This window comes from Teichococcus oryzae (genome assembly GCF_008386565.1).
In the GTDB taxonomy this organism is placed as follows: Bacteria; Pseudomonadota; Alphaproteobacteria; order Acetobacterales; family Acetobacteraceae; genus Pseudoroseomonas; species Pseudoroseomonas oryzae.
This window is the reverse complement of record NZ_VUKA01000008.1, coordinates 56,375-112,053: the sequence shown is the minus strand read 5'-3', so window position 1 is coordinate 112,053 and position 55,679 is coordinate 56,375. Positions and strand designations below refer to the sequence as shown.

Genomic DNA, 55,679 nt, shown 5'->3' with positions numbered 1-55,679 from the left:
GCGGCACACCTAAAACAGGAGTGACGCCATGCCTGATGTTCAGCAGGCCAGGATCCTGATCGTCGCCACCGATGGCTTCGAGGAAAAGGAATTGACGGTTCCGCTGCGGAAGCTGCGCGAGCAGGGCGCCACCGTCCATGTCGCGGCGCCGGAGAAAACCCGCGAGCCCGGCGTCATCAGGGGGTGGGATGGCCAGAAGCAGCCCGAGGACTGGGGCCAGACGGTTCCGGTGGACCGTTCCCTCAAGGACGCCCGCGCGGACGAATACGATGCCGTCATCCTGCCGGGCGGGGTGCTGAACCCGGACCATCTCCGCACAAACAACGCCGTCCTGTCGCTGGTCGGGGATTTCGCCGCCCAGGGCAAGGTGGTGGCCGCCATCTGCCACGGCCCCTGGATCCTGGTGGAGGCGGGGCTGGCCAAGGGCCGGCGCATGACCTCCTTCCAGTCGATCCGGACCGATGTGGTGAATGCCGGAGCCGACTGGCTCGATCAGGAGGTGGTCGCCGACAAGGGCATCGTCACCAGCCGCTCCCCGGCCGATCTGGATGCCTTTGTGGCCAAGATTGTCGAGGAAGTGCGCGAAGGCAACCATGGCGACCGCCGCGCCGCCTGATTCCCGCTAAAGCATTTTCCGTTCGCACTGGCTCACTTCAAATACTCTGGCTCTTTGCTCTGTTGAGCATCTTCACCCGATCATGCCATCCCGCCCGATCGGGATCTGCTCGAGCCCCGATGGGCGGGCACCGGCCCGCCCTGGCCGCTCAGGTCTTCAGCGTCCGGCCGCGGAATTCGCGGCTGTTGATCATGATGTCGCGCAGGCGCCGCACAGGCGCCTTGCCGACATATTGCTCGTAGATGTGCTCGCCTTCCGGCAGGCGGTCGAGCAGCAGCGCGTAAAGACTGTCCAGCTCCTCGCGCGTCGCCGGACGGTCGGCATCCCAGTTGCGGGCGCTGTAGCGCCGCAGGAAGCCATCGAACTCGCGCTCGCGGAAATTGCGGAAATGCGCCTGCTGGCCGGCCAGGATCGCGCGGATGCTGTCGGCCGTCGGCGGCTCGACGGGCAGATCGCCGCGCTCCACCGGCACCATGCGGTCATAGCCCATCTCGCGGAAGCGCCGCTCGTTGAAGGAGGCGCCCTTCTCGCCGATGTAGCGGGCAAAGGTCATGTCGGTCATCACGCGGGCGATGCCGAGATCGGCGCAGGCCAGCGCCTTCATCGCATCCTGCGAGGATTTGTCGATCGCCATCGCCCGCCCTTCCAGCCAGCGATAAACGCCGATGTGGTTGCGGCTCTGGTAGTCGGTCTTCTCCATGATGGAGAAGTAAGGCGCCAGCCATTCCTGCAGCCGCTTCCACGGGCCGCGCCGCAGCGCGAAGCCCCAGTGATGGTCGAGCGGCACGATGCGGACGCGATCGGGATCGGGCCTGGCGCGATGATCGCCATAGGCGGCGAAATAGCCGACCTCCGGAAACGGCGCCAGCAAGGCGCGCAGCCGCTCCATCATCAGCAGGTAGGACGGGCCAAGCTCAAGGTCGTCCTCGAAGAAATAGGCTGTCTCGGCGCCCAGCGTTTCGAAGGCCAGCGTTTCGCCGCGGCGGATGTTGAAGGCGATGCCCAGATTCTCCGCCGACGCCAGGACCTGGCCTTCCGGGAACACGGCGCGGAAGGCGGCGACGCTGTCCGCCATTGCCGCGTCCTCGGCGTAGCGCACGCCCGAACGCCGGGAAATCGGGCCATCCTGCAGCAGGAAGATGCGGCGCTCGTCGAGGCTGACACCTTGCTGGGCCTTCAGCGATTCGCAGAAGCGCTGCAGATAGGCAGCCCGGTCGAAGGAAAAGATGATGATCGGCACTTCGATCGGTTGCAGAGCTTCGGCCATGGGACCTCTTTTTCGGCCATCCCCGCGGCATTGTGGCCAGGGGTCCAGATCAATCTGCTACCGGGGGTTGGTGGCGCAGGCAAGCCTGCCTCACGTAATCGCGCGCAGTTCAAGGGCGCGGGCATAAACCTGCTTGCGCGGCAGGCCGGTCGCGGCGGCCACGAGTGCCGCGGCATCGCGCAAGCTTTCCCCCGACGCCAGGGCGGCGCGCAGGCGATCATCCAGCCCGGCCTCCGCTTCCGGCGCTTCGTCGCCAGGGGGGGCCACCACGAGAGCGATCTCGCCACGTGGCGCGTGGTTCGCGTAATGCGCCGCCAGCTCGGCCAGGGTGCCGCGCCGCACCTCCTCGAAGCGCTTGGTCAGCTCGCGCGTCACCGCCGCTGGGCGCGGGCCCAGCGCGTCCGCCAGCGCCGCCAGCGTTTCGGCCAGGCGATGCGGCGCCTCGTAGAAGATCAGGGTCGCGGCCAGCCCCGCCCGCTCGGCGGCGCGCAACTTGGCCAGCTCGGCGGCGCGGGCGGCGGCGCGCGGGGGCAGGAAGCCGTGGAACAGGAAGGGGTGCGGCGGCAGCCCCGACAGGGTCAGCGCCATCACCGCGGCATTCGGGCCGGGCACGGCCGAGACGGTGATGCCTTCGGCGATGGCGGCGCGCACCAGGCGGTAGCCGGGATCGCTCATCAGCGGCGTGCCAGCGTCGGAAACCAGCGCGAGCTTGTCTCCGGCCTGCATCCGTGCAACCAGCCGGGGGGCCGCGGTGTCCTCATTGTGCTCGTGCAGTGGCACGAGCCGTGCGGATATGCCGTGTCGCAACAGCATCGGAGCGGTTACCCTGGTGTCCTCGCACAACACCGCATCCGCCGCGCGCAGCACGGCCACGGCGCGGGGGGCAAGATCGCCGAGGTTGCCGATCGGCGTCGCCACCAGCGTCAGCCCCGGTTCCCTGCCGTTGTCGGGCTGCCCGGTGTCGGGTTGCCCCGCGTCCGGTCCGTTTTCCTGTTCTGGACCATTGTCCGGGCCATTGTCCCTGGGGGAGGTTTGTTTTGGTGTTTCCCGCTCGTCGCTCTGCATGGGCCGAACCCCCTTCCCCTTCTTCACCGGCGATGCCACGCCGGGGGCTGGCGGCGCTGGCGTTCAGTGCCGTTGTGGCGCTGTCGGCCTGTGCGCCGCAAGTCTCCGGCCCGTCCTATCCGCCCGCCGCCGGCTATGGCGGCCTGCCGGCCCAGCCGCCGCAGCCGCCGCGCGAGAAAGTGGCGCTGCTGCTGCCACTGTCCGGCCCCCAGGCCGCGCTTGGCCCTGAATTGCTGAATGCCGCCCAGCTCGCCCTGTTCGAGCAGGGCGGCCCCGGCTTCGAATTCGTGCCGCGCGACACCGGCGGCAGCGCGGCCGGCGCCGCGGATGCCGCCCGCCGCGCCATCGCCGAAGGAGCACGGGTGATCGTGGGCCCGCTGACCGGCTCCGAAACCGCGGCCGTCGCCGGGCCTGCCCGTGCCGCCGGCATCCCGGTGCTGCCCTTCACCAATGACGCCAGCCAGGCCGCCACCAATGTCTGGCCTCTGGGCCTGACGCTGGAACAGCAGGTGCGCCGCGTCGCCGGCGCCGCTCATGAGGCCGGTGTCCGCCGCTTCGGCCTGGCGGCGCCGGACAATGCGCTGGGCCGGCAGATGGCCGCCGCGCTGCGCGGCGCGGCCCGCGACCTCGGCCTCGCGGCCCCGGCGGTGGAGCTGTATCCGGCCGCCGCCCAGCCCAGCCTGATGGCGCGTGAGGTGGCGCAGCGGATCGGCGCCGTTCCGGATGCCGGCCCGGAGGAAAGCCGGGTCGAGATGCTGATCCTGGGCGAAAGCGGCGCGCGGGCGCGGGATTTCGCCGCCGGGCTGGTTGCCGCCGGGGCGGCGGTGCCGCCGCTGCGCCTCGCCGGCCATGCGCTGTGGGGCAGCGATGAGAGCCTGACGCAGCAGCCCGCCCTGGCCGGCGCCTGGTTCCCCGGGCCGGACCCGGCGGCGCGCATGCAGTTCGACAGCCGCTACGAGGCCGCCTTCGGCACCCGTCCGGCCCGCGTGGTGGGCGTCGCCTATGACGCCGCGGCGCTGGCCGCCCGCGCCATGCGCAGCGCGTCTCCCGGCGCGCCTCCGGCCATGCCGGTGGGCGAAACGGTGCTCGGCGCCGATGGCGCGCTGCGGCTGGCGCCGGGCGGGCAGGTGCAGCGCGCGCTCGCGGTCTACGCCCTGTCGCCGGGCGCCGTTCCGGCAACCGTCGCCCCCGCCGACCTGCCGGGCGGCGTCGGCTTCTGAAGCGGTGGGCGGATGCTGTCATCCGCCCGCAACAGCATTGTCATCCCCGATGGTCGACAGACCCGCCCCGTCCCACGAGGATGAGGCGGGGAGCAGCCATGGTGGAACACGCAAATGCTACAGGATGAGTTGGCGCCGCGCCGCTGGCTGAGCTCGGCGGCGCTGATCGGCGGGGTGCCCCTCGGGCTGCTCGCCCTGCTGACGGTCAGCGGGCATGCCACTCCCGGTCCGGCGCTGCTCTGCATGGCGCTGGTTGCCTTCTTCGCCCTCGCACTGTCCCGCTTCTGGCTGCGCGACGTGGCGCGGCTGGTGGCTGTGCTCCGGCGGTCGGCGGGCGGGGACAAGCACGAGGTGCCCTCCCCCTTCCTGCCGACCCTGGCGGAGGTGGCCGATGGCGTCGCCCGCCTGTCACGCTCCCTGGCCGAGCGCTCGGACCAGATCAACCGCATGCGCCGGGTCGATGGCGCCATCCTGGAAAGCCTGCCGGACCCGCTGCTGGTGCTGGGCGCGGACCGCGCGCCGCTGCGCGCCAACGCCGCCGCCCGCGCCCTGTTCGGCGCTCGCGCCACGGAGGTGGAGCCGCTGGCCGGCGACACCGCCGCGCTGCTGCGCCATCCGGCCCTGGCCGGCGCCGTGGACCGGGCCCTGGCCGAGGGCGCCAGCCAGGCGGCCGACCTGATCCTGCCGGTGCCGGTGCCGCGCGAGCTGGTGGCGCAGGTGATCCCCCTCGACCCGCCGCTGGCCGATGGCGGGCGGCTGATCGTCCTGCTGTCCGACCGGACGCGGGAACGCGCGGTGGAGCGCATGCGCGCCGATTTCGTCGCCAATGCCAGCCATGAGCTGCGCACCCCGTTGGCCAGCCTGATGGGCTTCATCGAAACCCTGCGCGGCCCGGCGGAAAACGATCCGGAAGCCCGCGCCCGGTTCCTGTCCATCATGGCCGAGCAGTCCGAGCGGATGCGCCGGCTGATCGAGGACCTGCTCGGCCTGTCGCGGATCGAGCTGGCCGAGCACCAGGCCCCCACCGGCCGGGTACCCCTGGCCGAACTGGCCCGCACCGAGGCGGAGGCCATGGCCCCCATCCTGGCGCAACGCGACGTCACGCTGGAGCTTGATCTGGCGGAAAACGCCATCGCCCATCCCGCCGATGCCGGGCAACTGGCCCAGGTGCTGCGGAACCTGCTGGAGAACGCGGTGCGGCACGGCCATGCCGGGGGCACGGTGCGGCTGGCGGTGGCAAAGGTCGACGGCGCCCGCCCGGGGGTGATGTTCGCCGTCACGGATGACGGGCCGGGCATCGCGCGGGAACACATCCCGCGCCTGACCGAGCGCTTCTACCGCATCGACAAGGCCCGCGCGCGCAGCGCGGGGGGCACGGGACTGGGGCTTGCCATCGTCAAGCACATCATCAACCGCCATCGCGGCCAGCTGCATATCGAGAGCCAGGAAGGCGAAGGCACCACCTTCAAGGTGTGGCTGCCATCGGAATGACGCGTCTCACGCGGCCGGATCGCGGCCTGCCTTCTGCCGGCGCGCCGGCGCCCTGGGCTCCTGCCCCAGCATCGCCCGCATCCGCGCTTCGGCGCCCTGCATCAGGGCCGGGATGATCCGGGCTTCCGGCAGGTTCTTCCAGTACTTCTTCGGCATCTCGGCGCGCATGGCATCCGGCTTCAGGCGCGCCGGATTGAAGATCGAGGCGAAATAGGTGCGCCAAAGATCCTCCGCCGCGTCGGCAGCCGGCGCATCGGCGCGGCGGGCGCTGGCGGTGAAGGTGACGGCCTCCCCATCCCAGTGCGCGCAGCGGCGCGGCGTCAGGATCGACCAGCGCAGCGCGGCGAAGCGGCGCTGGAAGAAGCCGGCCTCGGCTTCCACGATGTGGTGCTCCGGCTCGAACCAGGCGACGGAGCGCTCCCCGTCCGGCGTGTCGATCTCGCGGAAGCGGACAAAGGCATGCATCTTGTGCGCGTCGCGCCGCACCGCGCGGGCCATGGCGTGCAGCCGCACCATGCGTGCTTCGGCCGGGTTGCGGAGCAGGCCGGGATCGCGGCGTCCATCCCACAACAGCGAATACAGCAGCGCGAAGCGTTCCGCGTCGCTGTGACGGATGGCGAGCTCCGCCAGTTCCAGGAAGTCGCGCGGCACAACCAGGGCAGTGGGCTCGCCGGCGGGCTCCGCGGCAGGCGGGGCATCGCCAGCGAACAGGTCCGGCGCCTCGCCGGGCATGCGCCAGGATACCTCCTCCGGCCGGACTCCCGCCCCGAGCAGGTTGCGCGCCGCGTGCCGCCAGCCGGGATAATCGGCCGGCCCGTCCAGGATGACGCTACAGCGCAAGGGAAAGCTGCGCCGGCTGCGCCGCCGCGAAGGCGGAAGGGTTCAGCAGCTTCTGCCGCAGCCCGGTGGCGTCGATCTGCCCTGGCGGCGGCCGGTGGTCCGGCGCCACGAGGAAGGGTGCCACCTTGCGCAGCGGCACGCGCAGCCGCGCCAGGTCGGCCAGCTTCACCCGCGAATGGCGCCGCGCCTCCAGGATGCGGTTCACATTGCGGGCGCCGAGGCCGGGAACGCGCAGCAAGGCCTCGCGCGGGGCCTTGTTGAGGTCGAGCGGGAAATCGTCCCGGTGCTTCAGCGCCCAGGCCAGCTTGGGATCAGCCTCCAGGTCGAGCATGCCGTCCTCGCCGCCCGAAAGGATCTCCTCGGTGGTGAAGTCGTAGAAGCGCAGCAGCCAGTCCGCCTGGTACAGCCGGTGCTCGCGCAGCAGCGGCGGTGGCTGCGGCGGCAGGGCGGCGGAGGCCTCGGGGATCGGCGAATAGGCCGAGTAGTAGACGCGGCGCAGCTTGAACTGCTTGTACAGCCCGTCGCTGGTGCCGAGGATCTGGCCGTCCGTGCTGTTGTCCGCGCCGATGATCATCTGCGTCGATTGCCCGGCGGGGGCAAAGCGCGGCGGCGCGGCACGGCGGGCGGTCTGCCTTGCTTCCCTGGCTTCCGCGATGTGGGTGGACAGCTCGCCCATGGCGTCGTGGATGCCGGGCAGGTCCTTTTCCGGCGCCAGTTCCCTGAGGCTGGCCACCTGCGGCAATTCCACGTTGATCGACAGCCGGTCGGCCCAGCGCCCGGCCTCGGCCAGCAGCTCCGGCGCCGCGTCGGGGATGGTCTTGAGGTGGATGTAGCCGAGGAAGCCATGCTGTTCCCGCAGGGTGCGGGCGACGCGGATCAGCTGCTCCATGGTGTAGTCGGCCGAGCGGATGATGCCAGAGGACAGGAACAGCCCCTCGATATAGTTGCGCCGGTAGAAGGCGAGCGTCAGCCGCACGACCTCATCCACCGTGAAGCGGGCACGACGGATGTTGGAGGTGGCGCGGTTGATGCAATAGGCGCAGTCGAAGATGCAGGCATTGGTCAGCAACAGCTTCAGCAGCGAGATGCAGCGGCCATCCGGCGCATAGGCGTGGCAGATGCCCATGCCTTCCGTGCTGCCCAGACCGCCCTGGGTGGAGTCGCGCTTTTCCGAGCCGGAGGACGCGCAGGACGCGTCGTATTTGGCCGCGTCGGCGAGCAGGGCGAGCTTGGCGCGCAATTCCATCCGGGATGATCCGCTCTTCAGAAGTTCCTTATATGTTCCTGGTTAGCGGTTTACAAAGCCCTTCCATCGAAGGCGGGCCATTCCTGCCTCACATCGGCCCTCCCGGCACGGCCGTGGCGGTCAGGGGCGGGTAATCCCGGGCTTCCGGCAATTCATAATGCCACCATTCCAGGCTGTAGGGCGCCCATCCCGCCGCCACCATGATGCCCAGCAACAGGGCGCGCTGGCGCTGGTCCGGCACCGGAACACCCGGATGGCCATGGGCGGATTCCGCCGTCACGGCATCGAAGCCGGTTCCCATGGGAAGCTCGGCGCCCGTCACGGCATCGCACAAGGTCAGGTCCACCGCCGCGCCGCGCGGGTGCACGCCGCCGGCGCGCGGGTCGGACACGAATCGCTTGTCCTCCACCGCGTGCCACAGCGCCCACTGGGCCTCGATCGGCCGGAAGGCATCGAAGACCTTCAGCCGCAGCCCGAAGGCGGCGGCTTGGTCCCTGGCCCGCAACAGGCGCCGGCGCGCCAGCGGCAGCAGCATGGCCACCGGGCGGCGATAGATCGGCCGCCCCGTCAGGTTGTCCGGCGTGGCGTAGCGGAGATCGAGCAGCAGCCCGTCATCCTCGGTGATCGGCGTGAGCATGGCGGTATCCTGCCACAGCGGCGGGGCGCCGGCGATTTCCCCGGCAATTTCCCTGGCGCCGGATCTGCCCTATGCAGCGCGCATGCGGATCCTGGCAGTGGATGGCGCCCTGGCGCGTGCCTCGGCGGCGGTGTGGGCGGATGGCGCGGTGCTGGCGCAGGCGGCGCGGGATGGCGCGCGTGGCCAGGCCACCGCGCTGCCGCCCATGGTGGCCCAGGTGCTGGCCGAGGCCGGGCTGGCCGCGACGGAGCTGGATGCGGTGGCGGCGGTGGTCGGCCCCGGCGGCTTCACCGGCCTGCGGGCTGCCCTGGCCCTGGCGCAGGGTCTCGCCCTGGCGATCGACCGCCCCGCCATCGGCGTCACCACCGGGGAAGCCCTGGCGGCCAGCCTGCCGGACCGGCTGCGGGCGGACCATGCCGTGTGGTCGGTGACGGACACCAAGCGCGGCCGCGTGCTGCTGGAACGCTTCGCCCCCGGCGCCGCCACCGCCGCGGGGCCACCGGAGCCCTTCATGCTGGAAGACCTCCCGCCCCAGGACCGGCCGGTGGTGCTGGTGGGCGATGCGGCCGAGGCGGCGGCGCGGGTGCTGGCGGAGCGCGGCACGCCGCCGCATGGCATCGGCGCGGCCCTGCCGGAAGCGGGCGCCGCCGCCGCCGTGGCGGCGCTGCGGCTGGCCGGGCACCTTCCCCCCCTGCCGGCACTGCCCCTGTATGTGGAGCCGCCTGCCGTCCGCCCTCCCGCCGGTGCATGAGCTGCGTGCCGCCCTGCCGGCCGATGCGGAGGCGCTGGCGATCCTGCACGCCGCCAGCTTTCCGGCGGCCGAACGCTGGGGCGCCGACGCGATCCGGCTGATGCTGGAGATGCCAGGCGCCTTCGGCCTGCTGTCGGCGAGGCTGGGCTTCATCCTGTGCCGCGTGGTGGTGGACGAGGCGGAGGTGCTGACCCTGGCGGTGCGGCCGGAAGCGCGGCGCATGGGCCTCGGCGCCGCCTTGCTGGGCGGGGCGCTGGGGCTGGCCGCGGCGCGGGGCGGCGCCCGCATGTTCCTGGAAGTCTCGGCCAAGAATGCGGCGGCACAGGCGCTTTACGCGGCTGCCGGCTTTTCGGTGGTGGGCCGCCGGCGGCGTTACTATGCCGATGGCAGTGATGCGCTGGTTCTGAGCCGCGACTGCAAAGCATAGCCATCGAAATCGCCGGGCGTCGCGGCGTCGATTTAACGGGCGTTCCTGCTTCGTCATGCCATTATGCCGACTCGGCAAGTCGCCGGCTGAAGGACAGCTTGCGGCATTCACGCGACGCTGATGCGTGCAGCGAAAGCAAAGATGGCAAGTGCCGGTTGTGGCCGGCATCATTGTTCCTGTTGCGATTTCTTACATGCCAGTATTTCAACGGGAAACGATTTTCTCATTTCCGAAGAAAATCGCGCATTGCGGTTCTAACTTATTGGGCGATATATTGACGCAAAGCATGGCCGGTCATGAACCCCAAGGACTGCGCCACAAAGCTCCAGTGAGGTTTTGGTGATGTCCGAAGAACAAGGCCCGCGCGAACTTCTTGGCCTGACAGCCCAGATTGTCGCGGCCCATGTATCGAATAATTCCGTCTCGCTGGCCGATGTTCCCGCGCTGATCGAGCAGGTGCACCGCACCCTTTCCGGCCTCGGCACCACGCCCGTCGTTGTGGCGCCGCCGCCCGAGCGGCCGCAGCCCGCCGTGCCGGTCAAGAAATCGGTTACCGATGACTACTTGGTGTGCCTGGAAGACGGCAAAAAGCTGAAGATGCTGAAGCGGCATCTCAAGACGGCCTATGACATGACGCCGGAACAGTACCGGGAGCGCTGGGGCCTTTCCCCGGACTATCCGATGGTGGCGCCGAACTATGCGCGGCACCGTTCCTCGCTGGCCAAGAAGATCGGCCTGGGCACCAAGCCGCGCCCCGCGCGCCCGCGCCGCGGCACGGTCAACGCCTGACGCAGGGCGGCGCAAGCGCCGCCGGCTTGCCTTCGGGCCGCGATAATGGCAAGGCAGCGGCACCCGGATGTTGCACGGGATCCGGCCTGCCGGATGCCCGGTTCGCCGGCCGCAGGCGGCATGATTTCTGACATGCTGCGCTGTCGTGTCATAATGCGCGCGGGCGCGGCGGCCCTTCGCCCCGCCCGGCACCGGAGAGTACCTGACCGCCCCCATGGACACGCGCACAGACACGCCCCGCGACGCCGAGACCAGCCCCGACCCCTTGCGGATCGAGCGGCTGTGCGTCGAGCGCGGCCTGAAGATGACCGGCCAGCGCCGGCTGATCGCGCGCGTGCTGTCGGAAGCCGTGGATCATCCGGATGTGGAGGAACTGTACCGCCGGGCCTTGGCGCTCGATTCCCGGGTTTCCATCGCCACCGTGTACCGCACGGTGCGGCTGCTGGAAGAAAAGGGCATCCTGGAGCGGCATGATTTCGGCGGCGGCCGTGCCCGCTATGAGGCCACCGACCATGGCCATCATTACCACCTGATCGACATCGACACCGGCAAGGTGATCGAGTTCTCCGATGCGCAGCATGAGGCCCTGGCCAAGACGATCGCCGAGCGCCTTGGCTTTGTCCTGGTCGGGCACCGGCTGGAACTGTTCGGCCGCCGCCCGAGCGGAGCCGAGGAAACGCCACGCCGCGGCGCGCGCCGCCGTGGCGGAGAAACGGCATGAGCCTGGATGCGGGCGCCGGCTTCGGTGAATTGCGCACGGGCAATCTGGGCGTCCGCATCGCCATCGACCCGGCCGAGGTCGATGCCGCCCAGGCGCTGCGCTACCGCATCTTCTATGGCGAGATGGGCGCGCATCCGGATGCCGAGACGGCCCGCCTGCAGCGCGACCGCGATGATTTCGACGCGGTGGCCGACCATCTCCTGGTGCTGGACCATGATCTGGGAGAAGGCGTGGCGGCCGTGGTCGGCACCTACCGGCTGATCCGGCGCGGCGCGGCGGCGCGGGTCGGCGGCTTTTATTCGGCCTCGGAATACGACATCGGGCCGCTCCTGCGGCAGCCGGGCGAGATCCTGGAACTCGGCCGCTCCTGCGTCGATGAGCGCTACCGCAACCGCCAGGCCATGCAGTTGCTGTGGTCGGGCATCGCCGCCTATGTGTCGAAGCACCAGATCGGCCTGATGTTCGGCTGCGCCAGCCTGCCGGGCACGGATCTGGATGCGCTGGCCCTGCCGCTGACCTATCTGCACAGCCAGCACCTCGCCCCGTCCGCGCTGCGCCCCCGGGCCTTGCCCGAACGCTTCGTGGCGATGGACCGGATGGACCCCGCCGGGATCGATCCACGCGCGGCCCTGGCGGAGCTGCCGCCGCTGGTGAAGGGCTATCTGCGCCTCGGCGGATTTGTTGGCGATGGCGCGGTGATCGACAGCCAGTTCAACACCACCGATGTTTGCGTCGTGGTGAAGACCGAATTGGTGACCGAGAAATATTCGCGCCATTACGAGCGCAAGATCGGCACCCGGGACTAGCCTGCGCAATGCCACGCTCCCTTGCCGGCGGCACGCGGCCCTGCCTTTTCCCGTTCCCGCCATGGGTTCCGGGCTCCTGAGCCGGCACGCCCTGCCCGGCCCGCCCGTTCCGCTGGATGGCTCAGCCCCGGGCCAGCCGGAGCGGCTGCGCCCGCTCCTGCGCGCCACCACGCGGCTGATAGCCGTGATCGCCTGGACCCTGCTCTGCATCCCCGTGCAGTTCGTGCTTCTGCTGCTGCCGGGCAGGGGCAGGACGGTCCTTCCCCGCCTTTATCACCGCGTGCTGTGCCGGCTGATCGGGCTGCGGGTGCGGGTGGTGGGTGAGGCGAGCCACGCCAGGCCGGCCCTGTTCGTCAGCAATCATGCGTCGTGGCTCGACATCCTGGTGCTGGGCGGGGTGCTGGAAGCGGCCTTCGTTTCAAAGGCCGAGGTCGGGCAATGGCCGTTGATCCGCACGGTGGCACGGCTTGGCCAAACGGTGTTTGTCAGCCGCAGCCGCGGCCGCACCAGCCAGGAGGCACAGGCGATGCGGCAAAGGCTGGAGGAAGGCGGCAGCCTGATCCTGTTCCCGGAAGGGACCAGCAATGACGGCACCCGCGTCCTGCCCTTCCGTTCCGCCTTTCTGGGCCTCGCCGATGCGGCGGCGGCGGTGCAGCCGGTTTCGGTCGCTTATGATGGCCTGGGCGGCCTGCCGGCGCGGCGCTGCGACCGCCCGCTTTTTGCGTGGTATGGCGACATGGAGATCGGCAGCCATTTCTGGCAACTGGCGCGGCTGCCGGGCGGCAGTGTCACGGTGTTGCTGCACGAGCCGGTGGCGCCGGGCGCCTTCGCGAACCGCAAGGACCTGACCTCGGCGGTGGAGCGGACGGTGGTGCATGGCGCGGCCGCCTTGCGCCAGCACCGGCCGGCGACCCCGGCAAGCACGCAGCCCGGCCGTGGCGGCCTTGCATTCAGCTGAACGGGCCGCGAAAGGCCCGGCCGCTCAATCGGTCGGCGCGAGGCTCTTGATCAGGTCGAAGACGCGCTTGCGCACGGCCGGCTCCGTGATGCGGTAATAGGCGCGCACCAGTTCCAGCGTTTCGCGCTTGTGCAGCGTATCGTCCTCGAAGCCTTCCTGATTTTCGGCGAAGCCACCCATCCGGGCGCGCAGCGCCGAGGTGCCGCCGCCCATGGCATCGGGCATGTCGTCGAAGAAGAAACCGATCGGCACGTCCAGCACACGGGCCAGGTCGAACAACCGGCTGGCGCCGATCCGGTTCACGCCCCGCTCGTATTTCTGCACCTGCTGGAAGGTCAGGCCGAGCGCCTCGCCCAGCTTCTCCTGGCTCATGCCGAGCAAAGTGCGCCGCAAACGGACGCGGGAGCCGACATGCACGTCGATGGGGCTCGGTCGATGCTCGCGCTCAGTGCGCTCCGCCACTTGATCGCTTGGCATGGTCAATCTCCGCCACATCCCAGGCAAGCCGGTCGGCCGTCTTGCGGTTCCATGAGTTGAGTTAAGTTACACGCAGAACTTTGTCAACTCTTTCGAGAATTCTGTTTTATGAGACGGATCCACGCCGTTTCATCACCTTTCCGTGGATTTCCGGCGAACAGTCACAACTCCCAGCATCAGAAAGGCCAGCAGGACCGGCAGCCCGTTGCCGGTTTTTGCAAAAAAAGTGGCCGGAAGTGGTGAAGGCAAAGGTGCAGACACGCTACCACTCTCGCCAAGATCGAGAAGCGCCAATATACGGCCTCGCGCATCCATGAGGGCGGATACCCCGGTCTGCGCGGCCCGGGCGAGTGGCAGCCCCTCCTCCACAGCCCTCAGACGTGCCGCCGCCAGATGCTGGTAAGGCCCCGCAGAGAAGCCGAACCAGGCATCATTGGTGATGTTGACCAGCCAGGCGGGCCGGTTTCCAGGCGCCGCCACGGCGCCGGGAAAGATCACCTCGTAGCAAATCAGCGGGCTGAAGGCCGGCAATCCGGCCGGCGCCAGTGAAACAGGACCCGGGCCAGCGCTGAAATCCAGCCCGCCCTGCACCACCCGCACCGGCAGCAACCCGCCCAAGGGCATGTATTCGCCGAATGGCACCAGATGCGCCTTGTCATACACCGACAACAGTCCGCCATCCGCCCCAACCGCCGAAAGGCTGTTGAAGACGCGGCTCGCCCGCCCCTCCGCTCCCCATTCCGCCCGCACCGAGCCCGCCAGCAGCACGCCGCCCGGAGGCAGGGTCCGGGCGGCATAATCCCGCGCCGCCTCGTCCAGGGGGAGCAGGAAGGGGCTGGCCGTTTCTGGCCAGATCGCCACCAGCCGGCGGCCCGGCGCAGCGGCGGCGGCACGCGCCGCCCCTTCCCGCGTCAGGTCCAGGTAGCGGCGAAAGATCGGCCAGCGCTGTTCCTCGCGCCACTTGGCTTCCTGCTGGATGTTGCCCTGCACCAGCAGCACCTCCACCGGCTGGGGCGGCGGTTCCGGCGCCGCCAAGCGAGCCCAGCCGAAGCCGCCCAGCGCCAGCGCCGCCGCCGCCCCACCGGCGCAGGCCCGCCATCCCAGCGCCGGCAACCCCGCCAGCAGCATGGTCAGCAGCGACAGGCCGAACATCCCGACATAGGCCGCACCCTGGAGGGGGAGGGCATCAAAAGCCCAGACGGTGCCCAGTGCGTTCCAGGGAAAGCCGGTGAACATCCAGCCGCGCAGCCATTCGGCCAGGGTCCAGGCCGCCGCCAGGGCCAGCCAGCGCCGCCAGCCGGGCCGGGCCCGCCACGCCACCGCCGCCGCCAGCGCCACATAGGCAGCGAGTGGAAGGGCGAGGCCCGGCACCGCCACCGGCACCAGCCAGCCCCAGCGCCAGGGATCGGTCAGCAGCGCGTGGCTGATCCAGTAGAGCCCCGCCACATGATGCCCCCAGCCCCAGGCAAGGCCGATCAGGGCGGCGCGGCGGGCGCTGCCGGCCCCCTCCAGCAGGGCCAGCAGGCCGGGAATGGACAGCAGCAGCACCGGAACAACATAAAGCGGCGGCAACGCCAGGGCGGCCAGGACGCCCAGCCCGAAGGCGGCGAACAAGGCCCGACGGCCCTTCAGGGCTGTGAGGCGAGCAAGCAATGAAGCATCCCCAGTCAAGAAGAAGTCCGTGCAAAAAAAGTCCGGGGGAATGCACCTCCCCCGGACCCTCCCCGTTTTTCCGATCTGCGAAAGCAGCGGAAGCCTTATTCGGCGGCGGCGCGCGGCTGCTGGGCATGGATGCCGGGGCGGCGCAGCCGCAGCCGGCGGATGCGCCGCGGATCGGCATCCAGCACCCGGAACTCGACGCCGGAGGAATGCGACACCAGCTCGCCCTTGGCCGGCACCCGGCCGGCCAGGGTGAACACCAGGCCGCCCACCGTGTCGATGTCCTGCTCGCGCTCGTCCTCGGTCAGCAGCGGGCCCACCTTTTCCTCGAACACCTCGATCGGCGTCCGGGCATCGAGGTCGATCAGCCCGTCGGTGCGCTCGATGATCTGCGGCGCCACATCCTCGTCATGCTCGTCCGAGATGTCGCCGGTGATGGTTTCCACCAGATCCTCGATGGTGACGAGGCCGTCGATGCCGCCATATTCGTCCACCACCAGCGCCAGGTGCATGCGCGCCTGCCGCATCTGCAGCAGCAGGTCGAGCACCGGCACGGACGGCACCACGAAAAGCGGCTTGCGCAGCACCGCCGCCATGCTGAAGGGAGCCTCGCGGCCGACGCTGGCGAACACGTCCTTGATGTGCACCATGCCGACGATGTCATCGAGCTGCTCCCGGTAGACCGGGAAGCGGCTATGGCCTTCGCGCTGGATCAGGCGGATGGCCTGTTCCAGCGTCAGATCCTCGGGCATTGCGACGATGTCGGCGCGGGGCACCATCACGTCATTGGCCGTCTTGCCGCGCAGCTTCAGCACGTTGCGCAACAGGGCGCGCTCCTGCACGTCCAGGTCGGGGCGCGGCGGGCCCTCATGCTCGTGGTGCTCATGGTGTTCGCGGCCCTCGACCAGCGCTTCCATCTGGTCGCGCACGGTTTCGGCGTTCCGCTTCCGTAGCAGGCCCTGGAGGCGCCACAGGATGCCCTCGCGGGTTTCGCGCGTCTCGCTCATGTCACGCCCCGCCAGGGGTTGGGCAGGCCGAGGCGGCGCATGATGCGGGCCTCAGCGCGCTCCATGCGGCGGGCCTCGCCGGCGGCGATGTGGTCATGGCCGCCGAGATGCAGGGTGCCATGCGCCACCAGATGCGCCAGATGCACGGACACCTTCCGGCCAGCTTCCCGCGCCTCGCGCCGCACCACACCAAGGCCCAGTGCGATGTCGCCGAGATGGCCGAATCCCTCGCCGGGGAAGGACAGCACGTTGGTGGGCTTGTTCTTGCCGCGATGCTCGCCATTCAGGCGCTTCACCGAACGGTCATCGGTCAGCAGGACCGTCATGCTTCCGGCGGGCGCGCCGACCGGGGCGGCGGCGCCCTCCGGTCCGCTCAGGAAGCCATCGCCGGCCATCTCGGCCCAGGCGGCTTCGGCGGCACGGCGTGCCAAGGCGCCGGCGCGCGGCACCGCCGCACGCCATTCCGGGGTGTCGATCAGCACGACCACCTCCGGGTTTGACTGCCCGACCACGTCGCCGTGGCCGGGCCTAGAACTTCCCGGTTCCATCACTCTCCTTCCTGCCGGGGCGGCCCATTTCCATCCCGGCGCCGCCCCACCCCTCCCGCACGCGCGGAGGAGCCACCGGCCACCCCAGTGGCCGATTGATCGGCCCGGTTATACGCGGCCACGATCCGCGCTACCAGCGGATGTCGCACCACGTCCGATTCCGTGAAGCGCGACACGCCGATCTCCTCGACACCCTCCAGGATGGAAAGGGCTTCCGCCAGGCCGGAACGCTGGCCAGGCGGCAGGTCCACCTGGGTGGGATCGCCGGTGATGACCATCCTGGTGCCCTCCCCCATGCGGGTGAGGAACATCTTGATCTGGGCCGGCGTGGTGTTCTGCGCCTCGTCCAGGATGGCGTAGCAATGCGCCAGGGTGCGGCCGCGCATGAAGGCCAGCGGCGCGATCTCGATCTCGCCCGTGGCGATGCGGCGCTGCACCTGATCGGCCGGCATCATGTCGTTCAAGGCGTCGTAAAGCGGGCGGAGATAGGGATCGACCTTCTCCTTCATGTCGCCCGGCAGGAAGCCCAGCCGTTCCCCGGCCTCCACCGCCGGGCGGCTCAGCACGATGCGGTCCACCCGCCCGGCCAGCAGCAGCGCGACACCCTGGGCCACCGCGAGATAGGTCTTGCCGGTGCCCGCCGGGCCGATGCCGAACACCATGTCCGCCCGCGCCAGCTGATCCATGTAGGAGGCCTGGGCGATGGAGCGGGGCGCGATGGCGCCCTTCTTGGTGCGGATCGCCGGCAGGTCGGCCAGCGGAAGGCGCGGCTCGCTGTCCAGCCGCCGCTGTTGCGGCGCGGGTGCGCCTTCCGCCAAACGCAGCGCCGCCTCGACCTCGGCCATGCCCACAACCTCGCTCCGCTCCAATTGCCACCACAGGGAGCGGATGGCCGCTTCCGCCACCTCCGCCGCCTCGGCATTGCCGATGATCGACAGCCGGTTGCCCCGGCAGGCCAGCCGCACGCCAAGGCGCTGTTCGATGCGCGCCAGATGCCGGTCATGCTCGCCGAACAACAGCGGCAGCAGGGCGTTGTCGTCGAATTGCAGCGTCACGGTGCGGGCGGCTGAAACGGTGTCAGCCATGAGGGGCCGGTTCAGCGCGCGGGGGTCGGCCCGCAGCGCAATGGGGGCGGGGTTGCTCAAGCGGTCGCAAGCTCCTTCTCACTGAGCAAGGTTGCGGACAGGGAATTGGGGTGCGCGGCATCGATCCGGACCTTCCCCAGGCGTCCCGCCCAGTGCGCGGGCGCCATCACATGCACCGGCTGGAGCCAGGGGGTGCGGCCGGCCACCTGCCCGGGATGACGGCCCGGGCCGGTGAACAGGATCTCGCATTCCCGGCCGACGCAGGCGCGGTTGAAATCATCCTGCTGCTGGCGCAGCAGGGCCTGCAATTCCTGCAGCCGGGCATCCTTCACCGCCTCGGCCACCTGCAGGGGCTGCCCGGCGGCGGGCGTGCCGGGGCGGGACGAATACTTGAAGGAATAGGCCAGGGCGAAGCCCACCTTCTCCACCAGCGCCATGGTGGCGGCGTGGTCGGCATCGGTTTCGCCTGGATGGCCGACAATGAAGTCGGAGGACAAGGCCATGTCCGGCCGCGCTTCCCGCAGCTTGTCGGCGGTGCGGAAGAACAGCTCCGCCTTGTGCTGACGGTTCATCGCCGCCAGCATCTTGTCCGAGCCGCTCTGCACCGGCAGGTGCAGGAAGGGCATCAGGGCGGGGATGCGGCCATGCGCCCCGATCAGCGCGTCGTCCATGTCGCGCGGATGGCTGGTGGTGTAGCGCAGCCGCGCCAGCCCATCGATCTCGGCCAGCTCATAGAGGAGGCGGGACAAGGTCCAGCTGGAGCCGTCCGGCGCCTCGCCATGCCAGGCATTCACGTTCTGCCCGAGCAGCGCGATCTCCCGCGCGCCGCCGGCCACCAGCCGCTTCGCTTCCGCCAGGATGGCGGCCACGGGGCGCGAGAACTCGGCGCCGCGGGTATAGGGCACCACGCAGAAGGAGCAGAACTTGTCGCAGCCTTCCTGGATGGTGAGGAAGGCGATCGGCCCCTGATTGGCGGAAACCTCCGGCAGCAGGTCGAATTTCTGTTCCACCGGGAAATCGGTGTCGATCTGGGCGCCGGCGGCGCGGGAAGCGCGGGCCACCATCTCCGGCAGGCGGTGATAGGTCTGCGGGCCGAGCACGATGTCCACCCAGGGGGCGCGGGCGGTGATCTCGGCGCCTTCCGCCTGGGCGACGCAGCCGGCGACCGCCAGCACCATCTTCTGCCCGGCGGCTTCCTTCTCGTTCTTCAGCAGTCGCAGCCGGCCAAGGTCGGAGAACACTTTCTCCGACGCCTTTTCGCGGATGTGGCAGGTGTTGAGGATGACCATGTCGGCCTCCTCCGGCGTTTCGGCGGGGCCGTAGCCGAGCGGCGCCAGCACATCCGCCATGCGGGTGCTGTCATATACGTTCATCTGGCACCCCCAGGTGCGGATGAACAGCTTCTTGCGATTGGGAATGGCGGCCGTCGCTGTGGTGATCGGGGATGGTGAGGTCATGACGCGGGTGAGTCCGGAAGGGCGGGACCCGGCGGCACGCGCCAGCCGGGGCCACCCCAGGCCGGGGCGGCAGGCTGGGCGGATGTGCGGGGCGCGTGGCCGCGGGTCAAGCGTCCAGGCTCCCCGGGACCGCGGAATCGGTCGGCGATCGGGGCCGCATCATGCTTCAGGAGAGTTGCGGATGGCGCTCCGCCCGGTCAAGGCAAACCCGCCCCGCCATTGTGACGATTTCGCGCGGGGCCGGCCCGCGGCGGCGGCATGGGCCTCCCCCTGGAAACGGCTCCGGGCGATAACCATTGGCTTCGCCGCCGCCGCCATGCCTAGAACAGCGCCCGGATCATGAGCGCGATACCTGAATTTTCCCGCCCCGAGATCATCTACGAGGATGATGCGCTCCAGGCGGTGCATCAGCCCGGCACCGCCGGAACCAGCCTCGTCACCTTTGGCGGCCTGACCGACCGCCCGGCTTCCGGCCCGGATGGCCCCTGCTTCTGGGGCCAGAAGCCGGCGGCGCAGCTTGGCCTGAACACAGTGGGCGTGCTGGCCAAGGCGGAAAACTGGTATCCCGCCGAGGCCATGCGCCGCGCGGCGCCGGCGATCCGAGCGCGGCTCGGTCCCCACAGCCTGGGCTATGGCTTCAGCATGGGCGGCTATGCGGCGCTCAAGCATGGGCGGTTGCTCGGGCTGGACGCGGCGCTGGCGGTGTCGCCGCAAGCCTCGATCGACCCGGCCGACATCGCCGATGACCCGCGCCATCATGCCCGCTTCGACCCGCGGCGGCACGGCGCCATGCTGGTGGAGCCGGGCGACCCGCCGCCCTTCGCGGTGCAGATCGTCGATCCGCATGAGCCGCATGACCGCCTGCAGGCCGCGCTGATCGCCGCGCGCTGCGCCGTCGCCACCGTGCCGCTGCCCTTTCTCGGCCATGCCACCATCTGGCACCTCGCCGACACGGCGCTGCTCGGCCGCCTGCTGGAATGCCTGCGGAAGCGCGACGCGGAAAGGCTGCGCCAGGCGCTGCGCGACCATCGCGCCCATTCCCCCCATTGGGCCCGGCTGATGGGGCGCGCGGCCTTTCAGCGGGGCCGCCCGGCACAGGCGGAAAGGCTGTGGCGGCATGCGGTGGCGCGCGGCCTTCCCGCCGGCTGGCTGGCGCCAGAGCGGGCCGCCGCGCTGGAAGCCCGCGCGCTGCGCCTCGGCGAACAGGGCCGCGCCGCCGCCGCGCTGCCCTTCTGGCTGGAAGCGGCGCGGATCCTGGGCCACGACGCCGCCGCGCAATTGCGGATCGCCGCCGCCTTGCGGCGCCAGGGCCAGGAGGAGGCCGCCCTTCCATTGCTGCGCAACGCCATGGCGCTGGCGCCAGACGATCCGGCGACGCCCCTCGCCCTGGCGGATGCGCTGGACGCGCTGAACCGGCCGGATGAGGCGGTGGCGACGCTGCTCGGTGCCGCCGCCCTGATGCCGGATGCCGAGGCGCGGCTGGCGGCGCGGCTTTGGTGCCTGGCCGACCGGGACGAGCAGGAAGCAACGCTGCGCCGCGCGCTGGGCGACGCGGCCCATCCCGTTGCGCGTGGGCTGGCCGCCTTGCAGCTCGGCCGCCTGGCCCTGCGAAGGGGCGATGTGGCCGGGGCGGCGCGCCTGGCGGAACAGGCGGTGGCATGGCTTCCCCGCAGCGACCAGCCGCTGCTGCTGCAATGGCAGGCCCAGGAGGCCGGGCAGATCCCACAGGCTTCCGGCGAAGCAGCCCCGCCGCCGCCCGCCTCCGCTCCCCGGCCGGGCGGGACGGGCTGGCTGCGGCGCTGGCTCGGCGGGGGACCGTTGTCCGGCGGCTGAGCATCAAACGCGGCCCTCGACGCCGCCGGCCATGCCGCCCCATATGTGCTGCGATGTTTCCTGCCGCCGAACCTTTCGCGCTTTATGTCCATTGGCCGTTCTGCGCCTCGAAATGCCCGTATTGCGACTTCAACAGCCATGTGCGGGAGCGCGTGGACGCGGCGCGCTTCGGCGCCGCCCTGTTGCGCGAGCTGCGCTTCGAGGTGGAGCGCCTGGCCCGCGAGGCGCCGGGTGGCAATGCGGGGCGCCGCCGCCTCCGCTCCATCTTCTTCGGCGGCGGCACGCCAAGCCTGATGCCGCCCGAGCTGGTGTGGGACATCATTGCCGAGGCCACCCGGCTGTTCGAGCCGACGCCGGATATCGAGATCACGCTGGAAGCCAACCCCACCAGCGTCGAGATCGGCCGCCTGCGCGCCTTCCGTGCCGCCGGGGTGAACCGCGCCAGCCTGGGCGTGCAGTCGCTGGACGAGGCGGCGCTGCGCTTCCTGGGCCGCCGGCATGACGTGGCGCAGGCGGTGGCGGCGCTGGAAGCGGCGCGGGAGCTGTTTCCACGCCTGTCCTTCGACCTGATCTATGCCCGCCCCGGACAGGCGGAGGACGCCTGGCGCGCCGAGTTGCGCCAGGCCCTGTCGCTGGCCGCCGACCACCTGTCGCTCTACCAGCTGACCATCGAGCCCGGCACGCGCTTCGCCACCGAGCATGCGCGCGGCGCCTTCGCCCTGCCGGAGGATGACCATGCCGCTGCCCTTTACGCCGCCACCGCGGAGGAAGCGGAACGGTTCGGCCTGCTTCCCTATGAGGTGTCCAACTATGCCGTGCCGGGGGCGGAAAGCCGGCACAACCTCGCCTATTGGCGCTATGCCGATTATGTCGGCGTCGGCGCGGGGGCGCATCAGCGGCTGCTGCTGCGCCAGGGGCTGGTGGCCTTCCGCCGCCATCGCGGCCCGGAGGAATGGCTGGCCCGCGTCGAGGCGGAAGGCCATGCCGTCACCGCCACCGAGATCCTGTCCCCCGCGGACCGCGCGCGCGAGGCGCTGCTGATGGGCCTGCGGCTGGCCGAGGGCGTCGATCCCGCCCGCATCCGCCAGCGCACCGGCCTGGCGCTGGAGGACGCGCTGGAGCCGGACATGCTCGCCGCCTGCCTGGAGGAGGAGTACCTGCGCTGGACCCCGGAAGGCCGACTGGCCGCGACCGAGGAAGGCCGGCTGCGGCTGGACCTGATGCTGCCCCGCCTGCTGCGGTGATGCGCCGCGCCGGGAGGCGCAGGCCTCCCCGCCACGCTTTCGATGGCCGGCCCTGGCCGCGCGGGCGGTAAGGGCGGCGCCCCTTGCGCGGGATCGCCACGGCGGCGTCTTTCTTTCGCCACGGGGCGACGCCAGATAGGGCGCATGCTCCGACGCACCCTCCTGACCATCCTGCCGGTCCTGGCCCTGCCCCTGCTGCTTCCCGCCAGGGCGGGCGCGCAAAGCCCGCGCGGCGCCACCGCCTCCGGCCCCGTGCCGCCGCGCGAGCAGGGCCCGCTGCTGGCCCGCGCCGAGGCCTATCTGAACGGCATCACCACGCTGAAGGCGCGCTTCCTGCAACTGGCGCAGAATGGCGGGTCGGCCGAGGGCACCGCCTTTATCGCCCGGCCGGGACGGATGCGCTTCGAATACGACCCGCCCGAGCCCCTGCTGCTGGTCGCCTCCGACAACCAGTTCCTGTATTACGACCGGGAGCTGAAGCAGCCCTCCGTGGTGCCGGTCGGCTCGACGCCGCTGGGCCTGCTGCTGCGGCGGGAGATCCGCTTCGGCGGCGATGTCGAGGTGATGGAGGTGACGCGCAATGGCGGCTTCCTCGGCATCACCCTGCGCCGGCGTGACAACCCGGCCGAAGGCCAGCTGACCCTGGTGTTTTCCGAGCAGCCCATGGAGCTGCGGCAATGGCTCGTGGTGGATGGCCAGGGGCGGCAAACCCGCGTGACGCTGTCCACCATCGAGACGGGCATGCCGCTGGAACGCCGCCTGTTCACCTTCAACGACCCGCGCTTCTTCGAGGAAGAGCGCAACCGCTGAACCGTGTTCCGGCGGCATTGACCGCCGCTTTGCCGGGTGCTTCCTGTTCCGCAAAACAGGAGGAACCAAGATGCGGCGACGCATTCTCATGGGGGCGGCCCTGGCCGCGCCAGCCCTGGCGGCCTGCAGGGCGGCGCGCGCGGCGGCACCCTGGCCCAGCCCGGTCGCCCTTGTGGTGCCGTTCACGGCGGGCGGCTCCACGGACATCGCCGCGCGTGTCCTGGCGGAGCGCATGGGCCCCCGCCTCGGCCCGCAGGTGCGGATCGTGGTGGAGAACCGGGCCGGCGCCGGCGGCTCCGTCGGCAGCGACTACGTGCGCTATCGGCCAGCGGATGGCTCGACCCTGCTGATGGCCACCGCCTCCTCCCATGGCAGCAATCCCGCTGCCCTCCCCGACCGTACCCCTTATCACCCGGTGCGCGACTTCAGCCCGGTGGCGGTGGTGGGCGGCGGCCCGCTGGTGGTGGTGGTGCCGCAGGCTTCCCGCTTCCCCTCGGTGGCGGCGTTGTTCGCGGCGCTGCGGGAGAAGCCGGGCGATCTGCACTGGGCGACCTCCGGCGTCGGCGGCATCGGCCACCTGACCGGGGAAGCGATGCTGGTGCGCGCCGGCGGGCTGAAGGCCGAGCATGTTCCCTATCGCGGCGGCGCGCAGGTGATGGAGGCGCTGGCCAAGGGCGAGGTGGATTTCTCGCTGGAGGTCCTCGCTTCCGCCGCGCCGCATCTGCGCGACGGCGTATCGCGTGGCCTGGCGGTCACGGGCGCGGCGCGGCATCCGCTGCTGCCCGATGTGCCGAGCCTGGCAGAGGCCGGCCTCACGGGGTTCGACATCACCACCTGGAACGTCCTGCTCGGCCCGCCCGGCCTGTCGCAGGACGCGCTGACCGCGCTGAGCGCCGCCGCCAATGCCGCCCTGGCGGAGCCGGATGTGCGGCGCCGCCTGACCGCCGCGGGCGTGGACCCGGCGGGGCCAAGCACGCCCGCCTCCACCGGCGCCTTCCTGCAGGAGGAGCTGGCGAAGTTCCAGGAAGCCGTCCGCAGCGCGGGGCTGAAGCTCGATGGCTGAGGGGAAATGACCGCAACGGGTGCGCGGCGCCCGCCAAAGGAGCAGCCCCGGCGCCACCGCAACGCCGATGCCACGGATCTGCATGATTTCGCACTTGATCGCGCCATGCCGTGGCGCGACCTTTGAGCCATGCGCCCCCTGATCGGCATTCCCTGCTGCATGAAGGCCTTCGGTGCCTTCGCCATGCCCAACCACGCCGTGTCGGACCACTACATCAAGGTGGTCCTCGGCCCCATCGGGGGTATCCCGATCCTGGTGCCGGCGGCGGGCTCCGCCGTGGCTGCGGAGGTGCTGCCCCGGCTTGATGGGCTGATGCTGACCGGCAGCCGCTCCAACGTCGCGCCCGACCTGTATGCGGGCCCGCCCCATCTGGAAGGCACGCCGGAGGACCCCGCCCGCGACTCCACCACCATCCCCCTGATCCTCGGCGCGCTGGAGCGGGCCATTCCGGTGTTCGCGATCTGCCGGGGCTTCCAGGAGCTGAACGTCGCGCTGGGCGGCTCGCTGAACCAGCGCATCCAGGACCTGCCCGGCCGCATGGACCATTCCACTCCGACCGATCAGGCGCTGCCCAAGGTCCGGACCGGCAAGGCGCATGCGGTGCGGGTGGCGCCGGACGGCATGCTGGCGCGGCAATGGCAGGGGCTTGACTGGTCGCCGCAGGCGGTGCCGGTGAACTCCCTGCACAATCAGGGCGTGGCGCAGCTGGCGCCGCGGCTGGTGGCGGAAGCCTGGGCGCCGGATGGCACGATCGAGGCGGGACGGGTGGAGGGCGCCGCCGGCTTCGCGCTCGGCGTGCAATGGCACCCGGAATATGACTGGGCGGAGGATGCCCTGTCCCGCCGGCTGTTCGAGTCCTTCGGGGAAGCGGCACGCCGCCATGCGTCAAAAGGGGCCGATCTGGACCTGGCGGCCACGCTTGCGGCCGAATAGCCACAGTTTTCTTTCAACGGTCACGATCAAACGTTTTTGAGTTGCGCAAATAGCTCTTATCATAACGACCGCCGATGCCCATTCTCTGGCATGGGAAGCCGGTCCCCCAACTGGCCAACCCGACCATTCCCAACGGAATGCATCCCCCCGGCGCCCGGTCACCCCCCTGACCGGGCGCCATCTTTTTGCGCCCCTCCCCTGCACCGCGATCCCTGGTTACGCCCTCGCTTCCGGCCTATGGCTGGGCCATGTCGACCATCCGCATCGCCACCTGGAACATCAACTCCGTCCGCCTGCGCCTGCCCCTGTTGACAGGACTGGTCGAGGCGCTGCGCCCGGACGTGCTGTGCCTGCAGGAAACCAAGTGCCCGGACGAGTTGTTTCCGCACGAGGGCCTTTCCGCACTGGGCTTCGAGCACCGGGCCGCGCGTGGCATGAAGGGGTATAACGGCGTCGCCATCCTGTCCCGCATTCCGTTCCGCCTGCGCGGCGACGACCCCGACTGGTGTTCGCGCGGCGATTGCCGCCATATCGGCGTCGATCTCGACGTGCCTGGCGGGCTGGAGCTTCACGATTTCTACGTGCCGGCGGGCGGCGACATCCCCGACCGGAACATCAACCCGAAATTCGCCCACAAGCTCGACTTCGTCGCCGAGGCCACGGCCTGGAACGCGAGCCGCGGCCCGGCGCGCCGGGCGGTGATGGTGGGCGACCTCAACATCGCGCCGCTGGAATGCGACGTCTGGAGCCACAAGCAGTTGCTGGACGTGGTGTCCCACACCCCGGTCGAGGTGGCGGCGCTAAATGGCTGGCGGCAGGCCGGCCAATGGCATGACGCCATGCGCCACTTCGTCCCGCCGCCCGAGAAGCTCTACACCTGGTGGTCCTATCGCGCCCGGGACTGGGAAGCTTCCAACCGGGGGCGGCGGCTTGACCATATCTGGGTGAGCCAGGACCTGGCCGGCGGCCTGCGGGAGATGCAGGTGCACAAGCCCGCCCGCAGCTGGGCACAAACCAGCGACCACGTTCCTGTCATGATTGAGGTGTCACTGTAAGGCCATCTATTCCGGTGACATGCTGGTGACCGGATTGCCTTACGTGCTACAGAGCTGCGCATTTACGCTATAGTTGCAGCGCAATAATCCACTTCACGGCTTAAGGCCGTGTTCACTTGAAAGGAGCAGCAATGGCGCGCTTCCTGGTGACGGGCGGAGCCGGCTATGTCGGCAGCCACGTCGTGCTGGCCCTGCGTGAGCGGGGGGACGAGGTCGTTGTCCTGGACGACCTGCGACAGGGGCATCGCGCGGCTGTTCCTCATGACGTGGAGCTGGTGGTGGCCGACCTTGCCGACCGGCGGCGCCTGGACGAGGTGTTCGCCGGCTGGCGCTTTGACGGGGTGCTGCATTTCGCCGCCCTGTCCCTGGTCGGCGAAAGCATGCGCGATCCCCTGCGCTACCTGGCCGAGAACCTGGCCAACACGGCGGGGCTGGCGGATGCGGCGGTCAGGTCCGGCTGTCGCCGCTTCGTGCTGTCCTCCACCGCCGCGCTGTTCGGCAACCCCGAGCGCATGCCGATCGACGAGGAAGCGCGCATCTCCCCCGGCTCTGCCTATGGCGAAAGCAAGTTCATGGCCGAGACGGCGCTGGACTGGGCCGACCGGGTGCATGGACTTCGCTCCGCCGCGCTGCGCTACTTCAATGCCGCCGGCGCCGATCCGCAGGGCCGCCTGGGCGAGGACCACCAGCCCGAAACGCACCTGATCCCGCTCGCCATCGACGCCGCCCTCGGCCTGCGCGACCCGCTGACGGTGTTCGGCACCGACTACCCGACGCCGGACGGCACCTGCATCCGCGACTATGTCCATGTCACCGATCTGGCGGATGCGCATCTGCGGGTGATGGACGCGCTCGAAACCGGCCCGAGCGTCCGCTACAATGTGGGCAATGGCCGCGGCCATTCGGTGAAGCAGGTGATCGAGGCGGTGGAGCGCATCAGCGGCTGCCCGGTGCCGCATGATGTCGGCCCGCGACGCCCTGGCGACCCGGCGGTCCTGGTTGCCTCCAACGAGAAGCTGCGGCGCGAAACCGGCTGGACGCCGCGTTACGCGGAGCTGGATGACATCGTCCGCACCGCCTGGGCCTGGCGCTCGGCCCATCCACGCGGCTTCGATGACCGTTCGGCCATGCCGCTGGCCGGTGGGGCGGCCGGCGCTTCCACGGCCCGGGCGGCCTGAAAGGCAGCTTCCGCGCGACATTACCTCTTGGCAATCGCGGCATCGGCAGCACTTCCTTCCTCACGTGACAAGGAGATGCTGCCGGGCATGAATATCCCGCTGGGCCGTCCGGCCTTTGATGATGCGGCGGGCAAGCCGCATGCCGTTGTGATCGGCGCAGGGCCCGGGGGTCTGGCGTCGGCGATGCTGCTTGCCGCGCGGGGCCTGCGCGTGACCGTGCTGGAACGGGATGGCGTGATCGGCGGCCGCAGCCGCACCCTGACGGCGCCCGGCGGCTACCGCTTCGACCTGGGCCCGACCTTCTTTCTGTATCCCCGCATCCTGGAGGAAATCTTCGCCGCTTGCGGCGCGTCCCTGCGCGAGGAGGTGCCGATGACACGCCTCGATCCGCAATACCGGCTGGTGTTCGGCGGCGGAAGCGGGCCGGTGATCGACGCCACGCCGGACATCGCCCGGATGGAAGCGGAAATCGCCAAGCTCGACCCGCGCGACGCTGGCAACCTGCGCGCCTTCCTCGTTGACAACCGGCGCAAGCTGGAGGCCTTCCGCCCCGTGCTGGAGCGCGGCTTCGCTTCCGCCGCCGACCTGCTGGCGCCGGACATGCTGCGCGCCCTGCCGCATCTGCGCCCGCACCTGTCGGTCGATGCGGAGTTGAAGCGCTATTTCCGCGATCCGCGCACCCGGCTGCTGTTCTCCTTCCAAAGCAAGTATCTGGGCATGAGCCCGTTCCGCTGCCCCAGCCTGTTCACCATCCTGAGCTTCCTGGAATACGAGCATGGGGTGTTCCACCCTGCCGGCGGCTGCGGCGCCGTGGCCGGCGCCATGGCCAGGGTGGCGCAGCGTCTGGGCGCCGAGATCCGCCTGAACGCGCCCGTGGAGCGGGTCGTGTTCCAGGGCCGCCGCGCCACCGGGGTGGAGGTCGCGGGCGAGTTCGTGCCCGCCGACGCGGTGGTGATGAACGCCGATTTCGCCCATGCCGCCCCGAAGCTGATCCCCGACGTGCTGCGCCGCCGCCAATGGTCCGACAGCCACATCGCCAAGGCGCGCTATTCCTGCTCGACCTTCATGCTGTATCTTGGCGTCGAGGGGCGCTTTCCGCAGCTGGCGCACCACACCGTGCTGCTAGCCGGCAACTACCAGCGCAACCTGGCCGAGATCGAGGCGGGGCTGCTGCCAGCGGAGCCTTCCTTCTACCTGCACAACCCGGTGGCCACCGATCCCTCCATGGCGCCGGAAGGGCATAGCAGCCTGTACCTCCTGGTGCCGGTGGCCAATCTGCGCGGCAACATCGACTGGAAGCAGGCGGCCCCGGCCTTCCGGGCGGAGGCGCTGCGGCGGCTGGCGGCGCTTGGCATCCCCGACATCGAATCGCGCATCCGCTTCGAGCGCATGGTGACGCCGAATGACTGGCAGGACGAGTTCGCGGTCGGCTTCGGCGCCACCTTCAACCTGGCGCATGACCTCGGGCAGATGCTCAACTTCCGGCCCGGCAACCGCTTCCGGGGCACGGAAGGGCTGTATCTGGTGGGGGGCGGCACCCATCCCGGCTCCGGCCTGCCGGTGATCTATGAAGGCGCGCGGATCAGCACCGACCTGCTGTTGAAGGATCTTGGCCTGCCGCGCCATGGAACGCGGCTGCCGGACATCGCCGAAGGCGCGGGAACGGCAGGATCGGTGGCTGAGAAGGAGATCGTGGCATGACCTCGTCCCATGTGGTGGTGATCGGCGGCGGATTGGGCGGGCTGTCGGCCGCCGCCGTGGCCGCGGCGCGGGGCCACCGCGTCACGCTGCTCGACAAGAACGACTGGCTGGGCGGCAAGGCGGCGGTGCTCAACCTGCCCGCCGCCGCGGGCGCCAACAGCGGCTTCCGCTTCGACATGGGCCCCACCATCCTGACCATGCCGCGCGTGCTGCGCCGCATCTTCGCCGAGGCGGGACGCGACCAGCAGGCCGAGCTGCCACTGATCCGCCTCGACCCGCAATGGCGCTGCTTCTTCGAGGATGGCACCCGCATCGACCTGATGCAGGACGTGCCGGCCATGGCGGAGGCGATGAACCAATTCGCCCCCGGCAATGGCGATGGCTACCGCCGGTTCCAGGACGTGGCGCGCCACCTGCACGACGTGTCGGAAAAGTTCTTCTTCTGGAAGTCGGTGGAAGGCATCGGCGACACGCTGGACTTCAAGGCCAATTTCTCGCCCGACACCATGCGGGACGTGCTGGCGCTGCGCATGGGGCAGACCGTGGCCAAGGTCATCCGCGGCCATGTGCCGGATGCGCGGCTGGCGCAGATGCTGGACCATTACACGCAATATGTCGGCTCCTCGCCTTATCTGGCGCCGGCCGTGCTGTGCGGCATCGGCGACATGCAGGCGGCGGAGGGCATCTGGTACCCCAAGGGCGGCACCCGCGCCGTGGCCGAGGGACTGGCGAAGCTGGCGGCCGAGTTGGGCGCCGACCTGCGCACCGGCGTCGATGTTTCCGGCATCGAGGTGGAGAACGGCGCCGTCCGGGCCGTGCGCGCGGGCGGGGCCCACGGGACGGAACGCATCGCCTGCGACGCCGTGATCTCCAACATGGACGCCATCCGCACCTATGGCGAGCTGGTCGGCGGCGCGGCGGCGCGGAAATATCCCCGCAGGAAGCACGAGCCGGCCTGCTCAGGGGTGGTGCTTTATCTGGGCCTGAACCGCCGCTACGAGCATCTGGCGCATCATGACTTTATCTTCTCCCGCGATGCGGAGGAGGAGTTCGACGCCATCTACAAAAAGGGCATTCCGGCGCCCGACCCGACCGCCTATCTCGCCGCGCCGTCCGCCACCGATCCCTCGGTCGCGCCGGAAGGCGGGGAAGCGCTGTATGTGCTGGTCCACACCCCTTACCTCCGCCCCGGCCAGGACTGGACAAAGATGCTGCCCGGCTACCGGCAGGTCATCCTCGACAAGCTGAAGCGCACGGCGGGGATGGAGGATATCGAGGAGCGCATCGTGGTGGAGCGCAGCCTGACGCCGCAGGACATCCATGAGCGCTACCGCGTGCTGGACGGCGCCATCTATGGCCTGGCCAGCCATGGCCGGTGGACCGGCGCCTTCAAGCCGGGCAACCGCTCCCGCGCCGTGAAGGGGCTTTACCTGGCCGGCGGCGCCGCGCATCCGGGCCCCGGCATGCCGATGGTGATGATGTCGGGCTGGATCGCCGCCGACGCGCTGGACCAGGATCTGGGCGGTCGCGGCATGAGCGTGGCGGCACGGGCGGCAGGCGAGCGGGGGCTGCCCCTGGCTGCGGAATGACGATGGCGCGCGCAGCGGCGCGGGGCGGCACCCTTCCCCCGGACCATCCCCGGGGGCGGCGGGCGGCTGCGCCAGGGCCCGGGATATCCTGGCCCTCCGGGCAGGAGGCGGGGAAAGCGGAGCCCTCCTGATGGACCCCCTCGCCACCTATTCGCCCCGCGCGCTCGATTTCTACGACTTCATGTTCACCCGCTTCGCCCGCCGCCACATGCGGGCACTGCGGGTGCCGCATTGGGGCCTGCCGCCGGACACCGGCGACGCGCCGCTGGTGGTGTTCGCCAGCCACCCTTCCTGGTGGGACGGCGTTGCCTTCATGCTGCTGTCGCGCCGGCTGTTTCCCGGCCGCCGCATGTTCATCCCCATGGAGGAAGCGGCGCTGGCCCGCTACCGCTTCATGCGGCGGCTCGGCGTGTTCGGGGTGGAGCCCGCCACCGCGCGCGGTGCCGTGGCCTTTCTGCGCGTGGCCCGCCGGGTGCTGGACCCGGCGCGGAGCGACATGCTGTGGATGAACGCCCCCGGCCGCTTCGCCGATGTGCGGGAGCGCCCCGTGCCGATCGCGCCCGGCCTCGCCCGGCTGCCGGAGCTGGCGCCGGAAGCGGCCTTTGTTCCGCTGGCCCTGGAATACCCCTTCTGGTCGGAGCGCAAGGCGGAGATGCTGGCCGCCTTCGGCAACCCCTTGCCCGGCGCCGCTTTGCAAGCCATGCCGCGCGAGGCGCGGACCGAGGCGCTGTCCGCCGCCCTCGCCGGCACCATGGACCGGCTGGCACAGGAGGCGCTGAGCCGTGATCCGGCGCAGTTCCAGTTGGTGGAGCAAGGGGGGGAAGGCATGGGGGGCATCTATGACCTTTGGCGGCGCGGCCGCGCGGCGCTGGCCGGCCGGCGCTTCGATCCCCGGCATGAGTGGCGGCGATGAGCGGGCTGCAAGCCGCCCTCCAGGCTGCCCTTCCCTGGGCCTCCCTGGGGCTGGCCGCCTTCCCCTGGGTGCTGGTGGGCCGCAACATCCCGTGCCTGCCACGTTTGCGCGCCGCGCCATCCGGGCCGGCGCTGGTGTCCATCCTGATCCCGGCGCGGGATGAGGCGGCACAGATCGAGGGCTGCCTGCGCGCCGCCCTGGCCAGCCAGGATGCCGCCATCGAGGTGGTGGTGATGGATGACGGCTCCCGCGACGACACCGCCGCCATTGTGCGGCGCGTCGCCACACAGGACCCGCGGGTGCGGCTGCTGGCCGCGCCGCCCTTGCCGCAGGGCTGGACCGGCAAGGTGCATGCCTGCGCCCGGCTGGCCGAGGCCGCGCGCGGCACGCATCTGTTGTTCATCGACGCCGATGTCCGCCTGCGCTCGCATGCCGCCGCCGCCATGGTGTCCCACGCGGAGAAGCATGACCTGGCCCTGGTCAGCGGCGTGCCGCGCCAGCAGATGGGCACGCTGGGCGAGGCGCTGACCGTGCCGGTGATCAACCTGATGATGCTCGGCTACCTGCCCCAGGGCGGGCGGCGCGGCACCCGCGCCTCGCTGGCGGCGGCCTGCGGCCAGCTGGTGCTGGCGGAGGCAGCGGCCTATCGCGCCGCCGGGGGGCACGCGGCCGCCCCGGCCGTCCTGCATGACGCGCTGGCCCTGGCCCGCCGCATGCGCGCGCGCGGCTTCCGGACGGAGGTGGTGGATGGCAGCCGCCTCGCCACCTGCCGCATGTATCGCGGCTTCGCCGAAGCCTGGGGCGGGTTCAGCAAGAACGCGCGGGAAGGCATGGCGACCCCGCTGGGCCTGCCTGTCTGGACGCTGCTGCTGGGCGGCGGCCACATCCTGCCCTGGCTGCTGCTGCCGCACCCGGCGGCGTTTCTCGCGGTGCTGCTGTCCCTCGTGCTGCGCGGCCTGATCACCTGGCGCATGCGGGAGCCGTGGTGGAGCGTGCCGCTGCATCCTTTCGCCATGGCCGTGGCGCTGGCCATCCAGTGGTCGGCGCTGCTGGGCGGCGGGCTGGGGGTGAAGCCGGAATGGAAGGGCCGTTCCTATGGCGGCCCGCCCGCCAACCCGGCATGACGCCGGAAGAGGCGCTGGCCTCCCTGCGTGCCGCCGGGCCGGCACCCTCCATCCCGCAGCGCCGCGCCGCGCTGCAGGCCCTGGCCGGGGCGGTGATCCGCCGCGCCGATGACCTCGCCGCCGCTGCCGACGCCGATTATGGCGGGCGCTCCGCCGTGGAGACCTGGATCGCCGATGTGCTGCTGGTGGCGCAGGCGGCGCGGCGGGCGCGGCGCTGGCTGCGTTGGTGGGCGCGGCCGCGCTTCGTGCTGGCGCCGCTGGCCTTCCAGCCCTCGCTGGCCTGGGCGGAGCCGGTGCCGAAAGGGGTGGTGGGCGTCATGGCGCCCTGGAACTACCCGATCCAGCTGGCGCTCTGGCCCCTGGCCGAGGCGCTGGCCGCCGGCAACCGCGTGGCGCTGAAGCCCAGCGAGCATACGCCCCGCACCGCCGCCCTGCTGGCGGAGATCCTGGCGGATGCCCTGCCCGGCCTGACCTGCGTGGTGCAGGGCGACGCCGGCGTGGCCGCCCGTTTCGCCGCCCAGCCCTGGGACCATCTGGTGTTCACCGGCGGCACCGAAACCGGCCGCGCCGTGATGCGCGCCGCCGCCGAGAACCTGACGCCGCTGACCCTGGAACTGGGGGGCCGCTGCCCCGTGATCGTGCTGCCCGGCGCCGATCTGCGCCGCGCCGCCCGGGCCATCCTGGTGGGCAAGGCGATGAATGCCGGCCAAACCTGCGTCGCGCCGGACACGGTTCTTTTGCTGGGCCACCGGGAAGCGGATTTCGCCGCTGCCTGCCGGGCCGAGGCGGTGCCGGTGGACAGTGTCGTGCTGCCGCCGCAGCGGGCGCGGCAGGCGGCGCTGGCGGAAGGGGGCTGCGCCCTGCCGGGCGGCATCGCCCTGCTGCCGGACAAGGTTGGGGCGGAAATCTTCGGCCCCGCCCTGGCGGTGCGGGAGATGGACTCGCTGGAGGAAGCGCTGGATTGGCTGGGCCGCCAGCCTTCCCCCCTGGCGCTCTACCTGTTCGGCGCCACGCGGGCGGAAGCCGCCGCGATCGCCGCCAACAGCCGCTCGGGCGCCATCGTCGAGGAACGATGCGTGGAATACGCGGCCTTTCCCGCGCTGCCGTTCGGCGGCGTCGGCGCCTCAGGCTTCGGCCGCTATCATGGCCGCGCCGGATTCGAAAGCTTCAGTGACTGGCGGGCCAGAGTACGGCACGGGCCTTTCGCCCTGTCCCGCCTGCTCGACCCACCACGCGGCGAGCGCGCCCGCCAGCTGGCCCGCCGCCTGTTGCGCTGAGGCGGCAAGGCCGTCAACGGCGCGGCGGCATCAATCCTGGTACTTGAAGCCCGGCAGGTTGCGCAGCTGGTCGCGCGTCATGGCCACCGTGACGCGGTCGCGGTTGTTGGCGCTCGGCGTCACCTGCGCCACGGGCACCGCGACATACTTGTCGGTGAAGCCGAGGCGGGATTCGACCTCGATGATCACCAGCACCACCTGGTTCTGCGCGTTGAGGATCAGGTCCTCGACCTCGCCGATCTCGACGTCGTCGGAGCTGTAGGCATCGCGGTCGAGCAGCATCTTGGCGCGGCTCTGGCCGGCTTCGAGGCCGGTCTGCGGCGCCTGCGCCAGGGCCGGCAGCGAGGCCATCCCCAGAAACAGCGACAGGCTGGTGGCGGCCAGGAGGGAAGAAAGCTTCATCGGGATAATCCTGTTTGGCAAAGGTGTCAGAACGGGCCCGCCACGGGCGGCGGCATGGTGGGGCCGGGCGGCGAGATCGGCGGCACCTCGGCGGGCGGCGTCGGGCTGACCGGGTCCACCTCCGGCCCGCGGCCGGGCGCGGGCGTTTCCGGCGGCGGCGGCTCGGGCTGGGCGGGCACGGTGTCCGGCGGCGGATTGACCGGCGGAAGGCCAGGCAACTCCGGCGGCGGCTTGGTGTCGGGCTGCTCCGGCCCGTTGCGGGGGCTGACGGACATGCCGGCGCGCTCCTTGTTGTTGCTTCCAGCCGAGTCAACACATGCGGGCCCACGTTGTTGCAGGCCCGCCGCCGTTCCGCTCAAGGCAGGGGATTCGCGTCGAACACCTTGTCGATGGTGATGGGCAGGGACCGCACCCGCTTGCCGGTCGCATGGAAGATGGCGTTCGCCACCGCCGCCGCCGTGCCGACAATGCCGATCTCGCCCACCCCCTTGACGCCCAGCGGCGTCACTTCAGGGTCCGGCTCATCCACGAAGATCACCTGGATGTCGCCGATATCGGCGTTCACCGGCACATGATATTCGGCGTAATTGTGGTTCATGAACCGGCCGTAGCGGTGGTCGGCCATCGACTCCTCATGCATCGCCATGCCGATGCCCATCACCACGCCGCCCAGGATCTGGCTGCGCGCCGTCTTGGGGTTGATGATCCGCCCGGCGGCCACCGCATTGACGATGCGGGTGACGCGGATGACGCCCAGTTCCTCATCCACCCGCACCTCGGCGAAGATGGCGCTGTGCGTGTTCCGCGACTTGCGCATCTGGCTGATCATGCCGCTGATGCCGCCGCTGGCGGTTTCCTGCACCTCGATGGCATCCATGCCCGCCGCGCGCATGATCTCGGCGATGGCGACGCCACGCGCGGGATCGTCTCGCAGGGAGATGCGGCCGCCGGCGAAGCGCACCTCATCCAGCGACGCACTGCCGAGCGGACTGTTCTCCATCTTCTCCGCCGCCTTCAGCAGCTTCTCCGCCACCGAGCGGCAAGCGAGCTGCACCGCGGCGCCGACCGAGGCGGCCATCCAGGAACCGCCTTCCACCGGCGCGGTAGGCAGGGTGGAATCGCCGAGCCGCACGGTGATCTGCTCCACCGGCAGGCCCAGCGTGTCGGCGGCGGCCTGCGCCATCACCGTATAGGTCCCGGTGCCGATGTCGGAGGCGGCGCTGGCCACCTCCAGATGCCCGTTCGCCGTCAGCCGCGCGCTGGCCGAGGTTTTCGAGAACATCGCGTCCCACATGCCGGTGGCGACACCCCAGCCGACCAGTTCGCGCCCCTCCTTCATGGAGCGCGGCGCCTGGCTGCGGCGGCTCCAGCCAAAGGCGGCCGCGCCTTCCGCATAGGCTTCGCGCAGCGCCTTGCTGGTGAAGGGCGTGCCGTTCATCTGGTCGATCTCGGAATAGTTCCTGATCCGGAACTCCAGCGGATCGATGCCGGCGGCGTGGGCCATCTCGTCCACCGCCATCTCGAAGAAGGTCATGCCGGTGGCGGCGCCCGGCGCGCGCATGTCGGAGGAGGTGGCGGTGTCCACGGGCGCGATGGCGTATTCGCCCGCGGCATTCTCGCAAGCGTAGTTCATCATGCCCCAGTTCACCACATTCTCCATGTTGTTCTCGTAGCGGGAGGTGGAGGTGGTGGCGGAATTGCGGATGGCGGTGAGCCGTCCGTCGCGCTCCGCGCCGAGCTGGACGCTTTGCAGCGCCTCGGGGCGGTGGCCATGGGTGAACATCTGCTGCCGCGTCATCACCACGCGCACCGAGCGCCGCAGCATCCGCGCCGCCATGACGGCCAGGTACACCTGGTATTGCGGCCGGAGCCCGGAGCCGAAGGCGCCGCCGACATAAGGGTTCATGACGCGGATGTTCTTGGCGGACATGTTGAACACGCCGGCAAGGTAGTCGCGCACATTCTGCGGGCCCTGCGTCTTGTCGAACACCGTGATGCCGCCATCGCCTTCCCAGATCACCGTGGAGGCATGCATCTCCATCGGGTTGTGGTGCTCGGTGGCCAGGTGGAAATCGGCCGACACCTTCACCGGCGCGGCCTCATAGGCGGCCCCGGCATCGCCACGGTTCTTCGGTGGCTGGAAGCTGTCGCGCTTCTTCGAAGGCATGAAGCGCTCGGCCTGGGCCTTGTGGAAATCGGTGTTGTGCGGCTCGACCTCATAGGATGCGCGCACCAGGGAGGCAGCGTGGCGCGCCACCTCGAAGCTTTCCGCCAGCACCAGGGCGATGGGCTGGCCGCTGAAGTGGATCCTGTCGTCGTACAGTGCCTTGAAGGGCGATCCCGGCGGCGCGACCATGTCCTTGTGGCTGTGGTCGAACCAGGCGATGTGCGGCCGGTTCTTGTGCGTCAGGATCTCGATCACGCCCGGCACGGCACGCGCCTCGGCCTCGTCCAGCGCCAGGATGCGCCCCTTCGGCACGGCGCCCGAGACGATGACGCCGTAGACAAGGCCTGGAACCGGGTGTTCCGCAGCGTAGCGCGCCTGGCCGGTGACCTTCTGCAAGCCGTCCACCCGGTTGATGGCGCTGCCGATGCCGACATTCTGCATGACGTTCATGGTGGCGCTCCTTCAGGCGACGCGCTTGTCGGTCTGCGATTGCGGGGTGCCGGCGGCGGCCTGCCGCAGCGCCCGCCGGATGGCACGGTGCGCCAGCCCGATCTTGAAGTCGTTGTGCCCCTGCCCCTGCGCGCCGCGCAGCAGCAGGTCGGCAGCCCGGGCGAAGCTCTCCGCCGAGGCGGGCTGTCCGGCCAGCGCCTGCTCGGCGTCCGGCACGCGCCAGGGCTTGTGCGCCACGCCGCCCAGCGCGATGCGCGCCTCGGCGATGCGATCGCCCTCCATGCGCAGCGCCACCGCGACCGACACCAGCGCGAAGGCGTAGGACAAGCGGTCCCGCAGCTTCAGATAAGTGTGGTGGGCGGAGAAATCCTCGGCCGGCAGGTCGATGGCGGTGACCAGTTCGCCCGGGTGCAGCGTGTTGTCCCGCTGCGGCGTGTCGCCGGGCAGGCGGTGATACTCGCCAAAGGGGATCTCGCGTTCGCCCTGCGGCCCCGTCACCCGGATTGTGGCGTTCAGCACCGCCAGCGCCACGCACATGTCGGAGGGATGGGTGGCGATGCAGGAGGCGCTGGCGCCCAGGATGGCGTGGATGCGGTTCACCCCGCCAATGGCGCCACAGCCCGTGCCGGGGTTGCGTTTGTTGCAGGCGGTGGTGTTGTCATAGAAGTAGTAGCACCGCGTGCGCTGGTTGAGGTTGCCGCCATTCGTTGCGGCGTTGCGCAGCTGCGGGCTGGCGCCGGCCAGAATCGCCGAGGCCAGCAGCGGATAGCGCTTCGCCACCCGCGCATCCCGCGCCGTGTCGGCGTTGGTGGCCAGCGCGCCGAGCCGCAGCCCGCCGCCCGGCAGGTCCTCGATCGCATCGAGGCCGAGCCGGTTGATGTCCACCAGCGCCGAGGGGCGCTCCACATTCTCCTTCATCAGGTCGATGAGGTTGGTGCCGCCGGCCAGGAAGCGACCGCCGGGGCGCACCACGGCACGCAGCGCATCCGGCACGGTGGTGGGGCGGGTGAAGCTGAACGGGTTCATCGCGCGGCCTCCGCTGATGCCGCCCGGGCTTCGCCGCGGGCTTCGAGCACCTCCATGATGGCGTCCACGATGTTGGTGTAGGCGCCGCAGCGGCACAGATTGCCGCTCATCAGCTCCTGCACCTCCTGGCGCGTGGGCGCCTGGTTCTCGTTCAGCAACCCCTTGGCCGAGCAGATCTGCCCCGGCGTGCAATAGCCGCACTGGAAGGCGTCATGGTCCATGAAGGCCTGCTGCAGCGGATCGAGCCTGCTGCCATCCGCCAATCCTTCAATGGTGGTGATGCTGGCGCCGTCGAGGGACACGGCCAGCTTCAGGCAGCTGTTGATGCGCCGGCCATCCACCAGCACGGTGCAGGCGCCGCACTGCCCGTGATCGCAGCCCTTCTTGGTGCCGGTCAGGTCCTCCCGCTCCCGCAGCAGGTCGAGCAGCGTGACCCAGGGCTCCACCGAAAGGCGCCGCTCGCGGCCATTGATGGTGAGGGTGATCGGCATCGCGGCCAGAATGGCGGCGGGAGCCGGGGGCACGGCTTCGGGCATGGCGGCCTCCTGCGTCAGGGATTGCAGCTGCCCGGTAACGCGCTGAACCGTCAGGAGGTTTGCCGCAAGTTATTGATATTGATAGTCATTATCATTTCAGTTCGGAGCAGGCAGCCCGGAGCGCAACTTGGCGACGATAAGTCTTGTATAAGACATCAGCCATGCGTTGCATGCCCGGGCCTGCGCGAATTCAGCAACGCTAAGGTCGCGGATGGCTCCCTATATTCGTTTTGCAGCCGCAGCCTTGCGGCGGTTTTAAAGGAACAAGGGGTTTACCCATGTCCGCTTTTGTTTTCGTAACTGTTGTCGCCGCCCTGGTTGCGGGTGGACTGTTTGCCCGCTCCGTCGTGGAGCGTGATCTGCCGATGAGCCTCCGCACCCTGCACGCGGCGGACTGACCGGTTCTTTCCGGGTGGGACGCATCATGCGTCCCGTTCGCCCCTTTCCGGTTGGGGCGGCTTGCTTGGGGCTGGTGCGGGCGGCGGGAGTCGAACCCGCACGTCAAGCTAATGACCAGGGTTTTTAAGACCCATGCGTCTACCATTCCGCCACGCCCGCGGATCATGGCGCGCCTCCATCGGCCTGTGCCACGGAGGCTCCGCGCCCTTGCCGAACAGCCCGTTCGGGCATTCCCCGCAGTATCGCCTTGGCGTCGTTCTGCCAAGCCGCTCCGCCGCCGGGCCTGGCGGCCCGGCGATCGCATGTTTCAGCGTTGCGCCGTCTGCATCCCGCGCTGCTGCCAGCCGCCACCCAGCACCTTGTACAACGTCACCAGATTGGCCAGCCGCGCCTGCCGCAGCGTGATCAGGTTCTGCTGCGCGCCATACAGGTCCCGCTGCGACACCAGGGTGGTGAGGTAATTGTCCACCCCGCTGCGGAAGCGCAGCTCCGACAGGCGGTAGCTTTCGGCGAAGGAGGCGGTCAGCCCCCGCTGCGCCCGCAACTGGCTGTCATAAGTGCCGCGCGCGGCCAGGGCATCCGCGGCTTCGCGGAAGGCACCCTGGATGGCCTTCTCGTAATTCGCGATCTCCACCTGCTTCTGCAGCCTGGCGTAATCCAGCGTGGCTTCGTTGATGCCGCCGGTGAAGATCGGGATGCTGATCTGCGGCAGGAAGCTCCAGGCGCCCGATCCGGGCTGGAACAGCCGCGACAACGCGGCCCCGCTTGTGCCGAAATCGCCGGTCAGGGTGATGGAGGGGAAGAACGCCGCGCGGGCGGCGCCAATATTGGCGTTGGCGGCGCGCAGCCCACGTTCGGCCGCCAGCACGTCCGGCCGCCGCAGCAACACCTCGGAAGACAGGCCGGCCGGCACATCCGCCAGCATCAGCGGCGCGTCGAGCCCCTTCGCCACCGGCAGATCCGGCGGCAGGGGCTGGCCGATCAGCTCGGCCAGCGCGTTCTCGGCCTGCGCCAGTTGCCGGGTATAGAGGGCCAGGTTGGCGCGCGCGGTTTCCACGGCGCTTTGCGCCTGCTGCAGCGTCAGCGCCGTTTCGGTGCCGCCCGCCGCCGCCGCCCGGGTCAGCCGCAGCGAGGTTTCCTGGCTTTCCAGCGTCCGCCGCGTCAGCTCCAGCAATTCACGGTCCGCCAGCACCGTCAGGTAGCCCTGGGCCACCGCGGCGACCAAGCTGATCTGCGCCGCCCGCCGGGTTTCCTCCAGCCCCAGATAGCTTTCAAAGGCGCTCTGGCTGAGGGAGCGGAGGCGGCCAAACAGGTCCAGCTCATAGGCGGTCAGGCCCACGCCCGCGCTCCAGCGGCGGCTGGTGATGGGCTGGGTGCGGCCTGGGCCGGCATTGGTCAGGTCCGCCGGCACCTGCTGGTAGGAGGCCGCTCCGCTGGCCCCCACATCGGGGTAGAGGGTGCCGTGCTGGGCGCGGAACTGCGCCTCCGCCGCCGCGACGTTCAGCGTCGCGATGCGCAGGTCGCGGTTGTTCCGCAGCGCGATGTCGATCAGCTGCCGCAGGCCCGGATCGAGAAAGAATTCGTCCCAGGCCAGGGCATCCGCCGTGGCCTGACCCGGCGCGGCGGACACCGCGCGGTAGGCCTCGCCTTGCGGCCATGCGGCCGGGATGGGCGCGGCGGGCCGCTCGTAATCGGGGATCAGCGAGCAGCCGCCCAGCAGCGCGGCGGCGAGGGCCAGCGGCGGCGCATGGCGCGGAAGGAAGGCGGAAAGGGTCAGGGTCTTCATGGCCATCAATCTCCGGCGCCCGCATGGGCCGGCGCCTCCTGGCGTTCCTCCACCGCCTGCCGCTCCGAGCTGCGCCTGGTGCGGAACAGCTTCAGCACCAGCACGAAGAACAGCGGCACGAAGAACACGGCCAGCACCGTGCCGGCGACCACGCCGCCGATGATGCCGGTGCCGATGGCGACGCGGCCGCCGGCGCCCGCCCCCGTGGCGATGGCCAGCGGCACCACGCCGAGGGTGAAGGCCAGGGAGGTCATCAGGATCGGCCGCAGCCGCTCCTTCGCCGCATGCAGCGCGGCGTCGGCCAGGCTTTCGCCGGCCTCGAAATGCTCCTTGGCGAATTCGACGATCAGGATGGCGTTCTTGGCCGACAGGCCGACGGTGGTGAGCAGGCCGACCTGGAAATACACGTCGTTCTCCAAGCCCCGCAGCAAGGTCGCCGCCACCGCGCCGAACACGCCGAGCGGCACCACCAGCAGCACCGAGATGGGGATCGCCCAGCTCTCGTACAGCGCCGCGAGGCACAGGAACACCACGATCAGCGAGATCGCGTAGAGCGGGCCCGCCTGGCTGCCGGAGGCGCGCTCCTCATAGGAGAGGCCGCTCCAGTCCACGCCGAAGCCCGGCGGCAGCTCGGCGGCCAGCCGCTCCATCTCGGCCATGGCGTCGCCGGTGCTCTGGCCGGGGGCGGCATCGCCGGACAGCTTCACCGCGCTGACGCCGTTGAACCGCGTCAGGCCTGGCGAGCCGATCTCCCACTTGGCCGAGGCGAAGGCGGTGAACGGCACCATGGTCCCGGCGGCGTTGCGCACATACCAGCGGCCGATATCCTCGGGCAGCATGCGGAACTCGGCCGCGCCCTGCACATAGACGCGCTTGACGCGGCCACGGTCCAGGAAGTCGCCCGCATAGGAGGCGCCGAAGGCGGCGGACAGCGTGTTGTTGATGTCGTTGACGGACAGGCCGAGCGCGCTCGCCTTCTCCCAGTCGATGTCCAGCTTGTACTGCGCCTCGTCCGGCTGGCTGCCGGGGCGGACGCCCACCACCAGGGGGCTTTTTGCCGCGGCGGCCAGGATCTGGTCGCGCGCCTGCTTCAGCGCCGCCTGGCCATTGGCGCCACGATCCACCAGCTGCATCTCGAAGCCCGTGGCGTTGCCCAGCTCCGGCACGGCGGGCGGCGCGAAGGCGAAGATCTGCGCGTCCTGGTAGCCGGCGAAATGCTGCATCAGGCGCCCGGCGACGGCATTCACCGCCTGCTGCGGATCGGCCCGCTCCTCCCAGTCGCGCAGGCGCACGAAGGCCAGGCCGGCATTCTGGCCACGGCCCGAGAAGGAAAAGCCGCTGATCGCCATGACGCTCTGGACGTTGTCCTTCTCCTGCTCCAGCGCGTAGCGGGTGACGGCGTCCAGCGCGGCCTGTGTGCGCTCGGTGGTGGCGCCCTGCGGCGCCGAGACCTGCACCAGCAGCACGCCCTGGTCCTCATCCGGCAGGAAGGAGGAAGGCAGGCGCACATACAGCACGCCGAAGGCCGCGGCGATCGCCACGTAAACCAGCATCAGCCGCCAGGGCCGCGCCAGGATGCCGCGCACGCCGCGGACATAGCCGCGGGTGGTGCGGTCGAAATTGCGGTTGAACCAGCCGAAGAAGCCGCGCTTCTGCGCGCCATGGTGCTTCGGGCGGCGCAGCAGGGTGGCGCACAGGGCGGGGGTGAAGATGATCGCCACCGCCACCGACAGCGTCATGGCGGTGATGATGGTCAGCGAGAACTGCCGGTAGATGACGCCGGCCGACCCGGCGAAGAAGAACATGGGGAAAAACACGGCCGACAGCACCAGGCCGATGCCGACCAGCGCGCCGGAAATCTGGTCCATCGACTTGCGCGTGGCCTGGAGCGGGGAAAGATGCTCCTCCTCCATCACGCGCTCGACATTCTCCACCACCACGATGGCGTCATCGACCAGCAGGCCGATCGCCAGCACCATGGCGAACATGGTCAGGGTGTTGATCGAGTAGCCGGCGAAGGCCAGCACCGCGAAGGTGCCGAGCAGCACGACCGGGATGGCCAGGGTCGGGATCAGCGTGGCGCGCCAGTTCTGCAGGAACACGAACATCACCACGAAGACCAGCAACATGGCTTCCACCAGCGCCTTCACCACCTCCTTGATCGAGATCTTCACGAAGGGCGTGGTGTCGTAGGGCACCACCATCTCGATGTTGGAGGGGAAGGAGGCGCTGATTTCCGACAAGGTCTGCCGCACCGCCTCCGCCGTGGAAACGGCATTGGCGCCGGCGGCGAGCTGAATGCCCATGGCGGCGGAAGGGCGGCCATTGAACTGGCTGGAGATCGAGAAGCTCTGCGCCGCCAGCTCCACCTCGGCGACGTCGCGCAGCCGTACCTGGGAGCCGTCGGCGTTCACCCGCAGCATGATGTTGCCGAACTGCTCGGGCGTGTTCAGGTAGGAGGGGCCGATCAGCGTGGCGTTCAGCATCTGCCCCGGCACCGCCGGCCGCGCGCCGATCTCGCCCGAGGCCACCTGCACGTTCTGCGAGGCGATCGCCGCTGTCACGTCGGAGGGCATCATGCTGTAGGCGTTCAGCTTGTTCGGATCGAGCCAGATGCGCATCGCGTATTGCGAGCCGAACAGGTTGTAGTCGCCGACGCCCAGCGTCCGCGTCACCGGGTCCTGCACATTGGTGGCGATGAAGTCGGCCAGGTCGGCGCTGGTCATCGAGCCGTCCTTGGACACGAAGCCCACCACCATCAGAAAGGCCGCGGACGATTTGGCGACGCGGATGCCCTGCTGCCGCACGGTTTCCGGCAGGCGCGTTTCGGCGAGGGACAGCTTGTTCTGCACCTGCACCTGCGCCGTGTCGGCATCGGTGCCCTGCGCGAAGGTCAGCTCGACCGAGGCGCTGCCGTCCCGGTTGGCGGAGGAGGTGAAGTAGCGCAGCCCGTCCAGCCCGGTCATCTGCTGCTCGATCACCTGCACCACGGTGTTCTGCACCGTCTCGGCCGAGGCGCCGGGATAGGTCAGGGAGATGCGGATCGAGGGCGGCGCGATGGTCGGGTATTGCGAGATCGGCAGGGTGCGCAGGCAGATCAGGCCCACCAGCATGGTGGCCAGCGCCAGCACCCAGGCGAAGACCGGGCGGTCGATGAAGAAGCGTGCCATGGCGGTTCGCTCAGCCCTGGTTCTGCGGCAGGGCGGCCCGCGGCTCGCGCAGCGCCTCGGCCGTGGTTTCGGTGACCTGCGGGCGGGCGCCGGCCTGCACGCGCTGGCCGCCCGCCACGATCACCTTGTCGCCGGGCTGCAGCCCGCCCTGGGCCAGCCAGTCGGTGCCGATGGCGCGGGTGGCGGTAATGATGCGCTCGGCCACGGTGCCGTCGCCCTGCACCACCTTCACCACCGCCTCGCCGCGCGGGTTGCGGGTCACGGCGCGCTGCGGCACCAGCAGGGCATTCTCGGTGATGCCTTCCTCCACATCCTGGCGGACAAACATCCCCGGCATCAGCAGCCCGTCGGGGTTGGGGAACTCGGCGCGCAGCACGACGGAGCCGGTGCCGGGGTCCACCGTGACCTCGGCCACCCGCAGCTTGCCGGGATGGGCGTATTCGGTGCCGTCCTCCAGCTTCAGCCGCACCTCGGCCTCGCCTTCGGCCGCCTGGCGCAGCCGCCCGGCCTCCATTTCCCGCCGCAGGCGCAGAAGGGTCGCCGCCGGCTGGGTCACGTCCACGTAGATCGGGTCGAGCTGCGTCACCGTCAGCAGGGACGTGGCCTGGTCGGCGGTGACCAGCGCGCCCACGGTCAGCCGGGCGCGGCTGGTGCGGCCGGTGATCGGGGCGTTGATGGTGGTGTAGCCGAGATTGATCTTCGCGATCTCCACCGCAGCCTTGGCCGAGGCGACATCCGCCTCCGCCTGCTTCTGGGCGGCCACCGCGGTTTCGTATTCGAGCTGGCTGACGGCATTCTGCTTCACCAGCGGGCGGTAGCGCGTGGCGGTGACGCGCGCCGAACTCAGCGTCGCCTCGGCCCTGGCCAGGTTCGCTTCCGCGCTGGCCAGCTGGGCCTTGTAGGGCGCGGGATCGATCTGGAAGAGCTTCTGCCCGGCTTCCACCGTTTCGCCTTCGCGGAACAGGCGCTCGCGCAGCACGCCGCCGACCTGGGGGCGCACCTCGGCGGTCTGGTAGGCCACGACGCGTCCGGGCAACGTGGTCTGGATGCTGATCCGCTGCGGCTGCACCGACACCACCGTCACGGCGGGGGGTGGGGCCTCCTGCCCGGCCTGCTGCGCCGTCGCGGGCTCGTCGCACGCCGCCAGCAGAAGCGGGCCCAGCAGCACCAGAGGCAGGGCTGCGGCGCCGATGCGCGGACGGCGCGGCATGCCACCAGGCAGCCGGGCGGAGATCGACAGATCGGCCATGGGAATAGGCTCCTGCAGGCGGGGAGAAGAAGGGAGTTTGGGCTGGAAACTGCTTAGTGTCCGATCTATTGTCAAGCAATTCACCGCCACAGCAGGGCTGCCCAAATGGTACAAAACGTGACGGAGGGTCCGGGCGGGGGCGAGATCCTGGCCGAACCTGCGGCGGCGCTAGAGCGCATCTGCGCGGCGGCCGAGGCCGAGTTCCGTGGGCATGGCTTCCATGCCACGACAATGGACGCGGTGGCGCGCGCCGCGGGCTGTTCCAAGAAGACGATCTACAAGCTGTTCGACTCCAAGGAAGCGCTGTTCTTCCGCCTCCTGGACCGCTTCAAGGATCGCGCCCAGCGGATCGAGGTCGATCCGGGCCTGCCGCCCCAGGCGGCTCTGGAAGGCTTCCTGTGGCGCATCGGCCGGCTGATCCTGGACGAGGAAGCGGTCTCCACCCTGCGCATGGTGCTGGGCGAATACCGGCTCAGCCCGTCGCTGCTGCAGGCGGCGGAACGGCATTTCGGCGGCGGCATCCTGGCCCTCGACGCTTATCTGGCCCGGCTGGAAGCGGAAGGGCTGTATCGCTTCGGCGCGCCGGCCGAGGCGGCACGGATGCTGATGGGCATGGCGCTCGGCGCCTATCACCATGAGCGGCTCATCGGCCTGCTGCCGGGCGTGCCAGAGGCGGCGCTGCGGACCCGCATCCAGAAGGCGGTGACCATCTTCCTCGCCGGCACGCGGCTGCCGCCACGGCCCGCCGCGTGCTGAGCGGCCCGCATCCCGGCTTCCCGGCGGGCGCGAACAACGCCCCGCGCAATTTCCCTTCCGGCAGGCCCGGTGGCGCCGGGCCGTGGAATGGCCGAACCTGAGCAGCGGGGGCTTGCCTCCCGCCAATCCACCGGCACATTGGCGGGGATGCCTGTTTCCGCCCCTTCGCCGCTCCGCTGCGATGCCGCCGGGGCCATTCCCGGGGCGGGATGGCCGCCAGGCGTCATTCCCCGGGAATGCGACGATTGCGGCCTGCTGCTGCGCATGAAGCAGGAAGCGGCAGGCACCGATTCCCGCTGCCCGCGCTGCGGCGCCACGCTGCGGCGGCACCATGCCAATCCCCTCGGCGCGCCCTTCGCCCTGGCCATTGCCAGCCTGATGCTGTGCGTGTTGACGGTGACCATGCCTTTCCTGACGCTGCGCCTGCTGGGGCAGGCGCGCGACAGCCGCATCCAGTCCGGTGCCGCCGCCTTTGCCCAGGATGGGCTGTGGCTGCTTTCGGTGATCGTGGTGGTGGCGCTGGTGCTGGTGCCGCTTGCTCGCCTGCTGCTGCGCCTGACGGTGCTGGGCGGCCTGCGCCTGCGCCGCCCGCCCTCCTGGCTCGGCCTGCCGCTGCGCTGGCATGAGCATCTGGGCGCCTGGGGCATGCTGGAAGTGTTCCTGTTCGGTGCCCTGGTGTCCTACACAAGGCTGGTGGACCTGGCGCAGGTGGAGCTGGGGCCGGCGGTTTATGGCCTTGGCGCCGTGGTGCTGACCCTGGTCGCCGCCGATGCGGCCTTTGAGCCGCAGGCTGCCTGGGATGCGCTGGAAGCGCGCGGCATCGGCCGGGCCCTTCCCGCGGCGCCTCGAGGGCAGCCCCTGTCATGCCATTGCTGCCGAAAGGTGAGCCGCGCCCCGGAGGGCGCCCCCTGCCCCCGCTGCGGCACCGCCCTGCACCGCCGCAAGCCCAACAGCGTGGCGCGAAGCTGGGCGCTGGTGATCGCGGCGGCCATTCTTTACGTGCCGTCCAACTATTATCCGGTGATGACCATTGTCACGCTGGGCCGGGGCGGCCCCCATACCATCCTGGGTGGCGTGGTGGAGTTCATCCATACCGGCTTCTGGCCGCTGGCGCTGATCGTCTTCCTGGCCTCGGTCGCCGTGCCGATGCTGAAGCTGGTCGGGCTTTCGGTGATGCTGCTGTCCATCCATCGCCGTTCCGCGCGCCATCTCCGGCGCAAGACGCAGCTTTACCGCGTGGTGGAGGCGCTGGGGCGCTGGTCGATGATCGACGTGTTCGTTGTTTCGGTGCTGATCGCCCTTGTGCGCTTCGGCAGCATCGCCTCCATCCATGCCGAGGTGGGCGCGGCCTGCTTCGGCGCCGTGGTGGTCCTGACCATGGTGGCCGCGGAAACCTTCGACCCGCGCCTGATGTGGGATGCGGCCGGCGCCAATGACCGGAAAGAACCTGACCGCCGATGAGCGACACTCCCCCCGCCGACGCGCCGGACCTCGCCGAAAGCCGGCACCGCCGCTTTCCGGTGATCTGGCTGATCCCGCTCGCCGCGCTGCTGGTCGCCGGCTACCTCGCCTACAAGACCATCAGCGGCCGTGGCCCGCTGATCACGGTGAGCTTCAACACCGCCGACGGCCTCACCGCCGGGCAAACCCAGGTGCGCTACAAATCGGTTGCCATCGGCACGGTGGAGGGGATCGAGCTGTCGGACGACCTGTCCACGGTCACCGCCAGCATCCGCATGACGCCGGATGTGGAGGAGCGGCTGACCGACCAGGCCCGGTTCTGGGTGGTCCGCCCGCGGCTCACGGCGGGCAATGTGTCGGGATTGGAGACCATCGTTTCGGGCGCCTATATCGAGTTCGATCCCGGCCAGATGGATGGCGAGCAGCGCCGAGACTATCGCGGCCTGGAGGATCCGCCGGGCATCCGCTCGGACGAGCCCGGGCGCATCTTCACCCTCAGGACCGGAAGGCTGGGTTCGCTGAACCGGGGCTCGCCCGTGTTCTTCCGCGACGTGCAGGTGGGGGAGGTGCTGAGCTTCGACCAGCCCGGGCTGGACGGCACCATCACGCTGCGCGCCTTTATCCGCTCCCCTTATGAAGGCTATGTGCGGGAAGGCTCGCGCTTCTGGAACAGCTCCGGCGTGCGCCTCGGCTTCGGTCCGGGAGGGTTGAGCCTGGAGGTGGAAAGCCTGCGGGCCGTGCTGGCCGGCGGCATCGCCTTCGAAACCCCGCCGCGCGAGCGCGATGCGCCGCCGGCGCCGGACAATGCCCGGTTCACCCTCTACGGCACCATGGAGGACGCGTTCGCCGCCACCTCGGAGCACCGGCTGGAGGTGCTGGTTTACCTGGATGGCTCGGTGCGGGGGCTGGGGCCGCGCTCGCCGGTGGAGATGCGCGGCATCCGCATCGGCAGCGTCACCAGCGTCGACCTGGCCTTCGACCGGGACACCGGCCGCTTCACAGTGCCGGTGCGCCTCGCACTCGAACCCGACCGCATCGCCTTTCCCAATGGCCGCCCTCAATGGGAGGTGCGGCAGGCGCTGGAGCGCTTCGTCGCCGAGGGGATGCGGGCGCAGCTGGCAAGCGGCAACCTGCTGACCGGCCAGAAAGTGGTGACGCTGGATTTCGTGCCCGACGCACCGCCCGCCACAGTGCGGCAGGAGGGCGAGTTGCTGGTGATCCCGAGCCTGGGCGGCGGCAGCGACAACCTGATGGGCGCGGTGGGGGCCATCGCCGGCAAGCTGGAGAACTTCCCGCTCGACCAGATCGGCCAGAACCTGTCCGGCGCGCTGGCGGCGGTGAACAGCCTGGTGGGCGGGCCGGAGCTGCGGGACGCGGTGGCCAGCCTGGCCGCCATCCTGGGCGACACGCAGCGCCTGGTGCGCCGCACCGATGACGGGCTGGCGCCGCTGCTGCGCCGCCTGCCGGCCATGGCCAACACCCTCGACCAGACCCTGGCGCGCGCCAATGCTGCCGCCACCTCGGTGGAACGCGGCTATGGCACCAACTCGGCCTTCAACCGTGAATTGTCGCGGCTGCTGCAACAAGCAACCGACGCCGCGCGTTCGGTGCGTCTGCTGGCCGATTATCTTGAACGCCACCCCGAGGCGCTGCTGCGGGGCCGCTCGGAGTAGCTCATGATCCGCCGTCGCGCCCTGCTCGCCCTGCCCGTGCCGCTGGCCGCCCTGCTGGCGGGTTGCGCCTCCGCCGAGCCGGACTATTTCCGTCTGTCGGCCACGCCTGGCCCCGCGCGCCGCAGCCGCCACCGGCTGGTGGAGCTGCGCTCGATCGGGTTGCCGCGTTACCTCGACCGCGCGGAAATCCTGCGCGCCTCCGGCCCCAACCGGCTCGACCTGCTGTCCGGCGACCGCTGGGCGGAGCCGATGGCCGACATGGTGGGCCGCGTGCTGGGCGAGGATCTGCAACGGCGCCTGCCGAACAGCACTGTGTTCAGCGCCGGCGGGGCCTTGTCCATCGACAGCGACGCCGTGGCCGAGGTGGAGATCCTGCGCTTCGAGCAGGAGGGCGACGGACCGGTGCTGCTCATGGCGCAGCTTGCGGTGCGGCCGGCGTCACGCGGCCGCCGCGCCGCGCGCAATGTGAGGCTGCAGGCGCCGGTCGAGGGCACCGCCACGGCGGCGCTGGTGGCGGCGATGAGCCAGGCGCTCGGCCAGTTGGCCGATGCGCTGGCGGAGATGCTGGCGGCCGCCTGAGCGGCGCAGCGGCGCCTCCCCGTCCGGCTCTCAGCAGGCCCGCAGGCCGGCCACGGCGAACAGGCGGTCCCGGTCGGTCCAGCCATGTTCCACCGCCCAGCCGCAGGGCGCGGCCAGCGCGGCCAGGCTGTCGAGGTCGTATTTGCGCGAGCTTTCCGTGTGGATGCTTTCCCCCGCGCGGAAGGCGAAGCGCCGCCCTTCCAGGGCCACAAGGCAATCCCGCCGGCACACCAGATGCATCTCGATTGCCGATTCGCGGGCGTTCCAGCGCGCTTCGTGGCTGAAACCGCCGGGGGGGAAATCGGCACCCAGCTCACGGTTGATCCGGGTCAGGAGGTTCAGGTTGAAGGCGGCGGTGACGCCCGCGCGGTCGTCATACGCGGCCAGCAAGGTGTCGAGATCCTTGCGCAGATCCACCCCGACCAGCGCCGTGCCGCCGGTACCGACATGGGCGCGCATGCGGCACAGAAAGGCGGATGTTTCCTCCGCATCCAGATTGCCGATGGTGGAGCCGGGAAAGAAGCCGCAGCGCGGGACGCCGGCGGGAAGGCCGGCCGGCAGATCGAAATCGGCCGTGAAATCGGCGATCACCGGCCGCACCTTCAGTTCGGGGAAGCGGCGGGTGATGCGCGCCGCGCTTTGCGCCAGGAAATCGCCGGCGATGTCCACCGGGATGTAGAGGCTGGGGCGCAGCGCCTCCAGCAGGATGGCGGTCTTCACGGCGGCGCCGGCACCGTATTCCACCAGCACCGGCGCAGGACCCGCGAAGCCCGCCATGGCGGCCGCCTGGTCGCGCAGGATCGTCGTTTCGGTGCGGGTCGGGTAATATTCGTCGAGCCTGGTGATCTCCTCGAACAACCGGCAGCCGCGGTCGTCGTAAAGCCATCGGCTGGGCAGGGTCTTCCGCGGCCGGGACAGCCCGGCGATCACGTCGTCCCGGAAGGCGTCGTGCTGCCAGGCGGTTTCGGGGGCATCCAGCATCTCAGGCATCCTCGGCCAGCCGCAGCCCGCTGAACTGCCAGCGCGCATCGGGAGGGAAGAAGTTCCGGTAGGTCGGGCGGGAATGGCCTTCCGGCGTGGCGCAGGAACTGCCGCGCAGCACGAACTGCCCGCACATGAACTTGCCATTATACTCGCCCACCGCCCCTTCCGCCGGGCGGAAGCGCGGATAGGGCGTGAACGGGCTGCGCGTCCATTGCCACACCTCGCCGAACATCTGCCGCAGGCCCGCCCCGCCCGAGGCGGCGCGCGGCCGCAGCGCCGGCGCGGCGTCAGGCGCGAGATCCCGCGCGGCGTGTTCCCATTCCGCTTCGCCCGGCAGGCGCTTCCCGGCCCAGGAGGCGAAGGCATCCGCCTCGAAATAGCTGATATGGGTGACCGGGTCGTCGGGCCGCACGGGCTGCAGGCCATGCAGCGTCATGCTGTGCCAGGCGCCATCATGCTGCCGCCAATAGAGCGGCGCGTCCCAGCCTTGCGCCTGCACCGTGGCCCAGCCGGCCGACAGCCACAGCAGCGGATCGCGGTAGCCGCCATCCGCGACGAACTGCATCCATTCGCCATTGGTCACCAGCCGGTCGGCGAGGCGGAAGGGCTCGACCAGCACCCGGTGGCGCGGCCCTTCGCAATCAAAGGCGAAGCCGCCGCCGGCATGGCCGATCTCGACGATGCCGCCGTCAAAGGAATGGTACTGCGTTTCGCGCGGCGCCCCCGCCGCCATGGCCGGCGGCGCTTCGGAATAAGCGGGGCAAAGCGGATTCTGCGCGAACAGGTGCAGGATGTCGGTCAGCAGCAACTCCTGGTGCTGCTGCTCGTGATGGCATCCGAGTTCCACCAGTTCCCACAGGCCTGGCGGCAGGTCGCGCCGCAGCAGTTCCGCCATGGCGCGGTCCACATGCGCGCGATAGGCCATCACGCTGTCCAGCGAGGGCCGGGTCAGCATACCCCGGCGCGGGCGCGGCTGCCGGGCGCCGAGCGTCTCGTAATAGGAGTTGAAGAGGAAGTTGAACGTGTCGTCGAAGGCCGCATAGCCCGCCAGGTTCGGCCGCAGCACCATGGTTTCGAAGAACCAGGTGGTGTGCGCCAGATGCCATTTCGCGGGGCTGGCATCCGGCATGGATTGCGCGGTCGCATCGGCATCCGACAAGGGCCCGGCCAGATGGCGGCTGGTGGCGCGAACGGTGCCGTAAAGTTGCGCGAGGCCTGCCGGTGGCGTGGCTGGTATGGCATCCATTTGGCGTTCTCCCGCAGATATTCCGGCAATGGCGGCCAATGGCCACCACAGCACTGCCCGGGCAGTTGGCGCCGTTCCGGCAGATGGCAAGATCAACCATGGACAGGAGAGTCGCGCCGGGGCTGGGTGGAAATGGAATCCACGCGGTCGGGATAGAAGGCGAGATGGCAGCGAATGGCCGCCACCGCCGCCGGCGGCGCTTCATAGCTCCAGACGGCATTCTCGGCCGAGCGGCCGGCATGCGGAATGCTGAAATAGGTGGCCTCGCCCTTGTAGGGGCAGTGGCTGCGATGTTCGCTGCGCCGCAGCAGGGACATGTCGGCATGTTCCCGGGGCAGGTAATAAACCGGCGGATAGCCCCGCTCCCGCAGGATCAGCGCCGCCTGGCTGTCCGCCACGGTGCGCCCGGCCACCGACACGATCACCCGGTCGGGACAGGGCTGGATCTCGATCCCCGCCGCTTCCGGCTTTTCCGGCTGCGCCATCGCCTTTTCCTCCCCGCGCCATGGACGCATGGGCCGGCATGGCCGTCAGCCCGCCGGGTTCATGCGGCCTGCAACGCCAGGAGGAGGGCTGGCGTTGCACGACATCCTGGGTCAGGCGGCCTTCACCTCGGTCAGGAAGCTGGCCACCTCGCTGCGCAGCCGTTCCGACTGGCGCGACAATTCGCCGGCCGCCTGCAACACGTCTCCGGCAGCCTGCCCGGTTTCCTCCGCCGCCTCGCTCACCTGGCCGATGTTGCGCGTCACCGCCTGGGTGCCGGACGCGGCCTGCTGCACGTTGCGGGCGATCTCCTGGGTGGCGGAGCCCTGTTCCTCCACCGCGGCGGCGATGGCGCCGGCGATCTGGTTCACCTCGTCGATCGTGGCGGCGATCTCGGTGATGGCGGAAACCGCTTCCCGCGTCACCTGCTGGATCTGCCCGATCTGGCTGCCGATCTCCTCCGTCGCCTTGGCGGTCTGGGACGCGAGGTTCTTCACCTCGGAGGCCACCACGGCGAAGCCCTTGCCCGCCTCGCCCGCCCGCGCCGCCTCGATGGTGGCGTTCAGCGCCAGCAGGTTGGTTTGGCCGGCGATATCCGCGATCATCTGCACCACGTCGCCGATTCGCGCGGCGGCGGCGGCCAGGGCCCGCACCGTTTCATCGGTGCGGCGGGCATCGGCGGCGGCGCGGCCCGCCACCTGGGCGGATTGCGCGACCTGTCGGGTGATCTCGGCGATGGACGCCGAAAGTTCCTCGGCGGCGGCGGCCACCGTCTGCACATTGGCCGATGCCGCCTCCGCCGCGCTGGCCACCGCCTGGGACTGGCTTGTGGCCGTCCCGGCACTGCCGGTCATGGATTGGGCCGTGGCGTGCAGCTCCGTCGCCGCGGCCGAAAGCAGCCCGACCAGCTCCCCCGCCGATGTCTCGAACCCCTGCGTCAGCGCATCCAGCTTCTGGCCGCGCTGTTGCTGCTGCTCCCGCTGCTGCGCCTGCTCCGCTTCCAGGGCCTCGGCCTGCCGCAGGCTCAGCCGGAGCCTTTCCCCGGCCCGGGCCAGCGTGCCGACCTCGTCCGCGCGTTCGCCGCCCGGAATGGCCACGGCCAGTTCGCCCTCCGCCATGCGGGCCAGGCCGCCCGTCATCTGATGCAAGGGCCGCAGGATGGAACGGCGCACCGTCAGCACCACGGCGCCCGCCATCACGGCGACCATGCCCGCCACGCCCAGCAGAAGCAGCAGGGACAGGCGGTCGCCCGCCTGCTCCAGTTCACGCGACAATTGCGCTGCCTCATTGCGCGCGGCCGTCGCGCTGGCGTCCAGCGCCGTGTTCAGCGCCCGCCGATTGGCCCGGTTGGCTTCGTTGTTGCCTTGGAGATCGGCGGCAGCCGGTCCCTGCTCAAGCCCGATGCGCATGGTTTCCCGCCGGAAGCGGCGGAACTCGGCGGCGGCGGCTTCAACCTGGGCAAAGGCGGCGCGGCCTTCCGCGGGCACCAGCGCACGCCATTGGCCAAGATCGGCGTCCAGCTGGCGCAGGGTTTCCTCCAGCGGGGCGGCGAAGCGGCGCGCATCCTGGCTGTCCCGGGCCTGGTAGATGCCCCGGCTTTCCATCACCACGGCGAAGATGTGGCCATTCACCCGCTCCGCTAGTTGGGCAGCCAGCGCCGCCCGCCCGGCTTCGCCGGCCAGGGCCTGCAACTGGCCCAGGGCCCAGCCCCCGACAAGGGCACTGCCAAACGCCGTCACCGCAAGAAGGCCCATCAGCCCGTAAAGCCGCATACCCAAGGATTGGCCAAGTCGAGCCCACATGAAGGTGATATCCCCTTCCTTGAGGCCGCCGGCATTTGGGGGCAGACCGGCGTCCAGGTTTCCGCCCGCAATCTGCACGGCCATGGTAAGGAAAGGATGAAAGCGGAGCCAGGATTGGCGACGACTGCCCCACATAACAAATGTTGAACAGGCGCCGGACAAAAATTGGGCCGTTTGTTAAATTACGACACAGAAGTTCTGTTAACCTTGTTTACGATGTTTCACACACCGCCTTGGGAAGGAGCGTCTCTGCCATGAGCGCAACGCCGCCCCCGCCACGGACGTCCAGTGCCGGTGGCTCACAGCGCTGGAACTACCTCGACCAGATGCGGGCCATCCTCATGCTGATCGGCATCCCCTATCATGTGGGGCTGATCTACGCGACGCACGCCCCCTGGATCATCGACTCCCCGGACAAGTCCGAGGGGCTGACCTGGGCGTTGCAGTTCAGCCATACCTTCCGCATGTCGGTGTTCTTTCTGCTTGCCGGCTTCTTCGGCATGTTGATGATCCGCCGCTACGATGCGAGCACCTGGCTGAAGGGGCGCCTTTGGCGCGTGGGGGTGCCGCTTGTGGCGGCGCTGGTGCTGATCAGCCCGATGATCGTGATCCCGACCGCCATCGGCCAGGGCGGCTGGGACAATGCCATTCCCGGCCTGCTGGCCGCCATGCGCAATCCGGATCTCAACTGGACGGTGCATCTCTGGTTCCTGATGTACCTCCTGGGGTATTGCGTGCTGCTGGCCGGGCTGTGGCAGTTGCGCGGGCCGCTGCGCCTGGAACGCGGGCTGAACATGTTCCTGGATGCGGTGGAGCGGCACCCGGTGGTGGGCTGGCTCGCTGTGCTGGCCACGGGCGTGGCGTCCGTGGGCTTCGCCGGCGTCGCGGCGCTGGCCGGCGTCAGCTACATGTTCAACGAGATCTTCGTTCCCGGCCAGTTCGTCGCCTATGGCCTGGTGTTCCTGGCGGGCACATTGCTGGCCTACCGCCTGTCCTGGCTGGAGGCCTTCACCCGTCCGCGCTGGTCGATCTGGGCCCTGGCGGTGGCATCCGCCATCACCATGGCGGTGTTCCAGCCGCAGGAGGACGATGCCAGCCGCCTGCTCACCTATTTCCTGTGGCCCATGGTCGGCATCCTGTTCTCGCACCTGCTGCTGTCGGCGGCACGGATGTGGCTGGACCGCTCCACCTCCCTGTCCCGCGCGATGGTGGAAGGCGCCATGACCATGTACCTGGTGCATGTGGTGTTCGTCTGCTGGCTCGGCCTCGCCTTCCTGAGCGTTGAATGGCCGGCGATGGTGGAGTTCACCATCATCTCGGTGGCGGCCGTCGCCCTGTCCTGGGGCTTCCACCTGATCGTCCGCCGCAGCCCGGTGCTGATGATGCTGTTCAATGGCCGGGCCAGCCTCCCGGCCGCCCATGGCCGACTGAGCACGGCGACCTCCTGACAGCAAAAGAGCGGCTTTCGCCGCTCCATGCGGGCGCCGGCTTCCGGCGCCTCACCCGTTCCTCAACCCGGCCAGGCGGAAGCCCGGCCGGGTTTCTTTTTCAGCGGCGCCGCTGATCCACGTCCCGCACCGCGCCGCGCGCCGCGCTGGTGGTCAGCGCCGCATAGGCCCGGAGCGCCGCCGACACCACGCGGTCACGGTTTTCCGGATGCCAGGCCTGGGCGCCCTTGGCTTCCATGGCCTCGCGCCGCGCCGCCAGCTCCTCCGCCGGCACG

50 protein-coding genes and 1 tRNA gene (1 of these 51 cut by a window edge) are annotated in these 55,679 nt (G+C 70.1%); 26 read left to right on the top strand and 25 right to left on the bottom strand.

All coding sequences use genetic code 11. The features are described 5' to 3' along the window. The first annotated feature begins 28 nt into the window (after positions 1–28). The gene (locus tag F0Q34_RS15415; RefSeq protein ID WP_149813122.1) at positions 29–616 is read left to right on the top strand and encodes a type 1 glutamine amidotransferase domain-containing protein; all 588 of its coding nucleotides are present in this window, start codon (positions 29–31) and stop codon (positions 614–616) included. 148 nt (positions 617–764) lie between these two features. On the opposite strand, the gene F0Q34_RS15410 is transcribed toward F0Q34_RS15415, so the two are convergent. Both F0Q34_RS15410 and rsmI read right to left on the bottom strand, forming a co-directional pair. Beyond that, the gene (locus F0Q34_RS15410) at positions 765–1,883 is read right to left on the bottom strand and encodes a glycosyltransferase family 2 protein (protein ID WP_149813121.1); all 1,119 of its coding nucleotides are present in this window, start codon (positions 1,881–1,883) and stop codon (positions 765–767) included. A gap of 90 nt (positions 1,884–1,973) precedes the next feature. Then, positions 1,974–2,948, bottom strand: coding sequence for a 16S rRNA (cytidine(1402)-2'-O)-methyltransferase (gene rsmI / locus F0Q34_RS15405; RefSeq protein ID WP_149813120.1), 975 nt, complete (start codon positions 2,946–2,948; stop codon positions 1,974–1,976). A gap of 32 nt (positions 2,949–2,980) precedes the next feature. Here rsmI and F0Q34_RS15400 point away from each other — a divergent pair, with 32 nt between their 5' ends. Next, a complete protein-coding gene (locus tag F0Q34_RS15400; protein ID WP_149813119.1) occupies positions 2,981–4,168 on the top strand; it encodes a penicillin-binding protein activator in 1,188 nt (395 codons plus the stop codon). Positions 4,169–4,282: 114 nt separating this feature from the next. After that, positions 4,283–5,659, top strand: coding sequence for an ATP-binding protein (locus tag F0Q34_RS15395; protein WP_149813118.1), 1,377 nt, complete (start codon positions 4,283–4,285; stop codon positions 5,657–5,659). A gap of 6 nt (positions 5,660–5,665) precedes the next feature. Here the strand turns inward: F0Q34_RS15395 and F0Q34_RS15390 are convergent, their stop codons facing one another. From F0Q34_RS15390 to ddpX, 3 genes are all read right to left on the bottom strand, one after another. Continuing rightward, positions 5,666–6,499, bottom strand: coding sequence for a TIGR03915 family putative DNA repair protein (locus F0Q34_RS15390; protein WP_149813117.1), 834 nt, complete (start codon positions 6,497–6,499; stop codon positions 5,666–5,668). Next, entirely contained in the window at positions 6,489–7,745 is a 1,257-nt protein-coding gene (locus F0Q34_RS15385; protein ID WP_149813116.1) for a putative DNA modification/repair radical SAM protein, read from the bottom strand. The genes F0Q34_RS15390 and F0Q34_RS15385 overlap by 11 nt, the downstream gene beginning before the upstream one ends. Positions 7,746–7,833: 88 nt before the next feature. Further along, positions 7,834–8,382 carry a D-alanyl-D-alanine dipeptidase gene (gene ddpX, locus F0Q34_RS15380; protein ID WP_149813115.1) on the bottom strand — a complete coding sequence of 183 codons (549 nt, stop codon included), beginning with the start codon at positions 8,380–8,382 and terminating at the stop codon, positions 7,834–7,836. An 82-nt stretch (positions 8,383–8,464) separates the two neighbouring features. On the opposite strand from ddpX, the gene tsaB reads away from it, so the two are divergent. The 6 genes from tsaB to F0Q34_RS15350 all read left to right on the top strand — a co-directional run bounded on the left by tsaB (position 8,465) and on the right by F0Q34_RS15350 (position 12,834). Beyond that, positions 8,465–9,133, top strand: a complete 669-nt coding sequence (tsaB, locus tag F0Q34_RS15375; protein WP_149813114.1) for a tRNA (adenosine(37)-N6)-threonylcarbamoyltransferase complex dimerization subunit type 1 TsaB — start codon at positions 8,465–8,467, stop codon at positions 9,131–9,133. After that, the gene (locus F0Q34_RS15370) at positions 9,126–9,560 is read left to right on the top strand and encodes a GNAT family N-acetyltransferase (protein ID WP_241665510.1); all 435 of its coding nucleotides are present in this window, start codon (positions 9,126–9,128) and stop codon (positions 9,558–9,560) included. The genes tsaB and F0Q34_RS15370 overlap by 8 nt, the downstream gene beginning before the upstream one ends. Before the next feature lie 342 nt (positions 9,561–9,902). Further along, on the top strand, positions 9,903–10,349 hold the full coding sequence (locus F0Q34_RS15365) for a MucR family transcriptional regulator (protein ID WP_149813112.1): 447 nt from the start codon (positions 9,903–9,905) through the stop codon (positions 10,347–10,349). Positions 10,350–10,563: 214 nt separating this feature from the next. Beyond that, complete coding sequence (locus tag F0Q34_RS15360; RefSeq protein WP_149813111.1) at positions 10,564–11,070, top strand: Fur family transcriptional regulator; 507 nt, start codon at positions 10,564–10,566, stop codon at positions 11,068–11,070. Further along, the gene (locus tag F0Q34_RS15355) at positions 11,067–11,876 is read left to right on the top strand and encodes a GNAT family N-acetyltransferase (RefSeq protein WP_149813110.1); all 810 of its coding nucleotides are present in this window, start codon (positions 11,067–11,069) and stop codon (positions 11,874–11,876) included. The genes F0Q34_RS15360 and F0Q34_RS15355 overlap by 4 nt, the downstream gene beginning before the upstream one ends. Before the next feature lie 61 nt (positions 11,877–11,937). Further along, the gene (locus F0Q34_RS15350; RefSeq protein WP_149813109.1) at positions 11,938–12,834 is read left to right on the top strand and encodes a lysophospholipid acyltransferase family protein; all 897 of its coding nucleotides are present in this window, start codon (positions 11,938–11,940) and stop codon (positions 12,832–12,834) included. Between the two features lie 24 nt (positions 12,835–12,858). Here the strand turns inward: F0Q34_RS15350 and F0Q34_RS15345 are convergent, their stop codons facing one another. From F0Q34_RS15345 to miaB, 6 genes are all read right to left on the bottom strand, one after another. Beyond that, entirely contained in the window at positions 12,859–13,311 is a 453-nt protein-coding gene (locus tag F0Q34_RS15345; RefSeq protein WP_149813108.1) for a helix-turn-helix domain-containing protein, read from the bottom strand. Positions 13,312–13,443: 132 nt separating this feature from the next. Next, positions 13,444–14,964 (bottom strand): apolipoprotein N-acyltransferase, encoded by a 1,521-nt coding sequence (gene lnt, locus F0Q34_RS15340; RefSeq protein ID WP_149813107.1) that lies wholly within the window; start codon positions 14,962–14,964, stop codon positions 13,444–13,446. A 104-nt stretch (positions 14,965–15,068) separates the two neighbouring features. Then, positions 15,069–15,977, bottom strand: coding sequence for a hemolysin family protein (locus F0Q34_RS15335; protein WP_149813106.1), 909 nt, complete (start codon positions 15,975–15,977; stop codon positions 15,069–15,071). Beyond that, on the bottom strand, positions 15,974–16,525 hold the full coding sequence (ybeY, locus tag F0Q34_RS15330; protein WP_149813105.1) for an rRNA maturation RNase YbeY: 552 nt from the start codon (positions 16,523–16,525) through the stop codon (positions 15,974–15,976). The genes F0Q34_RS15335 and ybeY overlap by 4 nt, the downstream gene beginning before the upstream one ends. Continuing rightward, positions 16,525–17,610, bottom strand: a complete 1,086-nt coding sequence (locus tag F0Q34_RS15325; protein WP_149813137.1) for a PhoH family protein — start codon at positions 17,608–17,610, stop codon at positions 16,525–16,527. The genes ybeY and F0Q34_RS15325 overlap by 1 nt, the downstream gene beginning before the upstream one ends. 56 nt (positions 17,611–17,666) lie before the next feature. Next, positions 17,667–19,067 (bottom strand): tRNA (N6-isopentenyl adenosine(37)-C2)-methylthiotransferase MiaB, encoded by a 1,401-nt coding sequence (gene miaB / locus F0Q34_RS15320; protein WP_149813104.1) that lies wholly within the window; start codon positions 19,065–19,067, stop codon positions 17,667–17,669. A 339-nt stretch (positions 19,068–19,406) separates the two neighbouring features. On the opposite strand from miaB, the gene F0Q34_RS15315 reads away from it, so the two are divergent. The 12 genes from F0Q34_RS15315 to F0Q34_RS15260 all read left to right on the top strand — a co-directional run bounded on the left by F0Q34_RS15315 (position 19,407) and on the right by F0Q34_RS15260 (position 33,787). Then, positions 19,407–20,900: a tetratricopeptide repeat protein gene (locus F0Q34_RS15315; protein ID WP_149813103.1), complete on the top strand. Its 1,494-nt coding sequence runs from the start codon at positions 19,407–19,409 to the stop codon at positions 20,898–20,900. A gap of 53 nt (positions 20,901–20,953) precedes the next feature. After that, positions 20,954–22,144 carry a radical SAM family heme chaperone HemW gene (gene hemW / locus F0Q34_RS15310; RefSeq protein WP_149813102.1) on the top strand — a complete coding sequence of 397 codons (1,191 nt, stop codon included), beginning with the start codon at positions 20,954–20,956 and terminating at the stop codon, positions 22,142–22,144. Between the two features lie 144 nt (positions 22,145–22,288). Beyond that, positions 22,289–22,954: a LolA family protein gene (locus tag F0Q34_RS15305; RefSeq protein ID WP_149813101.1), complete on the top strand. Its 666-nt coding sequence runs from the start codon at positions 22,289–22,291 to the stop codon at positions 22,952–22,954. Between the two features lie 70 nt (positions 22,955–23,024). Continuing rightward, positions 23,025–24,017: a Bug family tripartite tricarboxylate transporter substrate binding protein gene (locus tag F0Q34_RS15300; protein ID WP_149813100.1), complete on the top strand. Its 993-nt coding sequence runs from the start codon at positions 23,025–23,027 to the stop codon at positions 24,015–24,017. 129 nt (positions 24,018–24,146) lie between these two features. Next, positions 24,147–24,950 carry a gamma-glutamyl-gamma-aminobutyrate hydrolase family protein gene (locus tag F0Q34_RS15295; protein ID WP_149813099.1) on the top strand — a complete coding sequence of 268 codons (804 nt, stop codon included), beginning with the start codon at positions 24,147–24,149 and terminating at the stop codon, positions 24,948–24,950. A gap of 248 nt (positions 24,951–25,198) precedes the next feature. Then, on the top strand, positions 25,199–26,005 hold the full coding sequence (locus F0Q34_RS15290) for an exodeoxyribonuclease III (RefSeq protein WP_149813098.1): 807 nt from the start codon (positions 25,199–25,201) through the stop codon (positions 26,003–26,005). 131 nt (positions 26,006–26,136) lie between these two features. After that, positions 26,137–27,183, top strand: a complete 1,047-nt coding sequence (galE, locus tag F0Q34_RS15285) for a UDP-glucose 4-epimerase GalE (RefSeq protein WP_149813097.1) — start codon at positions 26,137–26,139, stop codon at positions 27,181–27,183. A gap of 87 nt (positions 27,184–27,270) precedes the next feature. Beyond that, positions 27,271–28,884: a phytoene desaturase family protein gene (crtI, locus tag F0Q34_RS15280; RefSeq protein WP_149813096.1), complete on the top strand. Its 1,614-nt coding sequence runs from the start codon at positions 27,271–27,273 to the stop codon at positions 28,882–28,884. Next, the gene (locus tag F0Q34_RS15275; protein WP_149813095.1) at positions 28,881–30,473 is read left to right on the top strand and encodes a phytoene desaturase family protein; all 1,593 of its coding nucleotides are present in this window, start codon (positions 28,881–28,883) and stop codon (positions 30,471–30,473) included. Before crtI ends, F0Q34_RS15275 begins: the two co-directional genes overlap by 4 nt. A gap of 130 nt (positions 30,474–30,603) precedes the next feature. After that, a complete protein-coding gene (locus F0Q34_RS15270; RefSeq protein ID WP_149813094.1) occupies positions 30,604–31,386 on the top strand; it encodes a lysophospholipid acyltransferase family protein in 783 nt (260 codons plus the stop codon). Continuing rightward, complete coding sequence (locus F0Q34_RS15265; protein WP_149813093.1) at positions 31,383–32,510, top strand: glycosyltransferase; 1,128 nt, start codon at positions 31,383–31,385, stop codon at positions 32,508–32,510. The genes F0Q34_RS15270 and F0Q34_RS15265 overlap by 4 nt, the downstream gene beginning before the upstream one ends. Continuing rightward, the gene (locus tag F0Q34_RS15260) at positions 32,507–33,787 is read left to right on the top strand and encodes an aldehyde dehydrogenase family protein (protein WP_161600895.1); all 1,281 of its coding nucleotides are present in this window, start codon (positions 32,507–32,509) and stop codon (positions 33,785–33,787) included. The genes F0Q34_RS15265 and F0Q34_RS15260 overlap by 4 nt, the downstream gene beginning before the upstream one ends. A 30-nt stretch (positions 33,788–33,817) precedes the next feature. On the opposite strand, the gene F0Q34_RS15255 is transcribed toward F0Q34_RS15260, so the two are convergent. From F0Q34_RS15255 to F0Q34_RS15215, 9 genes are all read right to left on the bottom strand, one after another. Then, positions 33,818–34,189 (bottom strand): PRC-barrel domain-containing protein, encoded by a 372-nt coding sequence (locus tag F0Q34_RS15255; protein ID WP_149813091.1) that lies wholly within the window; start codon positions 34,187–34,189, stop codon positions 33,818–33,820. 26 nt (positions 34,190–34,215) lie between these two features. Continuing rightward, the gene (locus tag F0Q34_RS15250; protein WP_149813090.1) at positions 34,216–34,464 is read right to left on the bottom strand and encodes a hypothetical protein; all 249 of its coding nucleotides are present in this window, start codon (positions 34,462–34,464) and stop codon (positions 34,216–34,218) included. Positions 34,465–34,544: 80 nt separating this feature from the next. Beyond that, positions 34,545–36,806: a xanthine dehydrogenase family protein molybdopterin-binding subunit gene (locus tag F0Q34_RS15245; RefSeq protein ID WP_149813089.1), complete on the bottom strand. Its 2,262-nt coding sequence runs from the start codon at positions 36,804–36,806 to the stop codon at positions 34,545–34,547. Positions 36,807–36,818: 12 nt separating this feature from the next. Beyond that, positions 36,819–37,832, bottom strand: coding sequence for an FAD binding domain-containing protein (locus tag F0Q34_RS15240; RefSeq protein WP_149813088.1), 1,014 nt, complete (start codon positions 37,830–37,832; stop codon positions 36,819–36,821). Next, complete coding sequence (locus tag F0Q34_RS15235; protein ID WP_149813087.1) at positions 37,829–38,368, bottom strand: (2Fe-2S)-binding protein; 540 nt, start codon at positions 38,366–38,368, stop codon at positions 37,829–37,831. Before F0Q34_RS15235 ends, F0Q34_RS15240 begins: the two co-directional genes overlap by 4 nt. A 470-nt stretch (positions 38,369–38,838) precedes the next feature. Next, positions 38,839–38,926 (bottom strand) — tRNA-Leu (locus tag F0Q34_RS15230). Positions 38,927–39,074: 148 nt separating this feature from the next. Further along, complete coding sequence (locus F0Q34_RS15225) at positions 39,075–40,553, bottom strand: efflux transporter outer membrane subunit (protein ID WP_149813086.1); 1,479 nt, start codon at positions 40,551–40,553, stop codon at positions 39,075–39,077. Positions 40,554–40,558: 5 nt separating this feature from the next. Further along, positions 40,559–43,723, bottom strand: a complete 3,165-nt coding sequence (locus F0Q34_RS15220) for an efflux RND transporter permease subunit (protein WP_149813085.1) — start codon at positions 43,721–43,723, stop codon at positions 40,559–40,561. A 10-nt stretch (positions 43,724–43,733) separates the two neighbouring features. Continuing rightward, on the bottom strand, positions 43,734–44,972 hold the full coding sequence (locus F0Q34_RS15215) for an efflux RND transporter periplasmic adaptor subunit (protein WP_277755285.1): 1,239 nt from the start codon (positions 44,970–44,972) through the stop codon (positions 43,734–43,736). A 117-nt stretch (positions 44,973–45,089) separates the two neighbouring features. Here F0Q34_RS15215 and F0Q34_RS15210 point away from each other — a divergent pair, with 117 nt between their 5' ends. The 4 genes from F0Q34_RS15210 (at position 45,090) to F0Q34_RS15195 (ending at position 49,441) form a co-directional block, all read left to right on the top strand. Next, entirely contained in the window at positions 45,090–45,728 is a 639-nt protein-coding gene (locus F0Q34_RS15210; protein ID WP_161600894.1) for a TetR/AcrR family transcriptional regulator, read from the top strand. Between the two features lie 147 nt (positions 45,729–45,875). Beyond that, positions 45,876–47,189 (top strand): paraquat-inducible protein A, encoded by a 1,314-nt coding sequence (locus F0Q34_RS15205; RefSeq protein WP_161600893.1) that lies wholly within the window; start codon positions 45,876–45,878, stop codon positions 47,187–47,189. Next, entirely contained in the window at positions 47,186–48,862 is a 1,677-nt protein-coding gene (locus tag F0Q34_RS15200) for a PqiB family protein (RefSeq protein ID WP_149813082.1), read from the top strand. Before F0Q34_RS15205 ends, F0Q34_RS15200 begins: the two co-directional genes overlap by 4 nt. A gap of 3 nt (positions 48,863–48,865) precedes the next feature. Then, positions 48,866–49,441, top strand: coding sequence for a PqiC family protein (locus tag F0Q34_RS15195; protein ID WP_149813081.1), 576 nt, complete (start codon positions 48,866–48,868; stop codon positions 49,439–49,441). A gap of 30 nt (positions 49,442–49,471) precedes the next feature. Here F0Q34_RS15195 and egtD read toward each other — a convergent pair whose 3' ends face one another. From egtD to F0Q34_RS15175, 4 genes are all read right to left on the bottom strand, one after another. Continuing rightward, on the bottom strand, positions 49,472–50,422 hold the full coding sequence (egtD, locus tag F0Q34_RS15190; RefSeq protein WP_149813080.1) for an L-histidine N(alpha)-methyltransferase: 951 nt from the start codon (positions 50,420–50,422) through the stop codon (positions 49,472–49,474). Position 50,423: 1 nt separating this feature from the next. After that, positions 50,424–51,671 carry an ergothioneine biosynthesis protein EgtB gene (gene egtB, locus F0Q34_RS15185; protein ID WP_149813079.1) on the bottom strand — a complete coding sequence of 416 codons (1,248 nt, stop codon included), beginning with the start codon at positions 51,669–51,671 and terminating at the stop codon, positions 50,424–50,426. A 92-nt stretch (positions 51,672–51,763) separates the two neighbouring features. Beyond that, positions 51,764–52,156 (bottom strand): DUF427 domain-containing protein, encoded by a 393-nt coding sequence (locus F0Q34_RS15180; RefSeq protein WP_149813078.1) that lies wholly within the window; start codon positions 52,154–52,156, stop codon positions 51,764–51,766. A 111-nt stretch (positions 52,157–52,267) separates the two neighbouring features. After that, a complete protein-coding gene (locus F0Q34_RS15175; RefSeq protein ID WP_161600892.1) occupies positions 52,268–53,908 on the bottom strand; it encodes a methyl-accepting chemotaxis protein in 1,641 nt (546 codons plus the stop codon). A 302-nt stretch (positions 53,909–54,210) separates the two neighbouring features. Here F0Q34_RS15175 and F0Q34_RS15170 point away from each other — a divergent pair, with 302 nt between their 5' ends. Next, the gene (locus F0Q34_RS15170; protein ID WP_161600891.1) at positions 54,211–55,404 is read left to right on the top strand and encodes an acyltransferase family protein; all 1,194 of its coding nucleotides are present in this window, start codon (positions 54,211–54,213) and stop codon (positions 55,402–55,404) included. A 100-nt stretch (positions 55,405–55,504) separates the two neighbouring features. Here F0Q34_RS15170 and ilvD read toward each other — a convergent pair whose 3' ends face one another. After that, positions 55,505–55,679 carry the end of a dihydroxy-acid dehydratase gene (gene ilvD, locus F0Q34_RS15165; protein WP_149813075.1) on the bottom strand. Its footprint extends 1,676 nt past the window's final position, so only the last 175 of its 1,851 coding nucleotides appear in the window; the start codon falls outside the window, past its right edge; its stop codon occupies positions 55,505–55,507.

Excerpts from the sequence above, each read along its gene's own strand:
- F0Q34_RS15415 (WP_149813122.1), top strand. The coding sequence starts at position 29 with ATGCCTGATGTTCAGCAGGCCAGGATCCTGATCGTCGCCACCGATGGC.
- F0Q34_RS15410 (WP_149813121.1), bottom strand. The coding sequence starts at position 1,883 with ATGGCCGAAGCTCTGCAACCGATCGAAGTGCCGATCATCATCTTTTCC.
- rsmI (WP_149813120.1), bottom strand. The coding sequence starts at position 2,948 with ATGCAGAGCGACGAGCGGGAAACACCAAAACAAACCTCCCCCAGGGAC.
- F0Q34_RS15400 (WP_149813119.1), top strand. The coding sequence starts at position 2,981 with ATGCCACGCCGGGGGCTGGCGGCGCTGGCGTTCAGTGCCGTTGTGGCG.
- F0Q34_RS15395 (WP_149813118.1), top strand. The coding sequence starts at position 4,283 with ATGCTACAGGATGAGTTGGCGCCGCGCCGCTGGCTGAGCTCGGCGGCG.
- F0Q34_RS15385 (WP_149813116.1), bottom strand. The coding sequence starts at position 7,745 with ATGGAATTGCGCGCCAAGCTCGCCCTGCTCGCCGACGCGGCCAAATAC.
- ddpX (WP_149813115.1), bottom strand. The coding sequence starts at position 8,382 with ATGCTCACGCCGATCACCGAGGATGACGGGCTGCTGCTCGATCTCCGC.
- tsaB (WP_149813114.1), top strand. The coding sequence starts at position 8,465 with ATGCGGATCCTGGCAGTGGATGGCGCCCTGGCGCGTGCCTCGGCGGCG.
- F0Q34_RS15365 (WP_149813112.1), top strand. The coding sequence starts at position 9,903 with ATGTCCGAAGAACAAGGCCCGCGCGAACTTCTTGGCCTGACAGCCCAG.
- F0Q34_RS15360 (WP_149813111.1), top strand. The coding sequence starts at position 10,564 with ATGGACACGCGCACAGACACGCCCCGCGACGCCGAGACCAGCCCCGAC.
- F0Q34_RS15355 (WP_149813110.1), top strand. The coding sequence starts at position 11,067 with ATGAGCCTGGATGCGGGCGCCGGCTTCGGTGAATTGCGCACGGGCAAT.
- F0Q34_RS15350 (WP_149813109.1), top strand. The coding sequence starts at position 11,938 with ATGGGTTCCGGGCTCCTGAGCCGGCACGCCCTGCCCGGCCCGCCCGTT.
- F0Q34_RS15345 (WP_149813108.1), bottom strand. The coding sequence starts at position 13,311 with ATGCCAAGCGATCAAGTGGCGGAGCGCACTGAGCGCGAGCATCGACCG.
- F0Q34_RS15335 (WP_149813106.1), bottom strand. The coding sequence starts at position 15,977 with ATGAGCGAGACGCGCGAAACCCGCGAGGGCATCCTGTGGCGCCTCCAG.
- ybeY (WP_149813105.1), bottom strand. The coding sequence starts at position 16,525 with ATGGAACCGGGAAGTTCTAGGCCCGGCCACGGCGACGTGGTCGGGCAG.
- F0Q34_RS15325 (WP_149813137.1), bottom strand. The coding sequence starts at position 17,610 with ATGGCTGACACCGTTTCAGCCGCCCGCACCGTGACGCTGCAATTCGAC.
- miaB (WP_149813104.1), bottom strand. The coding sequence starts at position 19,067 with ATGACCTCACCATCCCCGATCACCACAGCGACGGCCGCCATTCCCAAT.
- F0Q34_RS15315 (WP_149813103.1), top strand. The coding sequence starts at position 19,407 with ATGAGCGCGATACCTGAATTTTCCCGCCCCGAGATCATCTACGAGGAT.
- hemW (WP_149813102.1), top strand. The coding sequence starts at position 20,954 with ATGTTTCCTGCCGCCGAACCTTTCGCGCTTTATGTCCATTGGCCGTTC.
- F0Q34_RS15305 (WP_149813101.1), top strand. The coding sequence starts at position 22,289 with ATGCTCCGACGCACCCTCCTGACCATCCTGCCGGTCCTGGCCCTGCCC.
- F0Q34_RS15300 (WP_149813100.1), top strand. The coding sequence starts at position 23,025 with ATGCGGCGACGCATTCTCATGGGGGCGGCCCTGGCCGCGCCAGCCCTG.
- F0Q34_RS15295 (WP_149813099.1), top strand. The coding sequence starts at position 24,147 with ATGCGCCCCCTGATCGGCATTCCCTGCTGCATGAAGGCCTTCGGTGCC.
- F0Q34_RS15290 (WP_149813098.1), top strand. The coding sequence starts at position 25,199 with ATGTCGACCATCCGCATCGCCACCTGGAACATCAACTCCGTCCGCCTG.
- galE (WP_149813097.1), top strand. The coding sequence starts at position 26,137 with ATGGCGCGCTTCCTGGTGACGGGCGGAGCCGGCTATGTCGGCAGCCAC.
- crtI (WP_149813096.1), top strand. The coding sequence starts at position 27,271 with ATGAATATCCCGCTGGGCCGTCCGGCCTTTGATGATGCGGCGGGCAAG.
- F0Q34_RS15275 (WP_149813095.1), top strand. The coding sequence starts at position 28,881 with ATGACCTCGTCCCATGTGGTGGTGATCGGCGGCGGATTGGGCGGGCTG.
- F0Q34_RS15270 (WP_149813094.1), top strand. The coding sequence starts at position 30,604 with ATGGACCCCCTCGCCACCTATTCGCCCCGCGCGCTCGATTTCTACGAC.
- F0Q34_RS15265 (WP_149813093.1), top strand. The coding sequence starts at position 31,383 with ATGAGCGGGCTGCAAGCCGCCCTCCAGGCTGCCCTTCCCTGGGCCTCC.
- F0Q34_RS15260 (WP_161600895.1), top strand. The coding sequence starts at position 32,507 with ATGACGCCGGAAGAGGCGCTGGCCTCCCTGCGTGCCGCCGGGCCGGCA.
- F0Q34_RS15255 (WP_149813091.1), bottom strand. The coding sequence starts at position 34,189 with ATGAAGCTTTCTTCCCTCCTGGCCGCCACCAGCCTGTCGCTGTTTCTG.
- F0Q34_RS15250 (WP_149813090.1), bottom strand. The coding sequence starts at position 34,464 with ATGTCCGTCAGCCCCCGCAACGGGCCGGAGCAGCCCGACACCAAGCCG.
- F0Q34_RS15245 (WP_149813089.1), bottom strand. The coding sequence starts at position 36,806 with ATGAACGTCATGCAGAATGTCGGCATCGGCAGCGCCATCAACCGGGTG.
- F0Q34_RS15240 (WP_149813088.1), bottom strand. The coding sequence starts at position 37,832 with ATGAACCCGTTCAGCTTCACCCGCCCCACCACCGTGCCGGATGCGCTG.
- F0Q34_RS15235 (WP_149813087.1), bottom strand. The coding sequence starts at position 38,368 with ATGCCCGAAGCCGTGCCCCCGGCTCCCGCCGCCATTCTGGCCGCGATG.
- F0Q34_RS15225 (WP_149813086.1), bottom strand. The coding sequence starts at position 40,553 with ATGAAGACCCTGACCCTTTCCGCCTTCCTTCCGCGCCATGCGCCGCCG.
- F0Q34_RS15220 (WP_149813085.1), bottom strand. The coding sequence starts at position 43,723 with ATGGCACGCTTCTTCATCGACCGCCCGGTCTTCGCCTGGGTGCTGGCG.
- F0Q34_RS15215 (WP_277755285.1), bottom strand. The coding sequence starts at position 44,972 with ATGGCCGATCTGTCGATCTCCGCCCGGCTGCCTGGTGGCATGCCGCGC.
- F0Q34_RS15205 (WP_161600893.1), top strand. The coding sequence starts at position 45,876 with ATGCCTGTTTCCGCCCCTTCGCCGCTCCGCTGCGATGCCGCCGGGGCC.
- F0Q34_RS15200 (WP_149813082.1), top strand. The coding sequence starts at position 47,186 with ATGAGCGACACTCCCCCCGCCGACGCGCCGGACCTCGCCGAAAGCCGG.
- F0Q34_RS15195 (WP_149813081.1), top strand. The coding sequence starts at position 48,866 with ATGATCCGCCGTCGCGCCCTGCTCGCCCTGCCCGTGCCGCTGGCCGCC.
- egtD (WP_149813080.1), bottom strand. The coding sequence starts at position 50,422 with ATGCTGGATGCCCCCGAAACCGCCTGGCAGCACGACGCCTTCCGGGAC.
- egtB (WP_149813079.1), bottom strand. The coding sequence starts at position 51,671 with ATGGATGCCATACCAGCCACGCCACCGGCAGGCCTCGCGCAACTTTAC.
- F0Q34_RS15180 (WP_149813078.1), bottom strand. The coding sequence starts at position 52,156 with ATGGCGCAGCCGGAAAAGCCGGAAGCGGCGGGGATCGAGATCCAGCCC.
- F0Q34_RS15175 (WP_161600892.1), bottom strand. The coding sequence starts at position 53,908 with ATGGGCCTTCTTGCGGTGACGGCGTTTGGCAGTGCCCTTGTCGGGGGC.
- F0Q34_RS15170 (WP_161600891.1), top strand. The coding sequence starts at position 54,211 with ATGAGCGCAACGCCGCCCCCGCCACGGACGTCCAGTGCCGGTGGCTCA.